The following is a 57,028-nucleotide window of genomic DNA, read 5'->3' as shown; positions in this document are numbered from 1 at the left end:
CCGGGCGCTACGGTGCTTGTGCCCGGTACGCAGAACGGCACCAGCACTGATGCAGATGGTAAGTTTCAGCTGAATGTGCCGGCCGCTACGCCCCAATTGGCTGTTAGCTCTATCGGTTACTCCACCCAGACCCGCGCCTTACGCCCTTCTGATTCTACACTGGCCCTGGCCCTGGCTCCCGATAACCGGCAGCTCAGCGAGGTAGTAGTAGTGCGCCGCGAGGCTCCGCCCATGCTGCCCAGTATTTCGGCCACGCCGGCCGGCGGCTACGGCAAGCTGCGCCAGTACCTGGCCGACAGCCTCGACTACCCCGAAAAAGCCCTCACAGACCGCCGTGAGGGCACCGTGCGGGTGCAATTTGTGGTGGGCATCGACGGCAAGCTCAGCGACTTCAAAGTGGTCAAGTCCGTGTCGCCGGAGTGCGACGAGGAGGCCCTGCGGCTGCTGAAGGAAGGCCCCACTTGGTTCCCGGCCGTAGAAAACAACCGCCGCACCGCCCGCAAAGTCGTAGTAGGCGTCCCCTTCAAAATAGAACGGTAAAGCGGTGAAATGGTGAGTTTGATGTTCTACTTGCGCAAACTGCGCGGTTCGAACATCAAACTCACCATTTCACTAAATCACCATTTCACCTCTACCCGCTGTAACCGCCGCCGCTTTCGGGCTCGGTGGCACTGCCGCCGGCTTTGTCGGGGGTGGGTAGCTCAGGCTCGGTTTTCAACTCTACCTGGCTGTAATCGGGGGCACCGTTGCCGGCGGTGGGTACGGCGGTTTCGTTAGCGACCTTTGCGCCGGATACGCGGGTGCTGGTGGACTCCTGGTTTTCGTGGTTGGGCGGTGTGATGGTCGCGCTTTGGTGGGCAGTTGGCGTGGCGGGCGAGGTGGACAAAGCGTCGGATTCGTCTTCGAAGGTCTTTTTCATGGTGTAAGGCAGATAAGTCGGATGGAAAGCTACTGGCCGGCTATACGCAGCCTGCGGGCCGGTGGCCGCGCCGGGCAGCCGCAGAATTTGGGGATTTTGGGTCGGGTACGGGGCCGGGTTGCGTACTTTTGCCCGGCGGCCCCGGCCGCAGCCTGTTTCCCTGTCACCTCATCCTCTTCTCACTCCACAAGAAGCATGACGCAGTTCCGCACCGAGAAAGACACCATGGGCACCGTGCAGGTGCCGGCCGACGCCTACTACGGCGCTCAGACCCAGCGTAGCATCGACAACTTTCAGATTGCCCAGGACATCAACCGGATGCCCAAGGAAATCATCCGCGCCTTTGCCTACCTCAAGAAAGCCGCCGCCCTCACCAACCGCGACGCCGGCATCCTCGACGCCGATAAAGCGGAGCTGATTGGCCGCGCGTGCGACGAAATTCTGGATGGCAAGCTCGATAAGGAGTTCCCTTTGGTGGTGTGGCAGACTGGCTCGGGCACCCAGAGCAACATGAACGTGAACGAGGTGGTAGCCTACCGCGGCCACGTGCTGCAGGGCGGTCAGCTTTCGGATGAGAAGAAGGTGCTGGCCCCCAACGACGACGTGAACAAGTCGCAGTCCAGCAACGACACGTTCCCGACGGCCATGCACATTGCGGCCTACAAAATCCTGGTCGAAACCACCATTCCCGGTATCGAGAAGCTGCGCGACACGCTGAAAAGCAAGAGCGAGCAGTTCATGCACATCGTGAAAATCGGCCGTACGCACCTGATGGATGCCACGCCGCTGACGGTAGGCCAGGAGTTCAGCGGCTACGTGTCGCAGCTCGACCACGGGTTGCGCGCTATTAAGAACACGCTGGCTCACCTCTCGGAGCTGGCCTTGGGCGGCACCGCCGTGGGCACCGGCATCAACACGCCCGCCGGCTACTCGGAGAACGTGGCCAAGCACATTGCCCACCTCACCGGCCTGCCCTTCATCACCGCCGAAAACAAGTTTGAGGCCCTGGCCGCCCACGATGCCATTGTGGAAGCCCACGGCGCGCTGAAAACGGTGGCTGCCTCGCTGATGAAAATCGGCAACGACATCCGGTTGCTGGCTTCCGGCCCGCGCGCCGGCATCGGCGAGCTGCACATCCCCGACAACGAGCCCGGCTCCAGCATCATGCCCGGCAAGGTGAACCCCACCCAGTGCGAAGCCATGACGATGGTAGCGGCCCAGGTGATGGGCAACGACGTGGCCATCAACATCGGCGGCATGAGCGGCCACTTCGAGCTGAACGTGTTTAAGCCTGTGATGATCTACAATTTCCTGCACTCGGCCCGCCTCATCGGCGACGTGTGCGTGAGCTTCAACGATAAGTGCGCCGTGGGCATCGAGCCTTTGGAAGCCAACATCAAGAAGCACGTGGATAGCAGCCTGATGCTGGTAACAGCCCTCAACCCGCACATCGGCTACTACAAAGCCGCCGAAATTGCCCAGACGGCCCACAAAAACGGCTCGACCCTGAAGGAAACCGCCCTCCAGCTCGGCTACCTCACCGAGGAGCAGTTTGATGAATGGCTCAAGCCCGAAGATATGGTGGGCGAAATCAAGAAGTAGGTGGTAACAACCGGTGACGTGAGGTAAGAGCGGTACTTCGCCTGCCAAACTGCTGCCGCGCAACGCGGTACCCTAACCACCGCCCCCGAAACAAGCCGGCCACCTTCCGCACAGGTGGCCGGCTTGTTTTTTGCCCCGGCCCCAACGCCCGAAGTAGCTTCCGGCGAGTCCGAAGCTCCGGGATTAGCTAGTGGAAAGACCTTCGGTTGCTGCTGAAAGACCTTCGGTTACTGTTGGAACATCTTGGGGAAATAGTGGAACACCTTTGGCTGCGGCAGTTGGCACTTCGGGTGCTGTGGGAGAACCCTCGGGTGCTACGGGTGGCGCTTCGGGTGCAACAGATACAGCTTCAGCTGCAACGGCGGGTGGCAGGTGGTGCGGGTGGAGGAAATCCGGCATCTTTACAGCGTACTCCGCCACTTGCTTTGCCCGCATGGATTTCGCCCAGGATATAGTGCTTGAAAACAGCCGCGTGCGGCTGCGCCCATTGGCCCTCACCGATTTTGAAGCACTGCGCCCGTTGGCCGCCGCGCCCGGGCTGTGGGCCTACACCCTCACCCGCGCCGACGACCCCATCAGTCTGGCCGCGTACCTGACGGAGGCCGCGCGGGGCCGGGAGCAGCAGCGCCGCTACCCCTTCCTCATCCTTGATAAGGAAACCGGGCAGGCGGCCGGCAGCACCAGCTATTATAATCTGGATCTGGATGATGCCCGGCTGTCCATCGGCTACACTTGGGTGGGGGAGGCCTTCCAGCGCACCGGCCTGAACCGGGCGGCCAAGCATCTGCTGCTGCACTACGCCTTCGAGGAGCTGGGCTGCGAGCGGGTGGAGCTGGAAACCGATTCGCGCAACCATAAGTCGCAGGAGGCCATGCGCCGCATGGGGGCCACCGAGGAAGGCACCCTGCGCAGCCACCGCCGCACCCAGGGCAACATTCGGCGCGATACAGTCATCTTTAGCATCCTGCGGAGCGAGTGGAGCCGCCTGCGCCAGACCGTTTTTCAGGAGTTCGATGGCCGGGGCTGAACCAGACAAAGTGCCGGAGAAAGTCGCGCTACGCCGGTTTCCGGCGGTGTTGCGAAAGCGGGCGGCCAGCTTCGGCTATGCTTTTCGGGGCGTGGGGGCGGCCCTGCGCACGGAGGTACACCTGTGGTTTCACGCGGCGGCTACGGTAGTGGTGGTGGCGCTGGGATTGTACTGCGGGCTGGAGCGCTGGGAGTGGGCGGCGGTGGCCCTGAGCGTGGGAGCCGTGTGGTGCGCCGAGCTGGTGAATACGGCCGTGGAGGCGGTGGTCAATCTGGTGTCGCCGGAGTACCACCCGTTGGCGGGCCGGGCCAAGGACGTGGCCGCCGGGGCCGTGCTGGTCATGGCCCTGGCGGCCCTGGCGGTGGGCGGGTTGGTGTTCGGGCCGCGGCTGTGGAGCTGGGCGGCGGGCACATAGCCGGGGACGGGCGGCCAACTCTGGTTCCCGCCCTGCGTAACCCCTCAGTACGCGGGCCTGCGGGCCGTTCCGATGTGTGGAACGACGAACGGTCCGCTTCTTATCTGCCACCCTGTTTCCTGTCTTTATGCGTTCTGCCCACCTGCTGACTGCGGCCACCGTGGCCGCGTTTTTCTCCCTCAGCGCCTGCCAGCGCAATGTAGCCGTTACCACCCCTACTGATGCTCCCCAGAATGGGCTGGCCGGCGGCGCCTCGACCCCCACGCCCACCAGCGCCAATACCGTGGAGCCCACGCCCCGCCCCGAAGCCCAGTTCGATACCAAAAAGCGCCCCGCCTGGCTGGAAGAACGTATCGTTCAGCATTCCAACGAGAAGAAGGCCAACCCGCCCATTCACATTTACAGTTACCAGTACAACGGGGCCACCGTGTATTTCGAAACCACTCCCTGCTGCGACCAGTACACCAACCTTTACAGTGCCGATGGAAAGCTGCTCTGCCACCCCGATGGCGGCCTGACTGGCCGGGGTGATGGCCAGTGCGCCGACTTCGCCAAGACCCGCACCGAGGAGCGCCTCGTGTGGCAGGACCCGCGCTGAGGTCGGCTTGGCTGAGCAGTCCCGGCGGTAACGCCGTTCTGCTGCCTACCTTTGCCCATTGTTTTGCCTGTCTGACGCGCCCGGTTGCCGGCCGTCGGACTTACTTCCACAGTTCAATGATTAACACCAACGAAAAGCTGGGGGCCTACGGTGTGTGGGCTAATGCTACCCTGCTGCGTCACCTCGATGGCCTGGTGGCCGGCGGGGCCACGCTACCCGCCGGCGCGCTGCGCATCTTCAGCCACGTCCTTAATGCCCAGGCTATCTGGCTGGGCCGCCTGACCGGCACGCCCAGCCCCGTGAAAGTGTGGCAGGAGCACGATCTGGCCGGTTTGCACCATTGGCATGAGCAGACTTCGGAGCGGTTTCACCAGTACGGTCTGGCGGCCGACGAGGCCGAGCTGAACCGCCTCATCACCTACACCAACTCCATCGGGGAGGCTTACACCAGCCAGGTGTCCGACATCCTGACCCATGTACCGGTACACGGCAACTACCACCGCGCCCAGGTGGCCAAGGAACTGCGCGCCGCCGGCCTGGAGCCCATCAATACCGACTTCATTACCTACTGCCGGGAGCTGTCGGCCAAAGCCGAAATGGCCGACGTGCCCAGCCTGTAAACCGGCGTCCGGACGTGTACCTGACAAACCCTTTCGGTGAAGCTTCGGCCAACCGGGAGGGTTTTTCGTTTGTTGAAGATACTGCTTGCTTACTCCACCATTTCCGCGTTACCGTCCCGTATGAATTCTGCTGCCCAACCACCCGTTATCAGCCCCGAGCGCCTGGCTACTGCCTACTCCTACGCCGCTTACCGCCAGCTTATTGATGAGTTAATGGCCGAGGGCAAAACCACCGGCGAAACCCAGTCGGAGGAGCTGACCGCCTACGCCCACCTCAATATTCAGCGCATGGAGCGGCTGGATAAAAAGGCGGAGGTACTGCCCGAAGTGCAAACGGCCCTGGACCACCTCACCGGAACCTACGAGTGGGTAATCATCACCGAAGGCTGGTGCGGCGACGCGGCCCAGATTGTGCCGGTCCTGGAGAAAATAGCCCGGGCCAGCAACGACCGGCTGCGCACCCATTACCTGCTGCGCGACGAAAACCTGGACCTGATGGACCAGTACCTCACCAACGGCAGCCGCTCCATTCCCAAGCTGCTCATTTTGCACGCCGATACGCTCACGGAGGTTACTAATTGGGGCCCACGCCCTGCTGCCGCGCAAAATATGCTACTGGAGCTAAAAGCCGCCGGGGCCACCCACGAGGAGTACGCCGAGAAGATTCACGGCTGGTACGCCAAAGACAAAACCCTGAGCACCCAGCAGGAGCTGCTGCGCCTCCTGAAGCAGATGGCCTGACGCAAAAAGAAGCCCGGTGTGACACTGTCACGCCGGGCTTCTTTTTTTAGATTAATCAGCAACGCACATACGCCGGGCTTAGCTGGGCGGAGTAGGCAGCGTGGGCGGAATACCGATAATAATCAGCTTAGGCTTCATGGTGCCCCGCAATACGGGCTTGAGGCCGTATGTTCCGTTGCCACGGCTGACAATATCCCGCTCCACGGAAAAATCAACGGTGAGTATATAAGTAGTGCCGGCTACCAGGGGCGTATCATCCAGTTGAATTTTCAACCCCGAGGTAGTACCGCTGGGAGTATCCAGGGCCAGCAGAGTACCATCGGCTAGTTGGATTTTGCTGCCGGTGCCCAGTACCAGGCGCATACTTTGCAAAGTGCCGCTGAAAGTCGGCGTCAGGCTGATCTGGCCGTTAGTGGCACTCAGCAGGTCGTAGCTGCGGGCGCTTACCCCGGGCAGTACCACTTTGTTGCCCTGGCTGAACTGGCCTTCGGCCTGCTCCAGATCAATGAGGACCGCCCCGATGGCACTGGGTTTCGTTTTGCTGTCGGCCTGCTGGCTGCTGCTCTTGGGCTGGATTTCGGAGAGCGTATCGCTACAGCCGGAGAGTAGCGCCGTGCCTAGTAGCAAAGTGGGAAAGAAAGGAGTAAGAAGTTTCATACGCAACGGGGGTAAGAAGGAGAGAGAATGGATTTGGGCACGGAACTTATAACAAAGTACACGCAAATCAAAAACGGCCCGTCATCTGTACGGAATATATAACGAGCTGATAGTTAGTGAAAAATGCGTGGTGTTGGCTGGCGATATAGCCGCCGAATGAGGCGGGAGAGGCTGTTAGAAGTGCTGTGGCCATATATGCTAAGGAGAAACATGAGTAGAATCGGCCGGCTCAAAATGGGATAACTCGCGGAAAAATTCCTGAAAAAAAAAGAACAAAAAAGCTCCGGTTAACCATAACCGGAGCTTTAGTTGAGAAAGTAAGGGCCGTTACCGCAAACGGTCCTGGCTGCGCACCAGCCGCTCGTCATTGCGGATGAAGCGGTTAGCCAGCAGGTTCAGCAGCAGGGCCAGGGTGGGCAGGTAGAACCCGGCCGCAAACTCGCCCGGAATCTTGATGTTGAGCAGCCGCTCGCCCACGCCCGAGTAGTAGAAGCCGGCCCCAATGGTGCCCACAATCAGCAGAAAGTTGAGTGCCCCCAGCTTGAGCTGATTGAACCGGTTGCGAAATTGGAAGATTTCCAGCACGGCCACGGCGGCCGAAGCCACGGCCAGTACGGCAATGGGCCAGGTAGCCGTCGGTACCGACATACCGGCGTCGGCCTTCGCATAAGCCAGTTGGGTGGCCGTCAGCACGATGGTCTGCTTACTGATTGGGTCGAACTTGCTCCAGATGGGCAAAAACAGCACACTCAGCATAGCCAGGGCCAGCAACAGCAGGAAAACGCTTTGGATTCTTTGTATCATCTTTGTGTTTTGATAGTTCGGCTTAGGTGAAAGCTGCCCCGCAGGGCCGGCAAAAGTAGCCAACTACGACCGGAATAACGCATTTGACCTGATGCCTACTGCATACATTGTGGACGCCGTCCGCACCCCGATAGGAAAATTTGGTGGCGCCCTCAGCAGCGTCCGTCCCGATGATATGGCCGCTCACGTGCTGCGTGAGCTGCTGCGCCGTAACCCCTCGCTCGATAAAACGGCCATTGAAGACGTCATTATCGGGGCCGCCAACCAGGCCGGTGAGGACAACCGCAACGTGGCCCGCATGGCGGCGCTGCTGGCCGGCCTGCCCATCACGGTGCCCGGTATTACGGTGAACCGCCTCTGCGCTTCGGGCCTGCAAAGCATCATGGATGCTTCCCGGGCCATCCGGGCCGGGGAGGGTGAGGTGTACTTGGCCGGTGGAGCCGAAAGCATGACCCGCGCGCCCTTCGTGATGGCCAAATCGGCCACTGCCTTTGCCCGCGACTTCATGGCCCACGATACCACCCTGGGCTGGCGCTTCGTGAACCCCAAGCTCTCGAAGATGCACCACCCCTACGCCATGGGCGAAACGGCTGAAAACGTGGCCCGCCGCTACAATATCACCCGGGAGGAGCAGGACCAGTTTGCCTTCGACTCGCAGCGCAAGTACCAGCGGGCCTTCGAGAAAGGCCGCTTCCGCAAGGAGATTTCCCCCGTGTTCATCCCGCAGCCCAAAGGCGACACGGCCCTCTTTGACCAGGACGAGCCCCCGCGCCTCTCCAGCCTCGAAAAGCTGGCTAGTCTGCGGCCGGCTTTTCAGGTGGATGGCACCGTGACGGCCGGTAACTCGGCCGGTATCAACGACGGTGCTGCCGCCGTGCTGCTAGTGAGTGAGGAGGCCCTGAAGCAGTATAACCTGAAACCGCTGGCCCGGGTAGTAGCCTCGGCCGTGGCCGGCGTCGACCCGGCCTACATGGGCCTCGGCCCAGTGCCGGCCACCCAAAAGGTGCTCCAACGGGCCGGCCTCACGCTGCAGGATATGGACCTGATTGAGCTGAACGAAGCCTTTGCTGCCCAGAGCATTGCCTGTGTGCGCGACCTGGACCTCGACCTGACCAAGGTGAACGTGAACGGGGGCTCCATTGCCATCGGCCACCCGCTGGGAGCCAGCGGCTCGCGCATCACGGCTACCCTGATTCACGAAATGCAGCGCCGCGAGGGTGTCCGCTACGGCCTGGCCACCATGTGCGTGGGCGTAGGCCAGGGTGCCGCCGTGATTTACGAGAAAATGTAAGTGTCATTCCGAGCGAAGCGAGGACTCTGAGTTAATCGTTGAAGGCTAACTCAGATTCCTCGCTTCGCTCGGAATGACAAAGAACCATTTACCTGATGGCCGATTCGCTCCTCACTCCGACGCTTGCCTTGCCAGTGGCCGGGGCGCGGCTGCGGCCCTGGCGCTTCTCCGATGCCGCCGCCCTGGCCCGCTACGCCAACGATGAGCGTATTGCCCGGAATTTGCGCGACACGTTCCCGTATCCTTACACGGCCCAGGACGCGGAATTCTTCCTCTGCCTGGTAGCCGACAGCACCCGCGACCTGCACCTGGCCCTGGAGGTAGATGGCGAAGCAGTCGGCAGCCTCGGCGTCCATTTCAAAACCGACGTGCGCCGCCACTCCGCCGAAATCGGGTACTGGCTCACGCCGGCTTGCTGGGGGCGCGGGCTGGCCACGGCCGCCGTGCAAACCGCCTCGGCCTACGTGCTGGCCCATTTCGACGTCTGCCGCCTTTACGCGGTGGTTTTTGAAAGCAACCCCGCCTCTGCCCGCGTGCTGGAAAAAGCCGGCTACACGCAGGAAGCCCGTCTGCGCCATAGCGTGGTAAAAGAGGGCATCGTGCAGGATTCGTTGCTGTTCGCGCTGGTGGTATGAGTGGCGGGTTATCGGTTATTAATTGTCGGCTCTCAATTACTGAAAAACAGCCACTAACAACTGATAACGAAAAACGAACAACTGATATGCGCTACTTCCTTCACCTGGCCTACGACGGCTCCGCGTTTCACGGCTGGCAGATTCAGCCGGGCGTGACGACTGTGCAGCAGGAACTGGACCGCTGCCTCTCACAGGTGCTGCGGCAGCCGGTGTACTGCCTGGGCAGCGGCCGCACCGATTCGGGCGTGCATGCCAGCCACCAGGTAGCGCACTTCGATGCCGATTTGCCCGCTGGCTTGGATGTGCCCACGCTGCTCTACCGTCTCAACCGCGCGCTGCCGCCCAGCATCCGCTGCCAGGTGCTGCACCCGGTTCCGCCCGACGCTCACGCCCGCTTCAGCGCCAAAATCCGGACCTACGAGTACCACGTGCGCCTCACGCCCGACCCGTTCGCCGCCAACTTCAGCCTCTACCTCGACCGCGCCCCCGATGTGGCGGCCATGAACGAGGCGGCGGCTATGCTGCTCGGTACCCACGATTTTACCACGTTTTCCAAGGTGAAAGGCGCCGAAAAGCACTACAACTGCACTTGCCTGGAGGCCGGCTGGCACGAGGAGCCGGGTGGGCTGGTATTCCGCATTCGGGCCAACCGTTTCGTGCGGGGCATGGTGCGGCTGGTGGTGGGCACGCTGCTGAGCGTGGGCCGGGGCAAGATGACGCCGCAGGAATTCGGGGAAATATTCCGCAGCCTCAACCGGGTGCACGCCGGCGGCGCGGCTTTGGCCAACGGTCTGTTCCTGTGCCGCGTGGAATATCCGGCTGAAATTCTGGGGGATGCAGCGTTGCCCACCGGTTTGCCGTACTTCTCCGAAGTGTAGTGCCCCGGTAAAGCTGCGCGGCTGGAATGGCGTTCTAACGTTTCTCTGTCCTTCTTACCCAACCCATACCCGCGCCTGCCAGTTACCCTCTGACCACCCCCACCCAACAACCCGAAATGGAGCAAGCAACTACCGCCCCCAAAAGCGGCAATATTTTCGACTGGCAGGTGCTGCGGCGGCTGATGGTGTACGTGCGGCCCTACCAGCGCGTGTTTTACTTCCTGATCTTCCTCACCATTGCCACCGCCGTGCTGGGCACGCTGCGGCCCTTCCTCATTCAGCAGATGGTGGACGTGACCATTGAGGAAGGCGACTGGCAGGGGCTCAACCGCATGTTCGGGCTGCTACTGGTGCTGCTGGTGGCCCACGCCATTGTCAGCTACCTGCAAACATACTTCGGGGGTTGGCTGGGCCAGTACATCGTGCGCGACATCCGGGTGGACCTCTACAAGCACATCCTCGACCTGCGCCTCAAGTTCTTCGACAAGACGCCCATCGGACAGCTGGTTACCCGTAACATTTCCGACGTGGAAACCCTCTCCGACGTGTTCAGCGAGGGACTGGCCGCCATGATTGGCGACATTCTGCAGCTGGTGTTCATCGTGTCGTTCATGTTCTACATTGATTGGCGGCTGACGCTCATCAGCCTCTCGGTGATTCCGCCCCTGCTGTTCAGCACGTACGTGTTCAAGGAGAAGGTGAAGAAGTCGTTCCAGGAGGTGCGTACGGCCGTGGCCAGCCTCAACTCCTTCGTGCAGGAACACCTGACGGGTATGAACGTGGTGCAGATTTTCAATAACGAGGAGCGGGAGCTGCGCAAGTTTAAGGCCATCAACCAGGAGCATACCCGCGCCAACATCCGCTCGGTGCTCTATTACAGCATCTACTTCCCGGTGGCCGAGGTACTGGCCGCCGCCGGCGTGGGCCTGCTGGTGTGGTACGCTGCCCAGGGCCAGATTGAGGGCACCATCTCCAAGGGCGCGCTCATTGCCTTCATCATGTACAACGCCCTGTTCTTCCGCCCCATCCGCCAGATTGCCGACCGGTTCAACACCCTGCAACTGGGCCTGGTAAGCACCGAGCGGCTGCTCAAGCTGCTGGATAGCAAGGAGCTCATTGCCGACAACGGCACCTACGCCCCCGCCGACCTGCGCGGCGACGTGGATTTCGAGCACGTGTGGTTTGCCTACAACGACGAGGAATGGGTGCTGCGCGACGTGGATTTCTCGGTGAAGGCCGGCCAGACGTTTGCCTTCGTGGGCGCCACCGGGGCCGGCAAAACCAGCATCATCAACCTGCTCAGCCGCTTCTACGAAATCAACAAAGGCACCATCCGCATCGACGGCCACGACCTGCGCGAGTACGACCTCAAGGACCTGCGCCGCCACATCGGGGTGGTGCTCCAGGACGTGTTCCTGTTTGCTGGGGCCATCCGCGACAATATCACCTTGGGCAAAACCGACATCACCGACGCCCAGATCTGGGAAGCTGCCGACTTGGTGGGGGCCCGCCGCTTTATCGAGCGCCTACCAGGTGGCCTCGATTACCAGGTGATGGAGCGCGGCGCGACGCTTTCCGTGGGCCAGCGCCAGCTCATCAGCTTCGTGCGGGCCATGGTGTACCAGCCGCGCATCATCATTCTGGACGAGGCCACCTCATCGGTAGATAGTGAAACCGAGGAGCTGATTCAGCAGGCTATTGAAAAGCTGATGCAGGGCCGCACCAGCCTTGTCATTGCCCACCGCCTGAGCACCATCCAGAAAGCCGACCAGATCATCGTGCTCGACCGGGGCGAAATCAAGGAGGCCGGCACCCACGAGGAACTGCTGCGCCACCAGGGTTTCTACGCCAACCTCTACCAGATGCAGTACAAGGACGTGCTGCAATAGGCCGGGGAACATACCAGAACGTCATTCCGAGCTTGCCGAGGAATCTCGCGTGCTGAGGTTGCAGTGGTAACTCAGACCCCCAGAACGTCATGCTGAGCTTGCCGAAGCATCTCGCGTGCTGAGGTTGCAATACCACCCTAACGTCAGCACGCGAGATGCTTCGGCAAGCTCAGCATGACGTTCTGTTGTTTCTTTGCGTCTCCGAACCGGAAACTGCTTTCAGCTTTCTCACTTCTCTTACAGAATGAACAGAATTTTTCTCGCCCTAGCCCTGCTGCTGACGTTGGGTTTCTCGGTGGCCTACTGGAAAATGGGCGGCTTCAAGGCGGCCGTCGTCACCCGGGAAACTACCGCGCAGCCCTACTTCCTGGCCGGCCGTTACTACGAAGGCCCGGCCCAGGATGAAGCCTTCGGCGACCTGACCCGCGAGGCCTACAACCTGCGCAAAGCCGGCAAGCTACGCGGCGACTTCGGCAACATTTTCTACAACAGCCCCGAAAGCTCCCGCGACCAGGCCAAGGTATTCGTGGGCGTGTTCGTGGCCGATACCACCGCCCAGCAGTTGCCCGCCGGCTACCGCTACCGCACCTTCGCGGCCGGTCAGCGCGTACTTCGCGCCCGCATCAACGCCAGTTACCTGCTGGCCCCCGACAAGCTGTACACCGGCGTGAAAGACGCCGCCGCCGCCCAGAAGCTCACCCTCCAGCACATCTACCTGGAACGCTTCCCCGACGAAGGCGAGCCGGAAGTGCTGGCCGTGTTGAAGTAGCGGCTTCCCGTAACGCCGAACGCCCACCCAGATAGTGTATCCGGGTGGGCGTTTTGGAATCTGGTACCAGGAGGTGACAGATTAGCGGCTGAGATAATAGGATGCGCCTAGGGTAAGCTGATTGAATCCAAAGTTTGCCCCAAAGCTAGAGCCGACATTTTTATCCTCGAACCCGTTTGGGATGGACGAACCTGATGTGGAAGAGCCTCGGTTGTATCCAATACTTCCGAAAGCCAGTTCCAAGCCCACTTTCTCAACTGGAAAGAAGACCATAGTAGGTATGATGCTCAGGCCAATATTATGGCCTTGGTTTTCACCCACTGACGTTCCTGGCGCGTTATCCGTGTATTTGTCGCTCCACTTATCGTAAGAGGCAATCAAGTGCCCGAAAACGCCAAATGTGGCCGTAGGCATATAGTAATAGCGCAGATAAGGCGCTACCCGAAAGGAGTTGCCGGTAACGCTACGCTGGTACAGGTCGGGGGCCGGGCCAGTGTAATAAGGGCTGGTTTGCTTGCGGGAGGTATATCCTACGGAGAGGCCGGCCGCTACGTTATCGGCGATAAATAGGCCAACCTGCGGGCTAATGCTCAGATTACGATTGGTATACTCTTGTTCGCGCAGAACAGCCGGCAAAGACGGGTTGCCATAAGTTGCAGTGGTGGTTGACCGAGTGTATCCCACACTGCCGCCCAGTAATTTGGTACCCTCGGTAATCTGTGCCTCTGCCGATAAGGCCAACATGCTGAGCCCCATGGTCAGCAAAAAAGAACGATACATACAATGGATTAAAGAAGGTGATAAAAAGTTTCGATGAGTGGAACCTTTTTAGCATAAACCGAACCAACAATAGCATTAAATGCGAAAAAGCCCGCCGAACCGGAGTTCAGCGGGCTTTTTCAGGGAGAGAATACCAAGGTCGGGGTGGCAGGATTCGAACCTGCGGCCTCCTGCTCCCAAAGCAGGCGCGATACCGGGCTACGCTACACCCCGAATGCTAATTCAGGTACTCAACTGTCGAAAAAAAGCCTCCGGGTGGGGTTCCCAGAGGCTTTTCGATCAGATAACTCTTCGGTCGGAGTGGCAGGATTCGAACCTACGACCTCCAGCACCCCATGCTGGCGCGATACCAGGCTACGCTACACCCCGAGGAATTGTGATGCAAATGTAACGCAGGAAACGACATGTGCACAACTTCCGCCGGGTTTTTTTCTGCTGTCACCGCCGGGTATAGCCGGCATAGTGCGCGCGGTTGATATGTAGCTGTTTCAGAATGTGGGAGTTGAAGAAACGGGAAAATATGGGCCTCCCGAAATAAAAAAATGCTCTGGCTCGTTTATTGCCTCAGAGAAGCTCATGTGCTTTGAGCTCGACCAATCCGATATGGGGGTAGAGTTTCGTACCTTTACTCGGCCGTATCGTTCACATAATCTGACAGGAACGCGTATGAAAACTTTTACTTTTCTGGGTTGCTTGCTGGCATTGCTCCTGACGGGGCAATTTGCGCAGGCGCAAACCAAAGTCGTGGCCAAACCGGCCCCGAAACCGGCTGCGGCTGCCGCCAAACCGGTGGCCCCGGCCCCCAAGCCGGCGGCAGTTGCTGCTCCGCTGGTAGCCGTGGCGGCCCCGGCCCTCATCACCGACAAGATGATGGACCCCACGCCCAACACCAACGCCCTGAAGGTGCGGGCTGAAACTAATCCGCTGACCAAGCGCCTCACGGTGCGTACCGATGCCACCGGCCCCACCCGCATAGAACTCAACGGTACCGATGGCCGCCCCGTGCTGACCCGGGACCTGATTTCGGGGGATGCCGCCGCCGTACTGGATGTAAGTAACCTGCCCGCCGGCTCCTACATCGTGCAATGCACTTCCGGGGAACGGCGCGGCCTTAAACGTGTGATGGTCGGCCAATAAACCACGGCTCTGTTTTTTGTAAAAGCCCCGTAAATATTATTTTACGGGGCTTTTGCTTTGTCCGAACTTCCGGCGGATTTCGGCTGCTACTTTACCAACTGCTCATGAAAAACCTGTCGTACTGGGAGCAACAGACGTTTCTGCAAGGCGCGGATGTGGTGATAATCGGGGCGGGGCTGGTGGGGCTGACGGCGGCCATCTACCTCCGGCAACTGCGGCCTACGGCCCGGGTGCTGGTGCTGGAGCGCGATACGTTGCCCAACGGAGCCAGCACTAAAAACGCGGGTTTCGCCTGTTTCGGCAGCATCTCGGAGCTACGGGAGCAGGAGCTGCGTGGCGGTACTGATGGCCTGCTGCGCGTGGTACAGGCCCGCTGGGAAGGTCTGCGCCGCCTGCGTGAGCTGCTCGGCGACGAGGCCATCAACTACCGGCCGGAAGGCGGCTACGAGCTTTTTCGACCCGAGGAAGCTACGCTGGCTACTACCTGCCGGGAACACCTGGGCTACTATAATGCGCTGCTGGCCCCCATCATCGGCCACGCCAACATCTTCCGTGATGCCTCGACCCAGCTACCGGCCCTGGGTCTGGGTGGCGTACAGGTGATGCTGGAAAATACCGCCGAAGGCAGCCTTGATACCGGCCGGATGATGCTGACGCTGCTGCAACGGGTCTGGGCCGCGGGCGTCACGGTGCTACACGGCTGCCCGGTGCTGGGTGTGGAGGCCGGAACTGCTGGCGTGCGTGTGCAGCTGGATGGCCTGGAACTAACGGTCGAACAGGTGCTAGTGGCTACTAATGCCTTCAGCCACCAGTTAGTGCCCGAGTTGGACGTAGTGCCCGGCCGGGGCCAAGTGCTCGTAACGGAGCCCATACCCGGCCTGCACCTGCCCGGCACGTTTCACTACGATAAGGGCTACACGTATTTCCGGCAGGTGGGGGAGCGGGTGCTGCTGGGCGGCGGCCGCAACCTCGATTTTCAGGCCGAGGAAACCACCGAGCCTGGCCTCACCCCGGTGGTGCAGCAGCGGCTGGAACAGCTGTTGCACGAAGTCATTGTGCCCGGCCGCCGCCCCCGCATCGACTACCGCTGGAGCGGCGTCATGGCTTTCGGGCGGGAGCTGGAACCCATCATCCGGGAGGTGCAGCCGGGCCTGTTCGTGGCCGTGCGCTGCAACGGGATGGGCGTGGCGCTAGGGGCCGGCAGCGGCTGGCAGGCCGCACAGTTGATGTGTTGATTCTCTGTCATTGCGAGGAGGCACGACGAAGCAATGACAATTATGCTTCCTCGCTCTGCAGTTGCCGCTCGTAGAGCGCCCGGTAGAGGCCGTTCTGGTCCTGCATGAGGGCCTCATGGGTGCCGTGCTGCACAATCTGGCCGTCGTCGAGCACCAGGATTTCGTCGGCCAGCTTAACCGAGCTTACCCGGTGGCTGATGATGAGGCTGGTGCGGTTGTGCATAATGCGCTGGAGCGCGTTCAAAATAGCGTTTTCGGTGTTGGTATCCACGGCCGAAAGGGCATCGTCGAGGATCAGAATTTTGGGCTCTTTCACCAGCGCCCGGGCAATGCTCACGCGCTGCTTCTGGCCGCCCGACAGCGTGATGCCCCGCTCGCCCAGCTTCGTATCGAAGCCCTCGGGAAAGCGCAGGATGTTCTCGTACACGTTGGCATCTTTGGCGGCCTGTTGCATGCGGGCCTCATCGGGCTGGTCGAGGCCGAAGTTGATGTTGTTGCGGATGCTGTCGGAGAACAGGAACACGTCCTGGGGCACGTAGCCAATCTGGCCCCGCAGGGTTTTGAGCGACAGGTCGCGCACGTCCTCATCGTCCACCCGGATGCTGCCTTCCGTCACGTCGTAGAGGCGGGCCAGCAAAGCAGCTACGGTGCTTTTGCCCGAGCCGGTGTTGCCGATAACGGCCAGCGTCTGGCCGTGGCGGATGCGGAACGATACGTCGCGCAGGGCCTGGATGCCGGTGTCGGGGTAGGTGAACGAAACGTGGTCGAACACGATGTCGCCCTTCAGGTCCAGCTCCAGGTTGCGGCGCGACACGATGTCGGTTTGCTGGTGCATGAACTCGTTGATGCGGGCCTGGGAGGCCTCGGCGCGCTGCACCAGGGAGCTGGTCCAGCCCAAAGCCGTAACGGGCCAGGTGAGCAGGTTTACGTAAATCAGGAACTCGGCAATGCTGCCCGTGGTGATGGTACCCCGGATAACTTCCTGCCCGCCAATCCAGACGGTGATGATGGTGCTCAGCCCAATCAGAAACAGAATCAGCGGGAAAAACAGCGAGTTCACAAAGTTCAGGCTCAGTGACTTCTGCTTGTATTCCTCCGAAGCCGCCGCAAACTGCTGCCGCGAATCCTCCTCCCGCACAAACGACTTAATCACGCGAATGCCCGAAAACGCCTCCTGCACGAAAGTGGTCATGCCGGCCAAAGAGCGTTGAATCTCGTCGGATTTCTTCTCAATCAGGTTGTTCACGTAGAAGATGCTCACGCTCAGGATGGGCAGCGGCAGCAGCGTGTACAGCGTGAGCTTCACGTTCACCATGAACATGAGCGGCACGATGAGCACGAACAGAATCACGAGTTGCATGAAGTACATGAGCGCCGGCCCGATGTACATACGCACCCGCCCCACATCCTCCGAAATCCGCGACATAAGGTCACCGGTGCTGTGGCGGCGGTAGAAGCTCAGCGGCAGCGACTGGTAGTGCTGGTAGATTTCGTTTTTCTGGTCGTTTTCCACGTGCCGGCTCATCACGATGAGCGTCTGGCGCATGAAGAACAGGAAGATGCCGCGCAGCAGCGCCATCAGCAGAATCAGGATGCCGTAGAGCAGCACGTTGCGCCCAAACAGCTCGTACACCTGGCTCTGGGCCCGGGTGCCGGCGTAGAGGTGGTAGAGGTCGATGCCTTCCCCCACCAAATCGAAGGCGTAGCGCACAATCTGGGCCGGGAAGATGGCCAGCAGCGTACTCAGGGCCACAAACAGCACCCCACCCAGGAAGTGCCACTTGTAGCGAAACAGATACTTATTGGTAGCAGAAAGGGCGCGCACGGATGGAACGGGGAAAGTAGAAAGACACAGCCGGTGGGGCCGGGGTTGTTGGGCGGAGAGCAAGGAACGTCATTCCGAGCTTGCGGGGAATGACGAACAACGGGGTTGGTCTAACAGATTCTCAACAGCAACACCCGATAAGTAGCAGTTTGGCTACTAGAAAGTTAAAAGTTTGCAGAACGGTTTACCGGCGGGCAGCCAGCACCGGACGGCACCCGCTAACTTTCTAGCTTCCAAACCTCTAAACTTCCGATAAAGTCGGGAGGCAGCGGGCTGAAATCGGAAAAACGGCGTACTTTTGCACCCGCATTGCGGGCGGCCACCCGAATCGGAAGTGGGCTGCGGGTTTCATTGAACGACGGGAAAACAGCCAGGAGGCGTTGTCATTCGTTCAAGCGAGACACGGAGCACAATTCCCGCCCGAAGGCCCCGCAAAGGTACGATAACCACCCCACCCACCTCTTTTTTCCACCCCTTCTTATGGTAGAAACGAAAGTGCTGACCGAATCGTCGGTCTTCGGGCAAATTGCCGAGTATCAGCATGAGCAAGTTGTGTTCTGCCACGACCATGAAACCGGGCTGAAGGCCATTATCGGCATTCACAACACGGTGCTGGGGCCGGCCCTGGGCGGTACCCGCATGTGGCACTACACCTCCGAGGCTGAGGCCCTGAACGACGTGCTGCGCCTGAGCCGGGGCATGACGTATAAGGCCGCTATTTCGGGCCTGAACCTGGGTGGGGGCAAGGCCGTTATCATCGGCGACGCCAAAACCATGAAGACGGAGGCTTTGCTGCGCAAGTTCGGCCGCTTCGTGCAGAACCTGAACGGCAAGTACATTACGGCCGAGGATGTGAACATGACCACCAAGGACATGGAGTACATCCGGATGGAAACCAAGCACGTTTCGGGCCTGCCCGAGAGCATGGGCGGCAGCGGCGACCCGTCGCCGGTAACGGCCTACGGCACCTACATGGGTATGAAAGCCGCCGCGCAGAAAGCCTTTGGCTCCGACTCGCTGGCCGGCAAGCGCGTGGCCGTGCAGGGTGTAGGCCACGTGGGCACCTACCTGATGGATTACCTCCAGAAGGAAGACGCCCAGATCGTGCTCTGCGACTATTACGAAGACCGGGCCCTGGAGGCCGCCGCCCGCTTCAACGCCCGCATGGTAGGCCTGGACGAAATCTACGACCAGGACGTGGACATCTACTCGCCCTGCGCGCTGGGTGCTACCCTCAACGACGACACCATTCAGCGGCTGAAAGCCCGCGTGGTGGCCGGCTGCGCCAACAACCAGCTGGCCGATGAGAACGTGCACGGCCCGGCCCTGGTGCAACGCGGCATCATCTACGCCCCCGACTTCCTCATCAACGCTGGTGGCCTCATCAACGTGTGCTCCGAGGTGCAGGGTGGCAACCGCCAGTCGGTGATGACCCAGACGGAGCGCATCTACGACATCACCACCCAGGTGCTCAACAAAGCCGAGCAGGAAGGCAGCCACCCCCAGGCCGCCGCCACCCGCCAGGCCGAGGAGCGCATTGCCGCCATCGGCAAGGTTAAATCAACTTACTAAACGGTGATTTAGTGATTTAGTGACTTAATGAGTTGGCTGCTCCATCAGAATAGCCAACTCACTAAGTCACTAAATCACTAAATCACAACTTCACCTCCCCAGAATGCTCAACCGTCGCACGCTCCGCATCAAGGTCATGCAGGCTCTGTACGCCTATCATCAGGCTGTCGGGTCCGATTTTTCACTTGCCATCGACCAGATTGCGGATGCCTTCGCGCCCGATTTGAACTCGCCCGAGCCCCAGGACCGCAAGCTGTTGCAGGGCCAGCGCAAAATGGCCGAGCTCATCTTCAAGGAGTGGCACAAATCTGGCGAGGAGCCGGAAGCCACCGAGGATGCCGACGTGAACGACGCGGTGAAGGAGGCCATCAAGTACTACCGCAAGGCCGTGGCCAAGGACGCCACGTACTACGCTGGTCAGATGGTGTACGCCGCCGAAAGCATTCATAACCAGTACATTCACCTGCTCAATATTCCGGAAGCCCTGCTGCAGGTGATTGAGGAGGAGCGGGTGCGCGACTCCCGTCGCCTCACAGCCGCCAAGGAGCCCCTACTGGATGCCACCCGCCTGCTGGAAAACAAGGCCATTGAGAAGCTCATCAACAACCTGCAGCTGCAGGACCTCACCATCCGGCGCTCCATGCGCTGGCACGGCGAGGACGAGCTGGACGCTTTGCGTACCGCCTGGCGCAATGAGATGAAGCAGGACCCCGAGCTGCTGAGCTACCTGGCCGCTCCGGCCGGCAGCTACGAGGAAGACCAGGAAATACTCAAGCACCTCTACAAAACCTACGTGTTCAAAGGCACCAGCCTGCCCGCCTACATTGAGGAGGACGACCTGAACTGGGAGGAAAACCGCGCTGTGGTGAAAAACCTGGTAATCAAAACGGTGAAGATGCTCGATGAGGCCGCCGATGAAACCCTGGTGCTCATGTCTCTGTCGGCCAACTGGCAGGAGGACAAAGAGTTCGCGGAAAGCCTCTACCAGCAAACCCTGGCCGACGACGAGAAGTACGAGCAGCTCATTGCGGAATCGGTACAGAACTGGGACGTGGAGCGCGTGGCGCTTACCGACAAGATTCTGCTGAAGATGGCCCTCTGCGAGATGCACCTGTTCCGGGCCATTCCCGTGAAGGTGACCATCAACGAGTACATCGAAATCAGCAAGATGTATAGCACGCCCAAGAGTAAGCAGTTCGTGAACGGTATTCTGGACAAGCTGGCCCAGGACCTGACGGCCAGCGGCGCCATCCGCAAGTCGGGCCGGGGCTTGCTGGACAACCAGTAAGCAGCCCGTCATTCCCCGGCAGGCTCGGAATGACGTTCCGGTAATGCCACATATCTTCCGGCGCTTTTTTACGTAGTATTGGGCACTCCCAATGCTCACGCCATTTTCCACCTGTACTCACTTCTAAATAAGAACCATGGGTAGCAAAACCACCACCGGCATCCTGTGCTTCGCCGGCGGCGCCCTCACCGGGGCCGTAATCGGACTTCTGTACGCGCCCGAAAAGGGCCGCGAAACCCGCAGCTGGCTAAGCTATCAGCTGGAGAAATACCGCGAAACCCTGGCCGACCTCACCGAGAACCTGGTGACCAGCCGCACCGACCAGGGCCCTAGCTCGGCCAAGAGCGAAGGCCAGCGCGTGATTCAGGACGCCAAGAGCAAAGCCGAACAGCTGCTCGGCGACGTGGACCAGCTTATCAACCAGATTAACTCCCGCAAAACGGTATAGCGTAATGTGGGAAGTGTAGAAAATGTGCGAATGTGCTCCTGAACTATTGGGGCACGTTCGCACATTTTCATTTTCAGCACCCGCCGGTAGGCGGTACCTTTGTGCAAAATTGTGGGATTGGCCGGCAGCTTGCCGGCTGGTTCGGCGGTTTTTTCGCGAGCTGCTCTTATCCTCTCCCCTCGTCGGCCCGGCTCGCCCTCCTCTTGCCCATTAACCCAACTCAATAGCATGCATCTCATCACGCTCATCCCCGGCGACGGCATTGGCCCCGAAATCACGAAAGCAGTAACCGATATTTTCGCGGCGGCCCAGGTGCCCGTGCAGTGGGAGGAACAGAACGCGGGCCAGACCACCTTCGACCAGTCGGGTGAGCTGATTCCGCAGGCTTTGCTGACCTCGCTGGAAAAGAACCGGGTGGCCCTGAAAGGTCCTATCACTACACCGGTGGGCAAAGGCTTCCGCAGCATCAACGTAACGCTGCGCCAGAAGTACGACCTCTACCAGAACGTGCGCCCCAGCAAAACCACCGATGGCATCAAAACCCGCTACGAAGGCATTGACCTGGTGCTGTTCCGCGAGAACACCGAGGGCCTGTACGCCGGCCTGGAAATCTGGGATGAGCACAACGGCATCGGCGACTCCATTGCCCGCGTGACGGTGAAAGGCGCCCGCAACATTTGCCGTGCGGCGTTTGCCTACGCCGCCAAGCACGGCCGCAAAAAGGTAACGCTGGCCCACAAAGCCAACATCCTGAAAGTGCCCGGTAAAATTATGCTGGATGCCGCCCAGGAAGCTGCCCGCGAGTTTCCCCAGGTGCAGTACGAGGAGAAAATCATCGACAACATGTGCATGCAGCTGGTGGGTAAGCCCGAGCAGTTTGACGTGATTGTGACCACCAACCTGTTCGGCGACATCCTCTCCGACCTGTGCGCCGGCCTGGTAGGCGGCCTGGGCGTGGTGGCCGGTGCCAACATCGGCGACGATATGGCCATTTTTGAAGCTGTCCACGGCTCGGCCCCCGACATTGCCGGCCAGGGCAAAGCCAACCCCACCGCTTTGCTCCGTTCGGCCCTGATGATGCTGCACCACATTGGCGAGCATGAGCAGGCCGTGAAAATCGAGAAGGCGCTGGAGCTGACGCTGAAGGACAAAGCCAAGTGTACCGGCGACCTGGGCGGCTCGGCTTCCACCTCCGAGTTTGCCCAAGCCATCATCGACAACCTGGGCAAATAGCAGGTTGCGTAAAAAGCCCGTCATTCCGAGCTGGCTGAGATTCCTCGGCCAGCTCGGAATGGCGGGCTAATACCAACTCAGTGTTACCTTTACCTTTCCGAAGACCACTGACGGCCTTCTTTTTCTGCTACATATGAAACGTACGCTGTTTTCTGCCGTTCTGCTTTCCGGCGCGCTGCTGATGGGTGCCTGCAACAACAACAAGACCGCCGAGGTGGGCACCGAGGGCATGAATGCCGCCGCTGCCAACGCCAACGAGGCGGCTGCCAACCCTACCGTTGACAACCCCAACGTAACCAACGAAACGGAGGCCCCCAACCCCAACGCTCCCGTCATGACCTTCGCCGTATCGGAGCATGATTTCGGCAACATCAAGCAGGGCGAAGTGGTGAAGCACACTTTCGAATTCACCAACACCGGCAAGTCGCCGCTGCTCATTGAGAATGCCACGGCCAGCTGCGGCTGCACCACGCCCAACTGGACTAAGGAGCCTATTGCCCCCGGCGCCAAAGGCACCATCGACGTGCAATTTGACTCGCACGGCAAGTTTGGCATCCAGAACAAGGAGGTAGCCATTCAGGCCAACACCCAGCCCAGCATCACCAAAGTGGTGATTAAGGCCAACATCCCCGGCGACGGCCAAAACGGCCCCACCCGCTAAGCCCGATGCATAAGGAAAAGAGTTGGTGAGTTGAGGTATGGTCGGCTGAGCCGGGCAGCCAACAGCTCGCCAACTCTTTGTTTTTTACCCTCTGACCCTATTTTTCATGTTTGCTTCCTTACTCCTGCAAGCCGCCCCGACTACGGCCAGCAGCCTGATCAGCTACCTGCCCATTGTGGGCATGGTGGTGGTGATGTACTTTTTCATGATCCGGCCCCAGCAGAAGCGCTCCGCCGAAGCCAAGAAATTCCGCGCTTCGCTGGGCAAAGGCTCCAACGTGGTAACCATTGGCGGCCTGCACGGCAAAGTGGTGGACATGAGCGAGGAAACCGTGACGGTGGAAGTGGATAAAGGCGTCCGCCTACGCTTCGACCGCTCGGCCATTGCCCGCGAGGTAGCCGGCAAAGCCACCACCCCGGCGGCGTAGCAGCCACGGGTTTCGTATCCCGAAGAACAGCTTTATTCGCGTTGGAACGCCGGGGGTAGTACCTTGGCCGGACGCCGAAGCCGTACTTCGGGATACGCATTTCCCATCCAACCCGCGCCGCCGTGTCATCCGCCCGTTCTGCCCGCCTGCTTCGTTGGTTTCTGGACCCCTTTTTTGGGGAGGAGCGCAGCTATTGGCGGGCCGTAACGGCGTGTTTTCTGGCGGCCAGCACCTTCTGGCTGCTCAACGCCCTCAACAAGACCTACACCACGCGCATCACGTACCCACTGGCCTGGCGTTACGACGAAAGTCGGTTTATTCCGGTGCAGCCGCTGCCCACCGAGGTACCCGTAAATGTCACCGGCCGGGGCTGGAAGCTGTTGCGCCGCCAGCTGCTGCTGGATGTGAAACCGGCGGAGCTGACCCTGAGCACGCCCGCCAACACCCGTTACCTAACGGCTCGCGCCTTGCGGCCGGCGTTGCAGCAGGCTATGGAAGGTCTGCAATACAACTACCTGCTCTCTGATACGCTGTGGGTGGAGCTGGACCGCCGGGTGAGTCGTCGCCTGCCGCTGGCCCTGAGCCCCGCCACCGATGGGGCCGCTTTGCCCTACGCGGCCCGGTTTGAGCCCGCCGAGGTGGTATTTCAGGGGCCGGCCAGCAAGGTGAATACGTTGCCTAACCCCTATCCGGTGCATTTGCCTACGGCCCCGGCCGGCTCTTCCACCGGCGACATTCGGGTGCCCATCGGCGGGCCTGAGCTGGTCCATACCAACGTGCAGGATGTGCGCGTGCGGCTGTTGCGCCGCCCCGTGATTACCATTCCGGTAGATGTGGTACCCGAGTTGCTGGACGCCCCGGCGGGCCGCACGTACGCCTTCACGCCGGCCACGGTGCGGGTGCGGCTCCAGTTTTTTCCGGAGGATACGGTGGGTTTCCGACCCACGCAGGTGCGCGTGCAGCTGCACTATGGCCAGTTCACCAACCAGGATTCCAGCCTGCGCCCTTTCCTGTCGGAGAAGCCGGCCCAGGCCCGGGGCTATCTGGTGCTCACGCGCGGCGTACAGGTGCGTAGTGAGTAAGCAAGTCCAAGCTGCTGGATAATCCGTTGAGATCTTTCTGACTTTCCACGTCTGACGACTGCCTTCTATCTTCTTGCTTCTCGTTTATGCTGCGAATCGGAATTACGGGCGGAATCGGCTCGGGGAAAAGTGTGGTGTGCCGGTTGTTTCAGACGCTGGGCGCGCCGGTGTACGACTCGGATGCCCGCGCCAAGTGGGTGATGGCCCACGATGCACAGCTGCGCGACGAGCTGACGGCCGTCTTCGGGCCCGAAACCTTCGACGCCCAGGGCCAGCTCAACCGTGCCTACCTGGCCCGCGTGGCCTTCCCCGACCCGGCCCAGCTGGCCCGCCTCAACGCTTTGGTGCACCCCCACGTCGGCCGCGACTTTGCCCAGTGGGCGGCGGCCCGCCAGGCCGAGGGTCACGCCTACCTCCTCAAGGAAGCCGCGCTGCTCTACGAATCGGGCGCGTACCGGCAGCTCGACCGGGTGATTACCGTGTTTGCGCCGCAGAGCATCCGTCAGGCCCGGGTGCTGCGCCGCGACCCGCACCGTACCCCCGAGGACATTCTCACCATCATCGGCAAGCAGCTCAGCGAGGAGGAAAAGCTCCAGCGCGCCGACCACGTGGTCTACAACGACGACGAGCAGCTCCTGCTGCCCCAGGTGCTGCGGCTGGACGCGGAGTTCCGGGCCTGAGTGTTATTGCTTAGCGCTGCTCGCAATGACACTTGGATACCGTTACCGGATAATCGGGCACCGCTCGAAGGGGCGGGTGCGGTCGAACTGGTAGCGGTAGGTGGTGTGGGTTTTGTAGATGCGGGCCCCGATGGAGCGCGTGACGGCCAGCATGCGGGGGTTGAAGTCGCCAATCCAGTTCATTTCGATGTCGTGGTAGCCGGCGCGCATGAACTCGTGGCGGGCGTGGACCATCAGGGCGCTTTCCACGCCCTTGCCCTGCCAGGCCGGCACCACCCCGAAGATAACGCCGAACAGCTTTTTGTCGCGCCGCTGCTCGTATTTGCGCTTTTCCCAGAGGAAGCGCAGCTTGGCCCACAGGTTGAAGTTGCGGCCCACATGCTTGAAAATCTGGTTCAGCTCGGGCAGGCTCACGAAGAAGGCCACCGGCTCCTCGCCATCGTAAGCAAACCACAGAATCCGCTCGTCCAGCACCGGCTTCATCTGCTTCACCAAGTCGCGGGCCTTGTCCAGGCTCATGGGGTTGATGCCGCTGTGGTTGGCCCAGGCCAGGTTGTAGACGTGGTGAAAGTCGCGGGCCAGCTTCTCGGCGTCGCGCTTGTTGGCGTGGCGGAAGCTGAACTCCGGGTGCTCCTGGGCGTACCGCTCGGCGGCCTTATCGAAGGTGGGATGCAGGGCCGTGGCCACTTCGCGGTAGCAGGTGTACTGCTTGAAATACAGCTGAAACCCGTAGTTCTCGAACAGCTGCTGGTAGTAGGGCTGGTGGAAGAACATACCGTAGTTGGGCTCCGTGAAGCCGTCGGTCAGCAGCCCCCAGAACCGGTCCCGCTCCCCGAAGTTGATGGGGCCATCCATAGCCGCCAGTCCGCGCTGGGCCAGCCACTGCCGGCAGGCCTCGAACAGCTCGTCGGCGGCGGCCTGGTCGTCGATGCACTCGAAAAAGCCCATGCCCCCCACCGGCTGGGTGGGGTCGGGCTGGGGCGTTTCGTGGTTGATGAAGGCGGCCACCCGGCCAACAACGGTGCCGGCCGCGTCGGTCAGCACCCACCTGATGGCCTCGCCGTGGGCGAAGTTGGGGTTCTTGCTGGGGTCGAAAACGGCCTCAAGCTCATGATCCAGCGGCGAAATCCACTGAGGTTGATTCTGATAGATTCGGGTGGGCAAATCCAGAAACTGCCGGACGCGGGCCGGGGAATTTACTTCGAGTAGAGGCATACAGGAGCAAGGAACAGGGGAGAGGCAGGTAGTAAGAGACTAGCCGGTGGCACTACTTATTATCGTACCCGCAATACGGACAGCAATTTAAGGCCATTTACGCGGCGCGTGTACACTTCCCGGCCCAGGGAGTCGGGGTAGGGGCCGGGGTGCCAGCGGTAGGTGGTGAGGAAATAGCTGGCCTGGGCCGGCGGCACCATGCGCAGGCGGGCGCGCTCGGCGGGCGGCAGCAGCAGCTGGGCGTTGTGCAGCATGAGGACCGTGCGGGGCTCGGTGGCCACGGGTACGGTGGCGCCGGAATCATGGGCCATAATCCACTCCAGGCCCTCCCGGCCCGAGAGGCCCCAGTAGTCGCGCTCAAACAGCCGCTCGGCGGTGGGGCCGGGCAGAAAGCTGAAATACACGTTCTGGTAGGGGTGGTCGAGCACCATGCGCAGGGCCGTGTGGCCGATACCGAATGTCAGCAAACCGGCCGCCGCGTAACCCGCCAGTCGGGCCGCAGGGGTAGTATCCCGCTGCCAGCCGCGCCAAGCCGCCTGCGCCCCGCGCCCCGCCAGCAGCAGCAGCGCCGGATATACGAAATACAGGTGCCGCCACCCATCATACACCACCGACTTGAGCACGATAATGGCCAGCAGCGGCCCGAAAAACCAGGCCAGCACCAGCAAATCGAAGCGGCCGGCGGCGGTGCGGAGCCAGGCCAGCGGCCGGCGCGCGGCAGCGGCCACCACCACGGCCACGCCGGCCAGAAACAGGGCCACGTAGGGCAGCGGCGTGGTTACCAGCATCCAGACCAGGACGTAGTGCCAGGGGAGTGCCTGCACCGGAATTTCCTGGCCCAGGTACAGCGTGAGCATATCGGCGCGGTAGCGGCTGAAGCTGCTGAAAGCGGCCGTGAAGTGCTGCCAGGGCTGCTCCCACAAATAGGGCCAGCCGGCTATTACCACGGCCACCAGCAGCGGTATCATCAGCAGCAGGCCACCCGCCAGCCGCCGCCACAGGGCCGGCCGCGCCCAGGCTTCCAGCCCCGCGAAGCCAATGGTGAGGGCCACCAGCAGCACGCCCATCGTGCGCACATCAATGGCCGCCCCCACTGCCACGGCGTGCAAAGCCGCCAGGGGCCAAGTAGGCCGCCGCAGCCACCGCTGCAGCGTGCCGATGCCCACGGTGAAAAACCCGAGAAACACCAGGTCTTTGTAGTTGTAGAACGATTCGGCAAACATCCTCGGCGAAAGCACCAGGGCCGCCGCCACGGCCAGCCCCCAGGGGCCGCTGCCCAGGTAGCGCGCCGCTAACCGGTACAGGGCATAGGTGCCCGCCACGCAGGTCAGCCAGATAACCAAGTGGCGGAAAAAGTACACGTCGCGGGAGTCTTCCACCCGGGCCACCTTCTCCAGCACCACCAAAGGCAACTGATAAAACACGCCGTGGTCCACGTCCTGGTTGTCGCGCATGTCCGGAACCTGGGCGAAGGTGGCCTGGCGGCGGGCCAGTTCGGGAGCCAGTTTCAGGGCCACGTACTTGGCGTTGATGATGCCGTTGAGCCGGTCCAGCTGCTCGTCCCAGCCCACGCCGTAGTCGCGGTGCAAAGCCACGCCCAGCAGCGTCAGTAGCCCGAAAAACGCGCCCACCAGCCAACGAAACCAAACGGGGCGGATGGGAGCAGGGGAATACGGCATGAGTGGCGAAAAACAGGAAAAGATAAGAGCAGGCAGTGGGTAAGCGGCTTGTTACATCTTTCGTTGGTACATCTTTTTTTGTAACGACGAAAGATGTAATAAGCGGCAGTGCTATAAGCCGCACGGTTATCTTGCCCTCTGCCTAGCGACACGGAAAGCTGCGGAAACGCCGCTAAATTCGGCAATTCATTCCCAACCTGCGTTTCCTGTTTCCTCGTGCTGCGTTCCATTCCCCGCTATATCTGGCCCGTGGCCGCGCTGCTGCTCGTCGTTCGGCTGGCCCTCAACCTGGGTCTGAACCCGGGTCTGGAGTGGAACTACGATGAGCGCCGCAACGGCCGCATTGCCGACAACTACCTGGCCGGCCGGGGCTACGTGAGCGTGGACCCCGAACGCAAGCAGCTCCGCCCCGATTCGTTTCACGCCAGCTTTCCGGTGTTCGTGTACGTGGGCTGGAGCCGCACCGGCCTGCCCCGGCACTACCTTACCCTGCTGGTGTACGCCGCCGCCGCCGGCCTCTACCTGATGGGTGGCCTGTACGTGCAGCGCACATTGCGCTACTTCGGGCTGGCCCCGGGCCCGGCCTGGCTGGGGGCGGGGCTCTGGGCCGTGTCGCCGGGCGTGGTGTACTACATCGGGGCGTTCTGGTGGTTCGAGAACCTGACGCTGCCGCTGCTGGTGCTGGTGGTCTACAAGCTGCTGCGGCTGCACGGCGGCCGGCCACTGCGCTGGCCCGATGCGGTGCTGATTACGGCCAGTGTGGTGCTGTCGTGTCTGTTGCGAGGGTATCTGCTGGCGGTGTACGGGCTGCTGTTCGCGGTGTTTCTGGGGCTCATGAGCTGGCAGCCGGCCGCGTTGCGGCGCGGGGCGTGGGGCCTGAGCCTGGGGCTGCTGCTGGCGTTGGGGTTGGCGCACGTTCCTGTTCTGCAGAAAAACCACCGCCTGTTCGGAGCCTACACGCTCAGTAACCAAGCAGGGTTTGAGCTGTTGCAGGGCCACAACTCCGTCACCCAGGGCCGCTTCATGTTCGACTGGGACGAGCGCCAGGGGCCTTTCGACCAGTTCGTGCGGCGGCACATTCCGCAGCTCGATTCGCTTAACCAGTATCAGGAAAGCCAGGCCCGCGCCCGACTGGCCCGGCAGTGGGTAGCGGCGCACCCGGCGGCGGAACTTCGGCTCTGGGTCCGCAAGACGGCCCTGTTTTTCTCCCCCGAAAACTTTATTGCCGATGCGCCCCGCACGCCTTGGAACCCGTTTACGGCCCTAGTACATCTGGCTTTTCTAGCGGCCCTGGGCCTCACGCTGGTACGCTACCGGGGGCTGCGCTTTCAGGTCCCCGATTGGCTGCTGCTCACGCCGCTGCTGGCCGTGTGGGTGTTGAGTCTGGTGTTTTTCGTGGGGTTCCGGTGGCGGTTCTTTGCCGAGCCGGCCCTGCTGCTGTTCCCGCTGATAGTAGCCGGGCGGCTGGGCTGGCTGCCAAAATCCGATATGCCGACTACGTAATCGGGCGCGACAGAATTACGGCCGTTTGCACACTGAAAGAATCGTGACGCCCCCGGCCTTCACGGAGTATACTTCCTGGCCCATTTCCGGCGTCACGCGGCCCGGCGTATCCCGGTAGCCGGTAATGTAGTAGCGGCCCGGGGCGTTGGGGTCGGTAATGAGGCGCTGTTGGTCGGCGGGGGCCAGCATTTCGCGGTTATTCTCGAAAGGCGCGCGGTGCGTGGGGTCCACAAAAATCTGGCCCTCCGGATGACGTTTCACCAGATACTCCAGCCCCTGCCGGTACGAGAGGCCCCAGTAGTCGCGCTCAAACTGCTGCTCCACCTGTTCGGCGGGCAAAAAGCTGAAATACACCTGCTGATTGGGGTGCATCAGCACCATGCGCACGGCGGTTATGGCGGCTTCTAGGGCCACTACGGCTCCCAGGCCCAGCAACACCGGCCGGAGCCGGGAGGAAGTCCGGCCGCTCTGCCAAAGCTGCCAACCGGCACTTACTGCCAGCAGCAACAAAGCGGGGTATACAAAATACAGATGCCGCCACCCATCATAAATAACGGAATCCAGGGCAATGACCATGAACACCGGCAGTACGAGCCAGCCGCTAAACAGCAAATCGAGGCGGCCGTTATAGGTTTTCAGCAGCTCTAACGGGCGGCGTATTCCCCGCATTGTCACGCCCAGCAGGCCCATAATAGCGGCCAGGGAATACGTGACGGGCGTGGTAATCAGCATCCACACGGGGGCGTAGTGCCAGGGCAAGGCCAGCGCCGACTCCTGCCGGCCCATGTACAGCACGAAGCCCGGCCAGCGGAATCGGCGCATGTTCTCGAAGGCCGCCAGAAAGTGGTTGAAGGGAGATGCCCACAAATACGGCCACCCAACGATAATGGCGGCCACCGCGCACACCAGATACGCCCCGATGACGCCCGCTACCCGCCGCCGGTTGCCCGGAACGGTCGGAAACCAGAGCTCCAGTGCCAGGAGCGTGAGGGTAAACGGGACCAGCATGATGCCCAGAATGCGGATATCAACGGCCACGCCCGTGGCAATACCGTGCAGTAAAGCGCGGCGCAGGGTGGGGCGCTCCAGTAGCCGTGCCAGCGTGTACATGCCCAGCGTGAAGGTGGCCAGAAACACCATATCCTTGCCGCTATAGAACGACTCCGCGAACATGCGGGGCGAAAGCACGAACAGCGCGGCAGCCAACAGGGCCACGTAGCCGTTGCGTAGCCGCAGTAGGGCCAGCCGATATAACGCCCAGATGCCCCCCACGCACGTCAGGAAAATGCAGGCGTGCCGGAACAGGTGATACGTGCGGGTGTCGGTGCCGGGCCGCAGCACATCGAACAGCACCATCGGAATTTCGAACAGGGCGCCGTGGTCATTCTCCACGTAGCCTTCCAGCACCGGCGAATTTTGCAGCAGGGCCTGGTTCGCCGACCACGCCGGGGCCACTTTATCGGCCAGGTAGCGCAGGCTTACCAGCCCATTGGCATGGTCCACTGGCTCATCCCACGATACGCCGTAATCGGCTACCAGCAGGGCGCCCAGCAGCAGTAAAACACCAAAAAACGTGCGTACCACCCAGCGCGGGGCGTAGCGAACAGGAGTTGCGGGAGTAGAAACCGCCATTAGCAACAGGTAAAGCAGATCAGCAGAAGGATAGATGCCTGATAGACCGGACTTTTACCAGAACCAGACAGCAGGCCCGGCAAGTTACCGACCTGCCGGCAAAACCAGCGTACCAGGCTCCGGCCGAAAAACAAAAAAGGACAGCCGTTTCCGACTGTCCTTTTGGTGGGAGATACTGGGTTCGAACCAGTGACCCTCTGCTTGTAAGGCAGATGCTCTGAACCAGCTGAGCTAATCTCCCGTGGGGTACGCGTACTCTGAAAAAAAAGTGGGAGATACTGGGTTCGAACCAGTGACCCTCTGCTTGTAAGGCAGATGCTCTGAACCAGCTGAGCTAATCTCCCATGGGCGTGTCCCGTTTGGGATGGCAAATATGGGAGGTCATTTTCTAAATCACAACTCTTCCTGCCATCTTTAGCCGAAGAAATTTCGCGGTTGCGGCCCTGAAAACCGGCAACTGCTTACCAATCAGAAATTTCAGGAGGATACAACGGGTGCGAAAATTTCTGAAAATTTCTTTCCTGACGCTGTTGCTATTGCTGAGCGCCGCTTGGCTGGGCATTTGGCTGGGGCAGGACCGAATTATCAGCCTGTTCGTGGTCGGGCTCAACCGGCACCTGCAGGTACCGGTGCGGGCCAGTCGGCTGGAGGTGTCGGTGCTGGACCAGTTTCCGCGCCTCTCCGTAACGCTGCACGATGTGGTAATGCATGGTTCTCTGCCCCAAGATACCGTTCGGCTGGCCCGGGCGCGGCGGCTCTACTGCGCCTTCGATGCCTGGGACCTGCTGGCGGGCCGCTACCGGGTGCGCGCTATAACCCTGGCCGATGCCCGCGTGAATATTCGCCGCGACGCGCGCGGCGTGGGCAACTACCACATTCTGCGCCCCGATACCACCGCCCCAGCCGCTGAGGAACCGTTTGGGCTGGAGCTGGAAGGTATCCGGCTGGAACGGGTGCAGGCCGTGTATGAGGATGCCGGCCGGCAGCAGTATTTTGCGCTGCACACGCCCGACTTGGTAGCCTCCGTAGGCATTACCGATGCCCGGGTGTCCGTATCGGCCACCGGCGCGGCGTTGGTGCAAACCCTGCGTCTGGGCTCCGATGACTACTTCCGCGCCAAGCAGCTGCAGCTGCGTACCACGCTCACTGTCGACCGCCTCCGCCACGAGCTCACGCTGGAGCCTTCCGAAATAAGGGTGGGGCCGGCGGCCTACGCGGTGCAGGGCACCATCAACTACCAGGGGGCTACTCAACTAAACCTGCGGGCCACCGCTACCGGGGCCGATGTGCAGTCGGTGCTGGCGCTGCTGCCGCCCCGCCTGACGCGGCCGGTGGCGGGCTACCAGAGCCGGGGGCAGGTGTACTTCTCGGGCACTGTGCAAGGGGAATTATCGGCCCGGCAAAATCCGGCCGTGGCCGTGCAGTTTGGCTGCCGGGAGGCCTCGGTGTTTCACCCGCAGTACCGGCAAACCATTGACCATCTGCAGCTGACCGGCAGCTTCCGCAACGGCCCGGCCCACGCGGCTCGCACGGCCGTGCTGACTTTACAAAACGTGCGGGGGCAACTGGCCGGCCGATCCTTCGGGGGCGACCTGCGGCTGGAAAACCTGGCCGATCCGCAACTGGACTTGAACCTGCACGCCGACCTGGACGTGGCCCGGGTCGTGCGCTTTTTCCCGCTAACGGCCGTGCAAACTGCGCGGGGTGAGGCGCAGCTGCGCCTGCAGCTGCACGGGAAGCTGCGCGCTATCCGGCAGCAGCCCACGGCGCGGCAGGTGGCCGGCGAGCTGACGCTGCGCCACGTCACGCTCCGGCTGCGTGACTTCCGCCAGCCTTTCACCGACCTCAACGGCCGCCTGCTGCTCCAGGGCTCCGATGTGGCCGTGCCCGTCCTGAGCGGCCGGCTGGGCAACTCCGACTTCCGGGGGCGGGGCACACTGGGCAACGTGACGGCCTGGGCGTTGCGGCCGGAGCAGACGCTGCGCCTGCAAGCCACCCTGGCCGCCCATCTGCTCGATTTCAACCAGCTGCTGTACGTGTATCAGCCAACGGCCGGAACCAGCGGGTCGGGTGGGGGCGGGGCGGGAGCGGCCGGGCTGCGGGTGCCGGCCACGCTGGAGCTGAGCGTGCGGGCCGAGGCGCAGCAGGTGCGGTTCCGGCGGCTACGGGGGCGGCGGCTGCAGGGCACGGTCCGGCTCCAGAATCAGGTGTTCAGCTCCTCCGGGCTGAGTTTGCGGGCGGCGGGCGGCGCGGTGAGCGTGCGCGGCACCGTGGACGCCCGCCAGCCCCGGTTGCTGAAAGCCAGCACCGTGGCCAGCTGCCAGCAGCTACCGCTGGATAGCCTGTTTTACGTGTTCGAGGATTTCGGCCAGCAGTTTATCACGGCCCGGCACCTGCGCGGCCAGCTCACGGCCACCGCCGAATCGGATACCTACTTCGATGCCCACCTGAGTCCGCTCACCGACCGGCTGGAAGCCGAAGTAACGGCCACCATCCGCAACGGGGAGCTGCTCAATTTCGAGCCGATGCAGAAGCTCAGCATGGTGGCCAGCCGGGCCACGCTGCGGCATCTGCGGTTTGCCGAGCTGCACAACCGCCTCTACGTGCAAAGCCGCACCGTGTACCTGCCCGAAATGGATATCCGCTCCAACGTGCGCGCCGCCTCGCTCATCCGCGTAACCGGTACCCATACCTTCGATCAGCAGTTGGATTACCACGTGCAGATTCCGCTGCTGCCGGGGCTGCTGCCCCGCGTGCTTGCCCGCGCCGATGGCCCGGTGCTGCGCTTGGGCATCCGGGGCTCGGAAAGCGACTTTGCGGTGCGCTACGAAACCGGTTCCGCCCTGGCCCGGCCCGGCTCCGTGCCGCCGGCCCCTAACCGGCCGGTAACGGCTCCGGCGGCCGGCCCGGCCACCACCCCGCCCTGGTCCGCCGAACGGCCTTCCTTCGAGCTGAAAAAACCGGTGAAGAAACCAGCCCAGCCGCAGGTGGGAGAGTATTTCGAGTTCTGAGCCGAAACCGACGGGGCCGAAGTCCAACCCCAGGTCGAGAGCGTGCGTTAAGGACGCACAAGTATCACCCACCCTTTTCCTCCTCTCGTCATGGCCAATTCGCAATTACTCCAGAATTATTCCGATCAGGAAAAAGCCGCGTATCTCAGCGTTATTGCCAGCCTGGCCTCCGCCGACCGCGAAGCCTCGGCGGCTGAAATAGAGTTTTTGCAGCAGCTGGCCCACGAGGCCGGCCTCAGCGGCGGGGCTACCCAGCAGGTGCTGGGCTCGGCCAAAGACGCCACCAACGAAAGCATCAAAAGCAGCCTGGACGTGCTACGCGGCAGCGAGTTGCGCTTCTCCCTGGTAACCGACCTCATCAGCTTCGCCCGCGCCGATGGCGCATATGCTAACGACGAAGAGGCCATGATCAATAAAATAGCGGCTTACCTGGGCATCACGCCCCAGCAGACGCAAACCCTGAACCAAGTGGTAGACCAGGCCGCCAACGTACCCCACGATGCCTCCGACCCGGCCAAGCAAAGCTTCTTCGGTGGCATCACCGATAAGCTGGAAAGCGCCGGCATCCCCAAAGGTGCTCTGATGGCCGGTCTGCTGGGCGTGGTGGCCCCGATGGTTATTTCGAAGGTAATGGGCGGCCGTAACCAAAGCTCCGGCATGGGCGGTGGCATGATGAGCAGCGGCATGGGCGGCTTACTCGGCGGTGCTTCACAGAGCGGCATGGGTGGCCTGTTGGGCGGTTTGCTCGGCGGCGGACTGCTGAGCGGCGTGCTCGGGGGCGGCGGTCAGCAAACGGCTGGCTATCCGCAACAGGGCAGCCACGTAGGCGGCGGCGGCCTCGGCTCGTTGATGTCGATTCTGGGCGGCCTGGGCGGTCAGCCCAACTCCCAGCCCCGCAGCAGTGGCGGCGGTGGCCTCGGTGGCCTGATGAACGGCGGCATGGGCGGCTTGCTAGGCGGCCTGTTGGGCGGCCGGTAGAACGCTCTTTCACTGCGCTGCTTACGCGCAGGAGGCTGGCTATCCGGAAGGGTAGCCAGCCTTTTTTTGTGGCCATACCGCTGGAGTTGCGCATCTTGGGGCTTCTTTCAACAAGTCAGCTCCGACGCTTTTTACGTTACATGAGGCTACTGTTATTGTGTGTGTTCCTGACTTGCGGCGGAAGCGTGCGGGCTCAGCAAATCATTAAAACCCGCCTGCCACTGCGCTCCGTTACCCTGGCGTTAAACCAGGCGGAGTTGCAGCACCAAGGCACGGTAGCCCTGCCGGCCGGCCGCACGGTGGTAGTAGTGGAGGAGGTGGCGCGTATGTCGGCGGAAAGCATTCAGGTGGAAGCCTCCGATAACGCCGAGCTGATAGCGGTGGAACGGAAGGTTGAGCGGGGGCCGCAGAGTGCCGGGGGGCGCGACAGTATCACGCTGCTGGATAGCCGGGTGCGGCGGCTGGAGGCCGAGCTGAAGGGGCTGGAGGAAGAGAAAGCCTTTCTGCTGGCCAACCGCACCTTGCCCGCCGGCATGCAGGCCGGCTGGAGCAGTGAAGTGCAGAAGGGAGCCGCGCTGCTACGGACGCGTCTGCCGGATATCCAGACCCAAACGGAAACGCTGACCGCCCAGCGCGACCAGCTCAACCGCCAGCGGGAGCGGCTGCGCAACGGTCCGGGTGCAAATCCGCAGGTACACATTATTCTGAACTTGGCGCGCCCGGCTACGGTGCAGCTCACCCTGCGCTACACCGAGAGCAGCAGCAGCTGGGAGGCCATGCCGGAAATCAGAGTGCCGGAGTCGGGGCGGGAGTTACGGCTGCGCACCCGGGCCGAAGTGTACAACGGCTCCGGCCTGCCCTGGGCCAACGTGCGGCTGGCCATCAGGAATGAGGAGGTGGAAAACGACGTGACCCGCCCGGAGCTCACTACCTGGTCGATGAACTTCAAGCGTAGCCTGGGGGGCGAAGGCCGGGTGGATAAGTTTGTGGTGAAGGGTAAGGCGACCGGCAATACCACCGCCCCCGCAGAGCCCAGTAGTGCGTATGTGGTGCCGCAGTCCGTAAGCGTTGCCGCCGGCGAAACGTACCAGATTCAGCTGCCGGAGCAGGTGCTGCCGGCCCGCCCCGAATACCTGGCTATTCCCAAACTCTCCGATAAGGTGTATCTGCAAGCCAAAGTGAGCGGCTGGGACAAGCTGAATCTGCCCGTAGGGGAGCTGGAGACCAACGTATTTTACCAAGGCTCCTACGTGGGAACCACCGCAATAGACTCCCGCGCCTTCAACGACTCCCTGGAAATCAGCCTCGGTCACGACGACCAGATTGTGGTGAGCCGCACCAAAACCCTGGATTTCAACGGTAAGGCAGGCCTGGGCAGCCAGCAGATCAGCCGGGTAACGTATGAGCTTAACCTGCGCAACCGACATGCCCAACCCGTGCGGGTACGGGTGCTCGACCAGATTCCGGTGTCGCAGGAGCAGGATTTGCGCGTGAAGCTTGATGACGCCGGGGGAGCCCAGTTGGAGGAAGCCAACGGCCGGCTTACCTGGCTGGTCAACCTGGCCCCGGGAGCCAGCCAGCGGCTGCGGTTCACCTTCACGGTAGAATATCCCAAGGATAAAACCGTTGATTTTCAGCGCCCTCGCCGGGTGGCCAGCCCCAAGTTTCGGTAAGGATACCCGATGGGAGGGTGCAGTAAAAAGCTCCTGAAACGCGTGTTTCAGGAGCTTTTTATTTTTCGGCAGCAGGTGTGCCGCAGCCTATCAGGCCGGCAGCCCGTTTACCTGCACGATGGTGGTGCCGGTGCTGGCGAAGGTGCCGCCGGCCTGCTCCACGGTTTCTACCAGGCGGTAGTTCAGCTCCTCCTTCACCCGCAGGTATTCGTCGTAGTTGGTGGTTTCCACGAAGTACTGCACCGTTACCTCCTTGGCGGCGGGCGTGAGGGCGGCAAACTGCACCTGCACCTCTTTGTTCACCAGTGGGTTTTCCTCGATAGTACGCTTGGCGTCCTCCACAATGCGCAGCAGCTGCTGACTGCTGGTGGCGTGGCTCAAGGCCAGGGTGAAGCTCACGCGCCGGGCCGTGCGCAGCGAGAGGTTGTCCAAAGGCTTATCGATCATGCTTTTGTTGGGCACCGTTACGTAGCTTTTCTCGGCGGTGCGCAGGCGGGTGCTGCGGAAACCCACCTTTTCCACGGTGCCCGTTACGGGGCCAACCTCCACCAAGTCGCCCACGGCGAAGGGCCGGTCGAGGAAGATAGTAAACGAGGCAATCAGGTTTTCCAGGCTTTCCTTGGCCGCAAACGCCACGGCCAGCCCCCCAATGCCCAGGCCGCCAATGAGCGCCGTTACGTTCACCCCGAACACCCGGCTCAGCATCACCAGAAACGTGAGCGTGAGCACCAACACCTTCAGCAGGTCTTTGGCGAAGGGAATCAGCTGGTTGTTGAGCCGGGAGGTGGAATGCTCGGCCCGCCGCTGAAACACCAGCACCACAAAGTCGATAATGCGCAGCCCGATCCAGCCCATGCCCCCGAACACGGCCAGCTGAAACACCCGAAATAACAGCCGTTTCGCCCAAGGCTCGTTGCGGGTCAGCTCTGAGGTGCGGACTGGAAAATCGAGCACCTGAAACGCGAAGTAGGCCGTTATCAGGAAAATAACGATGGACAACGGCTGAATCAGCAGGGCCTGAAACTGCGCCTCGCTCACGCCCTCGGTCCGCTTGCGGATGAAGCGGAACACCAGCTTCGAGAGCAGCCGGGAAAGCAGCGTTTTGAACGCGTAGCCGAACAGCAGAATGCCCGCGCACCACAGGTACGCCGCCACGTTGTTGCCCAGAAAGCGGTAATGTAGAATCTCCTGGAGAGTCATAAAAGAAGGTGAGAAATGGGGTTGAATGCGCTGAATGTGAAAAATAAAAAGGTTTCGCCTGCATGGGCACATTCAACCCCATTCCTCACATCTGCCTCACATTCTCCTTACACCAGCTGCCGCAGGGCCATTTCGAACGACTTCTGGGCAATGCCGGTCGTAGCATCGCCCTGGTGGCGGGTGCGGGCCAGGGCCGCCCGGATGATGCGGGAGGTGTCCTGGAAGATGGCCTGGTCGGTGATTTCGGCGTTGGATTCCATCAGGTAGGCAAATACCCGGGCCATGCCGCAGTTGGCAATAAAGTCGGGGATGACGCTGGTGTGGGCGTCGGCAAACTCGCCGGTGGGGCCGAAGAAGATTTCCGGGTCCTGGAACGGCACGTTGGCCCCGCAGCTAATCACCTCCAGCCCGCCGGCCACCAGCTGCTCTACCTGCTGGCGCGTAACGAGGCGCGACGCTGCCGCCGGAATAAAGATTTCGGCCCCGCTGCTCCAGATGTGCTGGTTCACGTCCTCAAACGACAGCAGATTATCGGCCGCCAGGGCGTTGCCGTTGCGGTTCAGAAACAGCGCCCGGATTTCCTCCAGCGAGAAGCCTTCCTCCTTGATCAGGCCGCCGGCCCGGTCGATGATGCCGGTGATGCGCGCGCCCTGGCTGGCTAGGTAGTAGGCCGCCGCCGCACCCACGTTGCCCCAGCCCTGGATGATGGCGCGCTTGCCCTGCACGCTGCGGCCGCCCCACAGCTCGTAGTAATGGCGCACGGCCTCGGCCACGCCGTAACCCGTAATGAGGTCGGCCACGGTGTATTTGCGGCTCAGCTCGGGGGTGAAGGAGGCGTCTTCCAGCACCTTCACCACGCCCTGGCGCAGCTGGCCCAGCTTCTGAATCTTCTGGGGCTCGGTGGCGCGGTAGTGCCCGTTCACGATGCCCTCCTGCGGGTGCCACAGGCCGTAGTCCTCCGTAATCGGAATAACGTCGTGAATCTCATCCACGTTCAGGTCGCCGCCGGTGCCGTAGTAGGCTTTCAGCAGCGGAATAACGGCCTTGTACCAGCGCTCCAGCACGCCCCGCTTGCGCGGGTCCTGGGGGTCGAAGTTGATGCCCGATTTGGCCCCACCAATGGCCGGGCCCGACACGGTGAACTTCACCTCCATGGTTTTGGCCAGGCTTTCCACCTCGCGCTTGTCGAGGCCCTTGCGCATGCGGGTACCGCCGCCGGCCGCCCCGCCGCGCAGGGAGTTAATCACCACCCAGCCTTCAGCTTCGGTTTCTGAGTCTTTCCATTCAAAAACGATTTCAGGACGCTTGTTCTCAAACTTGGCCAGCAGGTCTTTCATGTAATGCAGCGGATGGGTGGGGTGGAAAATTTCGCGGGCAAAGGTACGCAGGGCCCGGCGGCAGCCGATACCTTATGCGCACAAACTCAATCCGGAAGCATCGGTGGGTTCGTATATCGCATAAATGCTATGCAAAGAAAAGCCCGGCCCAGGCGGGTGACAGAAGCAGCCCTTCTCCCCGCTGGTTTGTCCTTCGCCTCCATTGTTGCGTAGAAGCCCGTACGGATACAATTTCTGCCCTTTTTATAATTTTTTTTTGGCCCTGGTACGTTGGGAGGAACTTTGCGGACGTAGAATATCGTATTAAGGCTATTCCTGGATACCCACCCTCCGATACCACCGTTGTAACGACATATGAAACCATTGCTTTCAAGAGTAGAGTCCAAAAAGGTAGACAAGGCCGCCGCCATGCTCAAAGTGCTGGCCCACCCCAAACGCCTCGCCATTGTCGATCTGCTGGGCAAAGAGGAAAAGATGACCGTCACGGAAATCTACCGTTCTCTGGATCTGCCGCAGGCCATTGCCTCCCAGCACCTCATCACGCTCAAAGACCGGGGCATTCTGTCCTCGTTTAAAGTAGGTACCAAAATCTACTACTCCCTGTCCATTCCCAAGTTGCTCGATGTCATCGACTCGCTGGAGGACTGCTGCGACACGATGTAACAGCCACCGCGTTGCCGGGTGTCGTTGCCCAACCGCACAAAAAAGCCCTGCCGACGGATACGTCAGCAGGGCTTTTTTTATGTGGTTATCGGCTACTGAAGTTTACGCCACGTTGGGCTGGCGCTCCAAGTCGAACAAGTCGGTCAGTACATCGATGAGCTGATCGGCCTCGCCACGCTTGCAGGCGGCCTTGAGCTGGAGTACGGGCTGCTTGAGAATTTTCTGCATCAGCGAGCGGGTGATGTCGTCCACGCGCTTGGCTTCCTCGGGGCTCATCTTCTTCTGGTAGCGGTCCATTTCCTCCAGCCGAATCTGCTCCAGGGCGTTCTTGAGCTTCTGAATGGTGGGCGACACCATCATTTCCTTGCTCCAGTCCTGCAGGCCGGCCATGCTCTCCTCGATGATGGCGCGCACGTGCGGCACGGCGGCCAGGCGGCGTTCCAGCGCGGCCGAGGCCTTGCTCTGAATGGCATCGATGTTATACACCAGCACGCCGGGCACCTGCTCCACGTCGGCGGCAATGCTGCGCGGCACGGAGAGGTCGATGAAGAATTTGTAGCTCAGTACGTCGAGGTGGGCTACCAGCTCGCGGGTGAAGAACGGCTCGTCGCGGGCAATGCTGCTGATAATCACGTCGGCCTCGCGCAGGCCCTGCACCAGGTTTTCGAAGTCGATTACCTGCAGGCCGCACTCCTGGGCCAACTCATCGGCCTTGGAGCGAGTGCGGTTGCAGATGGTTACCTCGGAGAATACCTTGCTGTCGCCGAAGTGGCGGCATACATCGGCCCCGATTTCGCCCAGCCCGACTACCAGCACGCGCGGGTTGGCAATGTCGCCGGTCAGTTCCTCCACCAGCTCCAGGGCGGCGTAGGACGTGGAAGCGGCACCGTCGCGGAAGGAGGTTTCCTGCTGAACGCGCTTATTGGTGAAGAATACGGTGTGCAGCAAACGGTGCAGGAAGGGGCCGGCGGCATCCTCATCGGCCGACCACTGGTAGGCCTGCTTTACCTGGTTGCTGATCTGCAGGTCGCCCACCACCTGAGCATCGAGGCCCATGGCTACCTCGAAGAGGTGGCGCACGGCGTCGGTCTGCTGGTCCAGCACGTCGAAATAGGGAAAATACTCCGCCACGTCCGCCAGACCTTTCAGCTGGCCCAGGGCCTCAATAATGGCCGGGCTCTGGTCGCGCTCGGCGGAGTAATACACTTCCGTCCGGTTGCAGGTACTCAGCACCAGCAGGTCCTGGAGGCCCAGCTGCTGATGCAGGGTGTGTAAGAAACGCCGACAGGCAGCCTCATCCAACGCAATCAGCTCCCGAATAGGGAGCGGTGCTTTTTTGAAGGAAAGACTAAGGGCCTTGAATGAATGGAGCATAGCTGGTGCTAGTGCGAAAATCAGGGGGCAAAAATACGCTACAAATTGCTAGGGTAAAAACAGTTGATACCGGCCCAGGGTTCGGGCGGAGCGTAAATTAGGGCGGAAACCCGGTTTGCGCCGGTTAACAGGTGATTATGCGGGCCAAAACGGACGAAAATCATTCGCCGTGCGTTACCGGCGCGGGTCCTGGCGGGGGCGGAACCGTATCTTCGCCGGGGCCTTGGCCGTATCCGGCCTGCCCCTCATCCGTTCCGCTGCGCCCGTGCTACCCATTCCCATCTACGACCAGAAGTCCCGCATCAAGCTTGTTATTGTGGCCGTGGCCCTGCTGATTGGGGCAGCCACCGTTATCTACACCAACGTGCTGGTGCAGCGCCTCTCGGAGCGGGAACAGGAGCAGATTGACCTCTACGCCAAAACCCAGCGCTACATCATCAACACCGAGGAAACCTCGAATCTGTCGTTTCTGATGGATGAGATTATCGGGGCCAACACCACCATTCCGGTGATTGTGACGGACGGGGACGGCAACATCATCGATGCCCGCAACGTGAACGTGCCCAAGGGCGGCTCGGAGGAGGCCTCCATCCGGCTGCTGCGCCGGGAAATCGAGCTGATGAAGGAGCAGCACCCGCCCATCGTCATCGAAATCGGGGCCGGAATGCGCAACTTCCTGTATTATAAGGAGTCGGATTTGCTGACGCAGCTGCGGTACTACCCGCTGGTGCAGCTGGCCATCATTGGGTGCCTGGCGGTTATTGCCTACTTCGCGTTCAGCTACTCCCGCCGCGCCGAGCAAAACCGGGTGTGGGTGGGCCTTGCCAAGGAAACGGCCCACCAACTGGGTACGCCTTTGAGCAGCCTGGTAGGCTGGCAGGCCTACCTGCGTGAGTCGGAGCGGTTTAAGGACGAGCCGATTGTGGAGGAGCTGGGCAAGGACATCCGGCGGCTGGAAATCATTACCGAGCGGTTCAGCAACATCGGCTCGGTGCCGGTGCTCAACGACGAAAACATCCTGCGCGTGACCCAGAACGCCATCAGCTACCTGCAAAGCCGGGTGTCGCGGAAGGTGACCTTCGAAGTGAAAACCGATCTGCCCACCGACACGCCCGCCCAGGTCAACATTCCGCTGTTCGATTGGGTCATCGAAAACATCTGCAAAAACGCGGTGGATGCCATGGATGGCCGGGGCAGCATCACCATTCACCTGCGCCGTCCCATCCGCAACAAGTCCCAGATTGCCATCGACATCACCGATACCGGCAAGGGCATTCCGAAAAGCAAGATGGAACGGGTGTTTATGCCCGGCTACACCACCAAGAAGCGGGGCTGGGGGCTGGGCTTGGCCCTGGCCAAGCGCATCATCGAGAACTACCACAAGGGCCGCCTCTTCGTGAAGTGGAGTGAGCCCGGCCGCGGCACCACCTTCCGGGTGATTTTGAATGGGTAGAGGTGGCAAGAAGTGAAAAAAGGAACGTCATTCTGAGCGAAGGCGCAGCCGCAGTCGAAGATTCTCTACCGCTTCGTTGGGTTACTACTACTACTACCTCAGCACGCGAGATTCTTCGACTACGGCTTCGCCTTCGCTCAGAATGACGTTCTTTTTCTCACTGTCTTACTTCTCTTTCCCCCGGTTCGTGAGCTCCACGTAGCTGTTGCCCTGTACAGGGCGGCCGTGGTGGGTGCCTTCGACCCGGCACATGCCTTCCCAGTAGTGCATTTTGATACCGGCGAACAGCTTGAGCGTAAGTTCCTGGTCGGCTACCAGCGGGGTAATGGTGAGGTCGTACTCCTGGCTGGGGATGCGCAGGCGCCACTTGCTGGGGTAGCGCAGCTTGGAGTGGGGGCTGGTCCAGTAATCAACCACTTCGAGCTGGAAGTCATCCGCTTTCAGATCTACGTTCTGGCTGGGGCCGCTGTAGGTGCCGCCGCTCACGGTGCGGCTGGAGTTGCGGTCAAACAGCAGGTAGGTCATAATGTCGTGGCGGGTGGGCATGGGGGCCGGGCCGGATGAGGGGCCGGCCTGGGCGGTGGCCGCCGGGTCGATTTCATCGAGTTGCAGGGAAAACCAGTCCCAGCCGATGCCTTTGTCGGTCACGCTGTTGCAGTTCCATTGCCGGTCATACCACAGCTCGCCCTCCACCTCGTGCACCTGGCCGTTTACTTCCAGCGTGCCGGTGGCCGTGAGGCGGGGGTAGCTGTAGTAGCCGGCCTGGGCCACGTCGCCGTAGTTTTCGTAGCCGGTGCCGCTGTGCAGCAATACGGGTTTGGCGGGCACGGTGCGCAAATCGAGGGCGTGGCCCTGGTGGGCGGCCATGCGGCCCTGCAAGTGGTAGCGGCCCTCCTGCCCGTCGAGGGTCCAGGTCTGGTCCTTTTTCTCGGCGTGCAGGCTGAGCGGCAACTTCGGTTCCAGCAGCTGCGGCAGGCGCTGCACCTTGTAGTCGTAGCGGAACTGCTTGGCTTGCGGGTCGGTGAGGGCGAAGTTGACCATCTGCCAGTCGCGCTTCCCGTTCAGGTTGAAGTGGAAAAACACGTACTCTACCCCGAACTGCTCGCCGGTTTTCCGGTCGCGCAGGTGGCCGGTGAAGTACCACCATTCCAGTGAGTTTTGCTTGTGTACAGCCTCCTCCTGGGGCAGCTGAGCCCGCTCCGTGAACACGTCGAATTTGTTGGTCGGCTTCAGGGCGCAGCCCGCGGCCGTGAATAGCAGGAAAGCAGCCAGCAGTAAATTCTTCATACTGCCGGAATAAGGGTTTCGGGGGGTGAAAGGTTTGGTGGTGGGCCGGTTTAATGCTGCCGAGTCAGCCGCGTCAGCCGCTGCCACAGGCCACGGGGAGTGTAGCAGGCGCTGAAGCTTAGACCGCCCTTTACATCTGTATCAAGCTGAATTGCAATGCTACCAGGTTTAGTGAGTAATGACCCGAGTTTATGCTCCTCACTAATAAAGCCGACAGTTGTAAAAAGTACCAACTGTTCGTAGTCAACAGAATCGGGGAGGGGCAGCTCAAACGTTCCATCCGAATTGGTGGAAACCCCAATAGTAGTACCCTTCAGCAGCACCGTAACGCCCGGCAGCCCTTCGCCGCTACCCGCATACGTCACCCGGCCCCGGATGATACGGTCAGCGGCAGTTGCCGTCGATACTGCCGCTTCGCTCGGCAGCTGCCGCTGCTCCTGCGGCGCGGTAGACTTGGTTTGCGCTCCGGCCGGCCCGGCCACGCCCAGCCCCAGCACCGCCAGCGCGGCGGCCAGCCAGCGGCGCGAAACTGGCGCGTCTGCCGTGACCCGCAGCGGGCGGCTTAGCTGCTCCGCCCGAAATCGGCCGCAGCTTCGGCCGTTGGTTTGGCTGAGGTAGGCTACCACTTCGGCATCGGTCAGGCGAGTAAAATCGACCACCACCTTGTCACAGGCGGCGCAGTGGCGGCCCTGGGCCGCGGGTGTCATGGCGGCCCAGCTCTCGTGGCAGGGCTGGGGGATGGTGACGGTGAAACGTGCGGGCATGGCAGTAGCGTGAGGTTCGGGTAGTCTGATGCCAGGCTGGGCCGGATTCCACACGCTTTCGGCAGAATTTTAGATTATCGTGGAAGCTCGTACTGTGATAAATTGGGTGGCGGTGGCGGTGGGGCCAAATGCATAATGCGGGACATAACGGCCGGGGAGTAGTTTTCCTGAAGCTCCAGAATCGGCTGACCAATCATGGGGCCTGGGTTGCGTAGCTGGATTACAGCAGGTGCATCCTCTTCCGCAGCGAAATAGCGGGGAATATATAAACCGGGCTCCGGGTCGTTGGGAGTCAGATGATCCGGCATGGGCTGGGCGGCTACCAGTTGGGTGCCGCGTAACGACCTGGGAAGTAGAAGGGTAAAGGTGCCATCCGCATTGGTACGGGTGTGCAAGGAAGTGTCCTGTTCGCTGATAATAATGGCTCGCGCCAGCGGCTGACCACTTCCTTTATCCACTACCTTACCATGTACCAGAATAGAGTCCTGGTGGTGTACGAGCGTCTCTTTAGCCAGTAACTCCGGGCTCATTGTGGAGTTGGTTGACGGGCTCGTTTCGCAGGAGGATAGAGCAAGTACAGCCGCCGCCAGCCAAGGAGCCCAGTTGGAAAGTGGATTGATCTGCTCGGGCTTGAATCGGCCGCAAGCTTCGGGGTGGCGTTGCAGGTACGCCGTGGCTTCTGCCGTATTCATACTGCTGAAATCGACTACCACTTTGTTGCAGGCGGCGCAGTGACGGCCGCCGGGGGCAGCCGTCATATCGGCCCAGCAGGCCGGGCAGGGCGCGGGGATAGAAATGCGGGAAGTCATAGCGGGAAGGATAACGGTAGCAGCCGGAAGATAGGGCAGCAGCAGGGAGAACGTGCAGCCGCCCGCCATTATTCTGTATCTTTTGCCCCCTGAAGTAGCCGGCTGCCGCCCGCTGCCCGCTGGGGCCGTGCGGCTTCGGGCTACTTCAGGTTTCCCTTTCTACCCTCTCACGCCCGATTTTGTCAACCCCCCTGCCTCCCTCGCGCCTCAGCGGCCTGTTTCGCCGCAAAAGCCTCGACGACATTCTGCACAACCCGCCCGCCGACGCGGAAGGCCACGGCGGCCCCGCCGGCGGCCTGGAGCGCCACCTCACCGTCCGCGACCTGACGTCGCTGGGTATTGCGGCCGTTATCGGGGCCGGCATATTCAGCACCATCGGCAACGCCTCCCACGATGGCGGCCCGGCCGTGTCACTGCTGTTCGTGTTTACGGCTATTGCCTGCGCTTTCTCGGCATTGTGCTACGCCCAGTTCGCGGCTACTATTCCCGTCAGTGGCTCGGCCTACACGTACGCCTACGCCTCCTTTGGGGAGCTCACGGCCTGGATTATCGGCTGGGCGTTGATTATGGAGTACGCGGTGGGCAACATCGTGGTGGCCATTTCGTGGTCGGATTACTTTACCGGACTACTGAGCGGAGTGGGCGTCAACGTGCCCATCTGGCTGACGATGGGCATGCAGAGTGCCCACAAGTACTACAACGAGGTGCTGGCTTTGATGCAGGCCGGCAAACCGCTGAGCGAAGCCTCGGCGGCCCAGCTGGAAGGCTACAAAGCCTGGAGCGCGGCTCCCGAACTGGGGGGCGGGCTGCGGCTGGTGCTGGATCTGCCGGCCGGACTTATTACGCTGGCTATTACGGCGTTGGTGTACGTGGGTATCAAGGAAAGCAAGAACGCCAGCAACCTGCTGGTGGCCCTGAAGCTGGTGGTAGTGGCCGTGGTGATTCTGGTGGGCGCGTTCTACGTGCAGCCCGAAAACTGGAGCCCCTTCGCCCCCAACGGCATTGGCGGCGTGCTGAAAGGCGTGTCGGCGGTGTTCTTCGCTTACATCGGTTTCGATGCCATTTCGACGACGGCTGAGGAGTGCAAAAACCCCCAGCGCGACCTGCCCCGGGCCATGATTTACGCCCTCATCATCTGCACCATTCTGTACGTGATTATCACCCTGATCCTCACGGGCATGGTGAACTATAAGGAGCTGGCCGTGGGCGACCCCCTGGCCTACGTGTTCAACAAAGTGGGCGTGAAGTGGCTGGGCGGCGTGGTGGCCGTGTCGGCGGTGCTGGCTATGGCCTCGGTGCTGCTGGTGTTCCAGATTGGGCAGCCCCGCATCTGGATGACCATGAGCCGCGACGGACTGTTGCCGCCGGTATTCTCCCGGGTACATCCCAAGTTTCACACGCCTTCGTTCAGCACCATCGTCACGGGCTTCTTCGTGGGCGTGCCGGCCATGCTGCTGAACATGGACCTGGTAATTGACCTGACGAGTATCGGGACGCTGTTTGCATTTGCGCTGGTGTGCGGCGGCATCCTCATCATCGACCCCCACGGCCAGAGCAATGCCCGCTTCAAGGTGCCCTACATCAACGGGCAGTTTCTGGTGCCGCTGCTGATGGTGGTGGGCGTGGTACTGCTGTTTATGTACAACCAGGCCGGTATTCAGGAATTCACCCAGGCCCTGGGCAGCTACGAGGAAGGCCGCCACTACATCCCGATGCTGGTGTTCTTCGGCTTCTGCCTGGGCCTGGCCTGGCTCTCGTTCCGCAAAAAACTGAGTTTGCTGCCCACCCTGGGCCTGCTCACCAACCTCTACCTGATGACCCAGCTGGGCATCAATAACTGGCTGCTGTTCTTCGGCTGGCTGGTTATCGGCTTGGCTTTGTACTTTAATTACGGCTTCAAGCACAGCAAGCTGGGCCTGAAGAAGGCAACGCTGAGTCGGTAGAAGAACTGGTTTTGCCATGATAAGGCCCCGGTTGCTCCCGTAGCAGTCGGGGCCTTTTCTGTGAGGAAATGCCGGCTAGAAACCGGCTTGTGCAGAATAGCCGGCGCCGTAAATTGGCCCTTGTTGTGTGTTTTTTAGCCTATCAGATCAATCATATGGAGCCTGATTCTAGTCTATCCGACCAGCCGGACCCAACCGGGCCAGTGCCTGCCGCCGCCCTCGCCGCCCGGCTGGAGGCTTCCCGCCAGGAATTGCTGGACCTGGGTCTGCGCAACCCGCTGCTCAACTTCCGCCTTTCCAAAGCTCAGGGCGTGGCCGTAGTGCAGGAAGCAGCGGCGGCGGTGTACGACGTGCTGGTGCGCCAGGGCAAAACCATGTACTTCCAGGCCGCACCGGAACCTGGGCGAAACGCAGTTGACCCCTCCGTTGCGGATACGGCCGTAATCGTCTCTCCCGAACTCACCGAAGCCGAGCGGCAGGCCCTGCTTACCGACAACAAGCTGCAAACCGCCGAACCGCTGGCCCGCCTGGAAAGCCGCTTGCTGAACACCTACTACACCGCCCGCACCAGTCTGGAAGAGCAGGGCGTGAACATTCTGTATCTGGCCCTGGGCATGCTGGGCTGGTACGAGGCCGACAGCGCTGAGGAAGCCCGGCAGGCCCCGCTGGTGCTGGTGCCGGTACTGTTGGAGCGCGGCACCGCTGCCGAGCGGTTTAAGCTGCGCCACACCGGAGCCGAGACCGAAAGCAACCTGAGTCTGCAGGCCAAGCTGAAAGCTGGCTTCGGCCTGGCGCTGCCGCTGCTGGAGGAGGAAATGCCCCTAGCCGACTATTACGCGGCCGTAGCGGCCACCGTGGCCGGTTTCCCGCGCTGGGAGGTAGCGCCCGACAGCATGGCCTTGGGATTCTTCTCCTTCGGCAAATTCCTGCTCTACCGTGACCTGGACCCCGCCACCTGGCCCGCCGACAGTCCGCTGCTTACCCATCCCGCCATCGAGGCCCTGCTGGGGCCGGATACCGGCTTCCGCGACGCGGCCCCGACGGTAGGCGACACGGCTTTTCTGGATACCGAAAGCACTGCCCATGAGCTGCACCAAGTGTTGGATGCCGATTCTTCGCAGCTGCTGGCTTTGCTGGCGGTGCAGGAAGGCCGCAACCTGGTGGTGCAGGGCCCCCCCGGTACCGGTAAGTCGCAGACCATTGCCAACCTGCTGGCGGAGGCTATTGGGGCCGGGAAGAAGGTGCTGTTTGTGGCCGAAAAGATGGCCGCGCTGGAAGTGGTAAAGCGCCGCCTCGATGCCCTGGGTCTGGGCGCGGCCTGCCTGGAGCTGCACAGCCACAAAACCAATAAAAAAGCCCTGCACGACGAGCTGCGCCATACCCTGGGCCTCGGCCGCCCCGCCTTGGCCACCAGCGTGAAAGACCAGCTCACCCAGCTGCCCCGCTACCGCCAGACCCTCAACGACTACGCCCTGGCCGTGAATGCGCCCATCGGCCGCAGCCGCCGCACCGCCCAACAAGTGTCCGGCGAGCTGCTGCGCTTGGCCGAAGAGCGGGGAGCGGTAGATCTGCCGCGCATCCCCTTTTCCAATCTGGCCGTCTGGACCGATGCCGACGCGGCCCACGCCGAAGCATCAGCGACGCGCCTGCAGGCTACGCTGCAGAAAACCGGACCCCCCAGGCACCTGCTTTTCTGGGGCAGCGAGTTGACGGTCGTATTACCCGCTGACCAGGCCAGCCTCACCGCCCAGCTGGCCACGGCTCAGGCCGCCGTGCAGGCGCTGCAAGCCCAGGCTGCTGCCCTGGCCGCGCACCTGGGCCTGGCAGTTCCGGCTGACCGTGTCGCCGCCGAAAAGCTCCTGCCCGCCGCCCGCCACATCCAGCTGGCACCGTCCCTGAGCGGCGCGGCCGTGACAGATGCAGCATGGGCGCCGCCCGCCAACCGCCTGACCGAGATGCTGCAAGCCGGCACTGCCTACACGGCTCTGCATCAATTGCATGATGCTACGCTGCTACCCGAAGCCTGGGACCAGCAGCTGCTCCTGGAGCGGTCCGCCCTCCTCTCGTACGGCGGCAAATGGTGGAATTTCCTGAGTGCCGACTACCGCCGCGCCCGCCAGCGCCTGCAAAGCCTATGGCGCGGCCCACTGCCCAAAGAGGCCGCAAAACTGCTGCCCGTCATCGACGCCATCCACGAAGCCGCCCGCCACCACCAGACCCTGACCGAAGCTGACGCCTGGGCCAGTTCCCTGTTCGGCCCCGCCTGGCAGGGCCCGCGCTCCGGTTGGCCGGCGTTGACCAAAACCCAGGAATACCTGACCCTGACCCACCAGCGCATCAGCCGGGGCGAATTGCCCAGGGAGTTGCTGGGATATTTAGCCGCTAACCAATCGTCGGGCTCCTCCTCTTCCTTTGAGGAAAGAGGGGCGTACGGTGAAGTCCACCGCCCGCACGACCTCACCGGCCAGTTATCCACCCTCGAAACAGCCCTTGCCCAGCACCGCGCCGCCCTTCAGACTGTCATAGACAGTCTGCAGCTCAACGAAGCGCGTCGGTTCGGGTCGGAGGGCCGGTTGCAGTTTCATTCATTTGATAATCAGCAGCAAATCCTGGCTGCCTGGGCCGCCGACGTACCTGCCCTGCGTCTGATGACGGAGTGGAATAACGTGGCCGTCAGCGTGCAGCAGGAGCAGCTGCCGGAGTTGCTTCTGTTGGCCGAAACCTGGCCCGAGGCTCCCCGACTTCTGGCTGCCGCCGTGCGCCAGACGTGGCTGGAGTACCTGCAGCGCCAAGCCTACGAGCAGCACCCGGCCCTGCGGCAGTTTGAGCGGGCCAGCCACGAGGAGCTAGTCGCCCGTTTTCGTCAGGCCGACCAGGACTCGCTTTACCACAACCGCATCCGGGCCCTGCGCCGCCACCACGACGGGCTACCTCATCCGCAGGCTGGCGGGCAGCTGCTCATCCTCAAAAACGAATTTGCCAAAAAAGCCCGCCACAAGCCTCTGCGCCGCCTGATGGCGGAAGCCGGGCGGGCCATTCAGGCCATCAAGCCGGTGTTTATGATGTCGCCGCTGTCGGTGGCGGGCTACCTGCCGCCGGGTGCGGTGGAGTTTGATCTGGTGGTCTTCGATGAAGCCTCACAGGTGAAGCCAGTGGATGCGCTGGGGGCTATTGCGCGGGGCCGGCAGCTGGTGGTGGTCGGCGACTCCAAGCAGCTGCCGCCCACCTCATTCTTCGACTCCCTGACCGGTGCGGGGGAGGAGGCCGACGAGGAAAACGTAACGGCCGACATCCAGAGTATTCTGGAGTTGTGCAAGGCCCGCCAGATGCCCGAGCGGATGCTGCGCTGGCACTACCGCAGTCTGCACCAGTCGCTCATTGCGGCCTCCAACCACCTGTTTTACGACGATAAGCTGGTGATTTTCCCCAGTCCCGGCGGGCAGGAGCAGCTGGGGCTGGTGTATCATCAGTTGCCCGCAACCTACTACGAGCGAGGCACTACGCGCACCAATCCGCTGGAAGCGCAGGCCGTGGCCGAGGCCGTGATGCACCACGCCCGTACCACGCCGCGCCTCACCCTGGGCGTGGTGGCCTTCAGTACGGCCCAGCGCCAAGCCATTCAGGACGCGCTGGAAAAGCTGCGCCGCCCGCACCCGGAAACAGAGTCGTTTTTCAACCGCCACCCGCACGAGCCGTTCTTCATTAAGAACCTGGAAAACGTGCAGGGTGACGAACGGGACGTGATTCTTATCAGCATTGGCTACGGCCGCACCAAGGACGGCTACCTCACCATGAGCTTCGGGCCGCTGAACGGGGAGGGCGGGGAACGGCGCCTCAACGTGCTCATCACGAGGGCCAAGCAGCGCTGCGAAGTCTTTACCAACCTCACGGCCGACGACCTGGACCTCAGCCGGACCCGCGCCAAGGGCGTGGCGGCGCTCAAAACCTTCCTGGGCTTCGCCCAGCACGGCCGCCTGAACCAGAACGAGGAAACCGGCCGCGCCATGGAGTCGCCCTTTGAGGAGGTGGTGTATCGGGCCCTCACGGCGCGGGGCTACGTGGTGCGCCCTCAAATCGGCAGTCAGGGCTTTTACATTGATTTGGCCGTGGTGGACCCCGACCAGCCCGGCCGCTACGTGCTGGGCATTGAGTGCGACGGAGCCATGTACCATTCGGCCCGCTCGGCGCGGGACCGGGACCGGCTGCGCCAGCAGGTGCTGGAGGCCGTGGGCTGGCGCCTGCACCGCATCTGGAGCACCGACTGGTTCCGGGATCCGGCGCGCGAAACGCAGCGCGCTGTGCAGGCCATCGAAGAAGCCCGCCGCCGCGCCGCCCAGAATGACCCCAACGAGCCGGTAGAACCGGGAGATGCTGCGGAAACGGCTGACATTGAGCGAGAAGAGTTGCCGGCCGCCACCCAGGCACTAGCCGAGCCTTATCAGGTGGCGCAGCTGCCGGCCGCCGTGGGCCACCGGGAGCTGCACCAGCACGGTCTGGGCCAACTCGCCAACTGGCTCACCCAGATTGTCCGCATTGAAAGCCCGGTTCATCTGGATGAGGCCACCCGTCGGCTGGGTCAGGCCAGCGGGGCCACGCAGGTAGGGGCCCGCATGCGCAAAGCCGGCCGCGACGCGGCGCTGCTGGCTGCCAACTTGCGCCACCTGCGCCAGCAGGGCGAGTTTCTGTGGGACATTACTATGCACCAGCCGCCCCTGCGCGACCGAAGCCAGCTGCCGGCCATTTCCCGCAGGCTGACTTTTGTGGCTCCCGAGGAGCTGGCCCGCGCCCTGCGTACGGTAGTGGAGCAAAGCTTTGCCCTGCCCCGAGAAGCCGTGTTCCTGCCCGCCGTGCGCCTGCTTGGCTTCAGCCGGTTATCGGACGATATGCGCCAGCAACTGGATGCGGTGCTGGCCGGTTTACTGGCAAGCGGGGAGGTAATGGAAGTGAATGGCGTGCTGAAACCGGCCGGCTAGAACAGCTCCGCGGCCTCCGCGTTAACCTCTGCGCCCTCTGCGGGCTGAAACCGTATGCTGCCACCCGGCGAAACCATTCTGCTCACCCTGCGCCTGGCCGGCTCCATCCCGGCGCGGGCCGGCCGGGAACTGCACGCCCAACACGTAGCCGCCCAGCAAGCCGCCACATCCCCGGAAGCCCACCGTCGCGCCGAGAAGCGGTTTTTTGTTGCCTTTGATGAACTGCTGGATGCGCGCACCGTGGGGCCGGCGTACCTCGAAAAGGAGAAGCTGGCCGAGCTGGTAGCCGGCGAGCTGCTGATGCTGGAAGAACAAGGTTTGCGGGTGCCGGGCTTCGTGCTGCTGCCCAACCACCTGCACGCGGTGCTGCACCTGCCAGTTAGCTCGGGCCTTTCGCTCTACAAAACCACGGAGCTGCTGCACCAGCGCACTGCCGCCCAGGCCCGTCGCCTACTACGCGGCCAGCTCTCGCCCGAGGCCGACTTCTGGCACCCCGGCTCCCACGAGCTGCCCATGCTGGACGCCACCGAACTGGCCCGCGTGCAAGCCTACCTGCTGGCCCACCCGCAGCGGCTGGGGCTGCCGGAGCGGTTCCGGGCGTGGCCGTACGTGTATGAGGGGTGAGGGAATTAAGGGGCTAAAGCGGAACGTCATTCCGAGCAGGCTCGGAATGACGTTCTGGTGTTATTGCCTCGCTTCAAACCTACTTCGCCCGGTGAATGATGGCCACGCTCACCAGAATAATCACCATGCCCAGCAGGTGCCAGAGGTTGAAGTTTTCCCCGTCGAGCAGGCCCCAGGCCAAAGCCACCACCGGCACCAGATAGGTGTTGGAAGCCGCGAATAACGCCGTGGAGCTTTGGATAAGCTTATTGAACAGCACCATGGCCACGGCCGTGCTCATGGTGGCCAGCAGGGCAATGTAGCCAAAGGCGGCCCAGGCCCCCGGTACGTGCTGCAACTTGTATACGAACCCCGTACCCAGCAGCAGAAACGCCAGCGCCGGCCCCCCGATGAACAGCAGCAGCAGCCCCGTTACGGCCAGGGCCGGAATGCCCTGGAAGTGCTGCTTAATTACGTTCACGCTCACGCCATAGCCCAGCGTGGCCAGCACGATGTAGAGGCCGTACCAGGCGTTGCTTTCCCCGGATGGCGTGGCGTCGCCGCCGCTGCCGCCCAGCAGCATCAGCACCACCGTACCCGCCAGCCCCAGCCCGATACCCAGTACCCGCAAACCCGTGAGCCGCTGCCCGAAAAAGGCCGCACCCACCACCAGCGTAAATACCGCCGTGAGGGCATTGAGTACGCCCGCCAGCCCCGAAGCCAGCCGGGTTTCGGCGTAGGCAAACAGGAAAGCCGGAATCAGGGTGCCCACCACGCCGCTCAGCAGTAGCCACTTAAACCGGCTACGGTCCACCTTGCCCACGTGGCGCAGCGCAAACGGCAGCAGTAGCAGCGCCGCCACGCTCACCCGGGCCGCCCCCAGTTCCAGTGCCGAAAACACCACCAGCCCCTTCTTCATCAGAATAAACGACGTGCCCCAGATGCCGGCCAGCACCAGCAGCAGCACCCAGGCCGAGGCCGGCGTGCGGTGGGGCGGGGGCGAAGCCACGGGCGGCAGTTCGGGTGCGGCCATCACGGCCGGGGCAGGAGTAGTGGTGAGCATAGATGGGCGGGGGAGAGGTGGAGGAAAAAAGGAAAAAAAAGAACGTCATGCTGAGCTTGTCGAAGCATCTCTACCGGAGCTAATCAAAGAAGTTAGCACTGCGGTAGAGATGCTTCGGCAAGCTCAGCATGACGCTCAACAATAATTGGTAGTTTACCCCACCAGCACCGGCTCGGCGGCAATGATTTCGTCCATAATGGCGTGGATTTCCAGCGGGTCGTTGCTGTCCACGAGGCGGCTGCGCCACTGGCGGGCGCCTTCTAGGCCCCGGAAGTACTGGGCGTAATGGCGGCGCATCTCAAATACGCCGGCCCGGGGGCCTTTCCATTCCAGACTTTTCTCGAAGTGCATGCGGCAGGCCTGCACCCGCTCCTCCACGGTGGGCGGCGGCAGCAGCTGGCCGGTGGCGGCATAGTGCTTCACCTCCCGGAAAATCCAGGGGTAGCCGATGGCCGCGCGGCCAATCATCACGCCATCCACGCCGTAGCGGTTCTTATACTCCACGGCCTTCTGGGGCGAGTCGATGTCGCCGTTGCCGAAGATGGGGATTTTGATGCGCGGGTTGTTCTTGATGCGGCCAATCAGGTCCCAGTCGGCCTCGCCCTTGTACATCTGCACGCGGGTGCGGCCGTGTACTGTGAGGGCTTCGATACCAATGTCCTGCAGCCGCTCAGCCACGTCCTCTACGTTCTTGGTGGAGTCGTCCCAGCCCAGGCGGGTTTTGACGGTGACGGGCAGATGGGTGGCGCGCACCACGGCCGAGGTCATTTCCACCATTTTGGGAATGTCGCGCAGCAGGGCCGCGCCGGCTCCCCGGCAGGCCACCTGCTTCACCGGGCAGCCGTAGTTGATGTCGATGAGGTCGGGGCCGGCCTCGGTGCTGATGCGGGCGCACTCGCCCATCGTATCCACGTCGGAGCCGAAGAGCTGGATGCCGATGGGCCGTTCGTAGTCGAACACGTCGAGCTTCTGGCGGCTTTTGGCAGCGGCCCGGATGAGGCCTTCCGAGGAAATAAACTCGGTGTACATCAAATCGGCCCCGCCCTGCTTGCACACGGCCCGGAACGGCGGATCCGACACGTCCTCCATGGGCGCGAGCAAGAGCGGGAAATCGGGCAGGGCAATGTTACGGATGTGAACCACGGCAGGCTATTCTAGTATTTTGCGCAAATTTACGACAATAGGATTTAGTGCCTGGTGCGTAGTGCCTGGTGCGTAGGTCGTTCAACGACAAAGTGCAGTTGGTCTTCTGGGCCGCTGCGCACTAAAATCCAAGCACTAAGCACCAAAACACCATGAAAGGTTTCGTTTCCAGCAAGCTGCACCCTTTGGCCAACCTGGGGCTGCTGATGTTGCTCCTGATAGCCACCTTCAGCCTTTCCATGCTGCTGATTGCCATTAGCAGCAACCTGCTGTTCGGCGTGGGGCTGCTGGAACTGGGCAACGTCACGCAGCGTCCCGCCGACCATCCCAACGGCTGGGCCGTGTCGATGCTGAGCCAGGGCCTGCTGCTGCTGGGCGGTTTTGGGGGCGCGGCCGTGGTGCTGGCGGCCCTCACCGGCTACCGCCTGCCCGACTACTTTGCGCCCCGTCGGCCGGTGCCGGCGCAGTGGCTGCTGCTGGCAGCCGTATTGATTGTGGTGAGCCTGCCGGCCATGTCGGTGCTAATTTCCTGGAACGCCAAACTGCACCTGCCGGCCGCCTTGCAGGGCTGGGAGCAGGCTGCCAAGGAAATGGAGGAGCGCGCCCAGGAAATTACCCGCTACCTCACCCGCTTTTCGTCGCCGCTGCGGTTTGTGGTGGCGGTGCTGGTCATTGCCGTGGTGCCGGCCGTGAGCGAGGAGCTGTTTTTCCGGGGCGTGATTCAGCGCAACCTAGTGCAGTGGGCTGGCTCCCGGCACGTGGGCATCTGGCTGGCGGCTACCATTTTTAGCGCTATTCACTTTCAGTTCTTCGGGTTTTTTCCGCGGCTGGTGCTGGGGTTGGTGCTGGGCTACTTGTATGAGTGGAGCGGTAATATTCTGGTGCCGATGGCGGCGCACTTCGCCCAGAATGCCTTTCAGCTGGTGCTGCTCTACGCCCAGCAGCAGGAATGGTCCTCGTCGGATTTCGACCCTGATTCTACGGAGGCGCTGCCCTGGTACCTGGTGCTGCTTTCCCTGGGAGCCTGCGCCGTGGGGCTGTGGTATCTGCACCGCCAGATGCGCGCGCCCCGCGCCGATGCGCTGCCGACCCAAATGCACACGCTCGGCAGTCACGGCGTGGCCGTGCGCCGCCCCGAGCAGCCGGTGCCCGCCGCCCGCACCCTCAGCCACGACGGCGTGGATGCTACTAAAGCCGACCGTACCTAACCGCTAAAGTCCCGGCTGCCCGTTATTCCTGTCCGATTTCCCGTTTTCTATTTCCCCGCTTCCCCGTTTGACTTCCTCACCCGCCCCCGCGCCCTCCGCCGCCACTGAGCCCTCGGCCGACAAGCCCCCGATGTCCAACCTGGCCCAGCGCGTCATCTTCGGCCTGATCGGGGCCGCCCTGCTGCTAGGCAGCGTGTGGTACAGCGCCTGGACGTTTGCCCTGTTCTTCGGGGCCGTGCAGATGCGGATGCTCTGGGAGTTCTACCGCATGATGCGCCACGCCGGCTACAAGCCCGCCGCGCTG

Annotated in this window: 49 protein-coding genes and 4 tRNA genes (2 of these 53 running past the window's edge); 33 read left to right on the top strand and 20 right to left on the bottom strand. The window is 61.9% G+C overall.

Going from position 1 to position 57,028, the window contains the following annotated elements; genetic code table 11:
- Positions 1–540 carry the 3' portion of a TonB family protein gene (locus tag EI293_RS05390; RefSeq protein WP_125436092.1) on the top strand. It extends 861 nt beyond the left edge of the window, so only the last 540 of its 1,401 coding nucleotides appear in the window; the start codon falls outside the window, past its left edge; the stop codon is at positions 538–540.
- Between the two features lie 91 nt (positions 541–631).
- On the opposite strand, the gene EI293_RS05385 is transcribed toward EI293_RS05390, so the two are convergent.
- Positions 632–919 carry a hypothetical protein gene (locus EI293_RS05385; RefSeq protein ID WP_125436091.1) on the bottom strand — a complete coding sequence of 96 codons (288 nt, stop codon included), beginning with the start codon at positions 917–919 and terminating at the stop codon, positions 632–634.
- A gap of 195 nt (positions 920–1,114) precedes the next feature.
- Between EI293_RS05385 and fumC the strand changes: the two genes are divergently transcribed.
- The 6 genes from fumC (at position 1,115) to EI293_RS05355 (ending at position 5,922) form a co-directional block, all read left to right on the top strand.
- Positions 1,115–2,521: a class II fumarate hydratase gene (gene fumC, locus EI293_RS05380; protein WP_125436090.1), complete on the top strand. Its 1,407-nt coding sequence runs from the start codon at positions 1,115–1,117 to the stop codon at positions 2,519–2,521.
- A 433-nt stretch (positions 2,522–2,954) separates the two neighbouring features.
- Positions 2,955–3,548, top strand: a complete 594-nt coding sequence (locus tag EI293_RS05375; RefSeq protein ID WP_125436089.1) for a GNAT family N-acetyltransferase — start codon at positions 2,955–2,957, stop codon at positions 3,546–3,548.
- A complete protein-coding gene (locus EI293_RS05370) occupies positions 3,535–3,963 on the top strand; it encodes a diacylglycerol kinase family protein (RefSeq protein ID WP_125436088.1) in 429 nt (142 codons plus the stop codon). Before EI293_RS05375 ends, EI293_RS05370 begins: the two co-directional genes overlap by 14 nt.
- A gap of 127 nt (positions 3,964–4,090) precedes the next feature.
- Complete coding sequence (locus EI293_RS05365) at positions 4,091–4,561, top strand: DUF6970 domain-containing protein (RefSeq protein ID WP_125436087.1); 471 nt, start codon at positions 4,091–4,093, stop codon at positions 4,559–4,561.
- Positions 4,562–4,677: 116 nt separating this feature from the next.
- Positions 4,678–5,181: a DinB family protein gene (locus EI293_RS05360; RefSeq protein WP_125436086.1), complete on the top strand. Its 504-nt coding sequence runs from the start codon at positions 4,678–4,680 to the stop codon at positions 5,179–5,181.
- A gap of 120 nt (positions 5,182–5,301) precedes the next feature.
- Positions 5,302–5,922 carry a thioredoxin family protein gene (locus EI293_RS05355; protein ID WP_125436085.1) on the top strand — a complete coding sequence of 207 codons (621 nt, stop codon included), beginning with the start codon at positions 5,302–5,304 and terminating at the stop codon, positions 5,920–5,922.
- 78 nt (positions 5,923–6,000) lie between these two features.
- Here the strand turns inward: EI293_RS05355 and EI293_RS05350 are convergent, their stop codons facing one another.
- Complete coding sequence (locus EI293_RS05350; RefSeq protein ID WP_125436084.1) at positions 6,001–6,579, bottom strand: DUF4382 domain-containing protein; 579 nt, start codon at positions 6,577–6,579, stop codon at positions 6,001–6,003.
- Between the two features lie 327 nt (positions 6,580–6,906).
- Complete coding sequence (locus EI293_RS05345; protein WP_125436083.1) at positions 6,907–7,383, bottom strand: DUF4293 family protein; 477 nt, start codon at positions 7,381–7,383, stop codon at positions 6,907–6,909.
- Positions 7,384–7,474: 91 nt separating this feature from the next.
- Here EI293_RS05345 and EI293_RS05340 point away from each other — a divergent pair, with 91 nt between their 5' ends.
- The 5 genes from EI293_RS05340 (at position 7,475) to EI293_RS05320 (ending at position 12,845) form a co-directional block, all read left to right on the top strand.
- Entirely contained in the window at positions 7,475–8,674 is a 1,200-nt protein-coding gene (locus tag EI293_RS05340; protein WP_125436082.1) for a thiolase family protein, read from the top strand.
- 95 nt (positions 8,675–8,769) lie between these two features.
- A complete protein-coding gene (locus tag EI293_RS05335) occupies positions 8,770–9,309 on the top strand; it encodes a GNAT family N-acetyltransferase (protein ID WP_125436081.1) in 540 nt (179 codons plus the stop codon).
- A gap of 86 nt (positions 9,310–9,395) precedes the next feature.
- The gene (truA, locus tag EI293_RS05330) at positions 9,396–10,187 is read left to right on the top strand and encodes a tRNA pseudouridine(38-40) synthase TruA (RefSeq protein WP_125436080.1); all 792 of its coding nucleotides are present in this window, start codon (positions 9,396–9,398) and stop codon (positions 10,185–10,187) included.
- A gap of 116 nt (positions 10,188–10,303) precedes the next feature.
- Entirely contained in the window at positions 10,304–12,076 is a 1,773-nt protein-coding gene (locus tag EI293_RS05325) for an ABC transporter ATP-binding protein (protein ID WP_125436079.1), read from the top strand.
- A gap of 244 nt (positions 12,077–12,320) precedes the next feature.
- Positions 12,321–12,845, top strand: coding sequence for a hypothetical protein (locus EI293_RS05320; protein ID WP_044003783.1), 525 nt, complete (start codon positions 12,321–12,323; stop codon positions 12,843–12,845).
- 81 nt (positions 12,846–12,926) lie between these two features.
- Here the strand turns inward: EI293_RS05320 and EI293_RS05315 are convergent, their stop codons facing one another.
- The 3 genes from EI293_RS05315 to EI293_RS05305 form a co-directional block, all read right to left on the bottom strand.
- Positions 12,927–13,625, bottom strand: coding sequence for a hypothetical protein (locus tag EI293_RS05315; RefSeq protein ID WP_125436078.1), 699 nt, complete (start codon positions 13,623–13,625; stop codon positions 12,927–12,929).
- A gap of 139 nt (positions 13,626–13,764) precedes the next feature.
- Positions 13,765–13,838: transfer RNA gene (locus EI293_RS05310), tRNA-Pro, on the bottom strand.
- Positions 13,839–13,920: 82 nt separating this feature from the next.
- Positions 13,921–13,994: transfer RNA gene (locus EI293_RS05305), tRNA-Pro, on the bottom strand.
- Between the two features lie 297 nt (positions 13,995–14,291).
- Between EI293_RS05305 and EI293_RS22230 the strand changes: the two genes are divergently transcribed.
- Positions 14,292–14,762, top strand: a complete 471-nt coding sequence (locus EI293_RS22230) for a T9SS type A sorting domain-containing protein (protein WP_211339470.1) — start codon at positions 14,292–14,294, stop codon at positions 14,760–14,762.
- Between the two features lie 104 nt (positions 14,763–14,866).
- Positions 14,867–15,997 carry an NAD(P)/FAD-dependent oxidoreductase gene (locus tag EI293_RS05295; protein WP_125436077.1) on the top strand — a complete coding sequence of 377 codons (1,131 nt, stop codon included), beginning with the start codon at positions 14,867–14,869 and terminating at the stop codon, positions 15,995–15,997.
- Between the two features lie 40 nt (positions 15,998–16,037).
- On the opposite strand, the gene EI293_RS05290 is transcribed toward EI293_RS05295, so the two are convergent.
- Entirely contained in the window at positions 16,038–17,822 is a 1,785-nt protein-coding gene (locus EI293_RS05290) for an ABC transporter ATP-binding protein (protein ID WP_125436076.1), read from the bottom strand.
- Positions 17,823–18,302: 480 nt separating this feature from the next.
- Between EI293_RS05290 and EI293_RS05285 the strand changes: the two genes are divergently transcribed.
- The 8 genes from EI293_RS05285 (at position 18,303) to coaE (ending at position 25,213) form a co-directional block, all read left to right on the top strand.
- On the top strand, positions 18,303–19,394 hold the full coding sequence (locus EI293_RS05285) for a Glu/Leu/Phe/Val dehydrogenase dimerization domain-containing protein (protein WP_125436075.1): 1,092 nt from the start codon (positions 18,303–18,305) through the stop codon (positions 19,392–19,394).
- Positions 19,395–19,497: 103 nt separating this feature from the next.
- A complete protein-coding gene (nusB, locus tag EI293_RS05280; protein ID WP_125436074.1) occupies positions 19,498–20,682 on the top strand; it encodes a transcription antitermination factor NusB in 1,185 nt (394 codons plus the stop codon).
- A gap of 136 nt (positions 20,683–20,818) precedes the next feature.
- On the top strand, positions 20,819–21,130 hold the full coding sequence (locus EI293_RS05275; protein WP_125436073.1) for a YtxH domain-containing protein: 312 nt from the start codon (positions 20,819–20,821) through the stop codon (positions 21,128–21,130).
- A gap of 228 nt (positions 21,131–21,358) precedes the next feature.
- The gene (locus EI293_RS05270; protein WP_125436072.1) at positions 21,359–22,363 is read left to right on the top strand and encodes an isocitrate/isopropylmalate dehydrogenase family protein; all 1,005 of its coding nucleotides are present in this window, start codon (positions 21,359–21,361) and stop codon (positions 22,361–22,363) included.
- A 133-nt stretch (positions 22,364–22,496) separates the two neighbouring features.
- Positions 22,497–23,024 (top strand): DUF1573 domain-containing protein, encoded by a 528-nt coding sequence (locus EI293_RS05265; protein WP_125436071.1) that lies wholly within the window; start codon positions 22,497–22,499, stop codon positions 23,022–23,024.
- A 106-nt stretch (positions 23,025–23,130) separates the two neighbouring features.
- On the top strand, positions 23,131–23,451 hold the full coding sequence (yajC, locus tag EI293_RS05260; RefSeq protein WP_125436070.1) for a preprotein translocase subunit YajC: 321 nt from the start codon (positions 23,131–23,133) through the stop codon (positions 23,449–23,451).
- Positions 23,452–23,573: 122 nt separating this feature from the next.
- On the top strand, positions 23,574–24,533 hold the full coding sequence (locus tag EI293_RS05255) for a YbbR-like domain-containing protein (protein ID WP_125436069.1): 960 nt from the start codon (positions 23,574–23,576) through the stop codon (positions 24,531–24,533).
- Positions 24,534–24,619: 86 nt separating this feature from the next.
- A complete protein-coding gene (gene coaE, locus EI293_RS05250) occupies positions 24,620–25,213 on the top strand; it encodes a dephospho-CoA kinase (RefSeq protein ID WP_125436068.1) in 594 nt (197 codons plus the stop codon).
- A 42-nt stretch (positions 25,214–25,255) separates the two neighbouring features.
- Here the strand turns inward: coaE and EI293_RS05245 are convergent, their stop codons facing one another.
- A complete protein-coding gene (locus EI293_RS05245; RefSeq protein ID WP_125436067.1) occupies positions 25,256–26,428 on the bottom strand; it encodes a GNAT family N-acetyltransferase in 1,173 nt (390 codons plus the stop codon).
- 59 nt (positions 26,429–26,487) lie between these two features.
- Entirely contained in the window at positions 26,488–28,107 is a 1,620-nt protein-coding gene (locus EI293_RS05240) for a hypothetical protein (protein WP_125436066.1), read from the bottom strand.
- A gap of 216 nt (positions 28,108–28,323) precedes the next feature.
- Here EI293_RS05240 and EI293_RS05235 point away from each other — a divergent pair, with 216 nt between their 5' ends.
- Complete coding sequence (locus tag EI293_RS05235; protein WP_125436065.1) at positions 28,324–29,610, top strand: hypothetical protein; 1,287 nt, start codon at positions 28,324–28,326, stop codon at positions 29,608–29,610.
- A gap of 15 nt (positions 29,611–29,625) precedes the next feature.
- Here EI293_RS05235 and EI293_RS05230 read toward each other — a convergent pair whose 3' ends face one another.
- The 3 genes from EI293_RS05230 to EI293_RS05220 form a co-directional block, all read right to left on the bottom strand.
- Positions 29,626–31,242, bottom strand: coding sequence for a phospholipid carrier-dependent glycosyltransferase (locus EI293_RS05230; protein ID WP_125436064.1), 1,617 nt, complete (start codon positions 31,240–31,242; stop codon positions 29,626–29,628).
- 163 nt (positions 31,243–31,405) lie between these two features.
- Positions 31,406–31,483 (bottom strand) — tRNA-Val (locus EI293_RS05225).
- A gap of 28 nt (positions 31,484–31,511) precedes the next feature.
- Positions 31,512–31,586, bottom strand: a tRNA-Val gene (locus tag EI293_RS05220).
- 150 nt (positions 31,587–31,736) lie between these two features.
- Between EI293_RS05220 and EI293_RS05215 the strand changes: the two genes are divergently transcribed.
- The 3 genes from EI293_RS05215 to EI293_RS05205 all read left to right on the top strand — a co-directional run bounded on the left by EI293_RS05215 (position 31,737) and on the right by EI293_RS05205 (position 36,904).
- Positions 31,737–34,253 (top strand): AsmA-like C-terminal region-containing protein, encoded by a 2,517-nt coding sequence (locus EI293_RS05215; RefSeq protein WP_125436063.1) that lies wholly within the window; start codon positions 31,737–31,739, stop codon positions 34,251–34,253.
- 90 nt (positions 34,254–34,343) lie between these two features.
- A complete protein-coding gene (locus EI293_RS05210) occupies positions 34,344–35,231 on the top strand; it encodes a TerB family tellurite resistance protein (RefSeq protein ID WP_125436062.1) in 888 nt (295 codons plus the stop codon).
- A 161-nt stretch (positions 35,232–35,392) separates the two neighbouring features.
- On the top strand, positions 35,393–36,904 hold the full coding sequence (locus tag EI293_RS05205) for a DUF4139 domain-containing protein (protein ID WP_170170251.1): 1,512 nt from the start codon (positions 35,393–35,395) through the stop codon (positions 36,902–36,904).
- Between the two features lie 90 nt (positions 36,905–36,994).
- Here the strand turns inward: EI293_RS05205 and EI293_RS05200 are convergent, their stop codons facing one another.
- Both EI293_RS05200 and EI293_RS05195 read right to left on the bottom strand, forming a co-directional pair.
- On the bottom strand, positions 36,995–38,104 hold the full coding sequence (locus tag EI293_RS05200) for a mechanosensitive ion channel family protein (protein ID WP_170170250.1): 1,110 nt from the start codon (positions 38,102–38,104) through the stop codon (positions 36,995–36,997).
- 107 nt (positions 38,105–38,211) lie between these two features.
- A complete protein-coding gene (locus EI293_RS05195) occupies positions 38,212–39,441 on the bottom strand; it encodes a Glu/Leu/Phe/Val dehydrogenase dimerization domain-containing protein (RefSeq protein ID WP_125436059.1) in 1,230 nt (409 codons plus the stop codon).
- A 354-nt stretch (positions 39,442–39,795) separates the two neighbouring features.
- Here EI293_RS05195 and EI293_RS05190 point away from each other — a divergent pair, with 354 nt between their 5' ends.
- Positions 39,796–40,104, top strand: a complete 309-nt coding sequence (locus tag EI293_RS05190; protein ID WP_044003755.1) for an ArsR/SmtB family transcription factor — start codon at positions 39,796–39,798, stop codon at positions 40,102–40,104.
- A gap of 102 nt (positions 40,105–40,206) precedes the next feature.
- On the opposite strand, the gene hemA is transcribed toward EI293_RS05190, so the two are convergent.
- Positions 40,207–41,478, bottom strand: coding sequence for a glutamyl-tRNA reductase (gene hemA, locus EI293_RS05185; RefSeq protein WP_125436058.1), 1,272 nt, complete (start codon positions 41,476–41,478; stop codon positions 40,207–40,209).
- A gap of 223 nt (positions 41,479–41,701) precedes the next feature.
- Between hemA and EI293_RS05180 the strand changes: the two genes are divergently transcribed.
- Complete coding sequence (locus EI293_RS05180) at positions 41,702–42,931, top strand: ATP-binding protein (protein WP_246010534.1); 1,230 nt, start codon at positions 41,702–41,704, stop codon at positions 42,929–42,931.
- Between the two features lie 165 nt (positions 42,932–43,096).
- On the opposite strand, the gene EI293_RS05175 is transcribed toward EI293_RS05180, so the two are convergent.
- The 3 genes from EI293_RS05175 to EI293_RS05165 all read right to left on the bottom strand — a co-directional run bounded on the left by EI293_RS05175 (position 43,097) and on the right by EI293_RS05165 (position 45,791).
- Complete coding sequence (locus EI293_RS05175) at positions 43,097–44,218, bottom strand: lipocalin-like domain-containing protein (protein ID WP_125436057.1); 1,122 nt, start codon at positions 44,216–44,218, stop codon at positions 43,097–43,099.
- 50 nt (positions 44,219–44,268) lie between these two features.
- Positions 44,269–44,982 carry a carboxypeptidase-like regulatory domain-containing protein gene (locus EI293_RS05170; RefSeq protein WP_125436056.1) on the bottom strand — a complete coding sequence of 238 codons (714 nt, stop codon included), beginning with the start codon at positions 44,980–44,982 and terminating at the stop codon, positions 44,269–44,271.
- Between the two features lie 74 nt (positions 44,983–45,056).
- Complete coding sequence (locus EI293_RS05165; protein WP_125436055.1) at positions 45,057–45,791, bottom strand: peptidase associated/transthyretin-like domain-containing protein; 735 nt, start codon at positions 45,789–45,791, stop codon at positions 45,057–45,059.
- 179 nt (positions 45,792–45,970) lie between these two features.
- On the opposite strand from EI293_RS05165, the gene EI293_RS05160 reads away from it, so the two are divergent.
- From EI293_RS05160 to EI293_RS05150, 3 genes are all read left to right on the top strand, one after another.
- Positions 45,971–47,734 carry an amino acid permease gene (locus EI293_RS05160; protein ID WP_246010533.1) on the top strand — a complete coding sequence of 588 codons (1,764 nt, stop codon included), beginning with the start codon at positions 45,971–45,973 and terminating at the stop codon, positions 47,732–47,734.
- 155 nt (positions 47,735–47,889) lie between these two features.
- A complete protein-coding gene (locus tag EI293_RS05155) occupies positions 47,890–52,707 on the top strand; it encodes a DUF3320 domain-containing protein (RefSeq protein ID WP_125436054.1) in 4,818 nt (1,605 codons plus the stop codon).
- A gap of 54 nt (positions 52,708–52,761) precedes the next feature.
- Complete coding sequence (locus EI293_RS05150) at positions 52,762–53,331, top strand: hypothetical protein (protein WP_125436053.1); 570 nt, start codon at positions 52,762–52,764, stop codon at positions 53,329–53,331.
- A gap of 79 nt (positions 53,332–53,410) precedes the next feature.
- Here EI293_RS05150 and EI293_RS05145 read toward each other — a convergent pair whose 3' ends face one another.
- Positions 53,411–54,373 carry a DMT family transporter gene (locus EI293_RS05145; RefSeq protein ID WP_246010532.1) on the bottom strand — a complete coding sequence of 321 codons (963 nt, stop codon included), beginning with the start codon at positions 54,371–54,373 and terminating at the stop codon, positions 53,411–53,413.
- Between the two features lie 153 nt (positions 54,374–54,526).
- Complete coding sequence (gene dusB, locus EI293_RS05140) at positions 54,527–55,516, bottom strand: tRNA dihydrouridine synthase DusB (protein WP_125436052.1); 990 nt, start codon at positions 55,514–55,516, stop codon at positions 54,527–54,529.
- Between the two features lie 152 nt (positions 55,517–55,668).
- On the opposite strand from dusB, the gene EI293_RS05135 reads away from it, so the two are divergent.
- Together EI293_RS05135 and EI293_RS05130 are read left to right on the top strand one after the other, a co-directional pair.
- Complete coding sequence (locus tag EI293_RS05135; protein ID WP_125436051.1) at positions 55,669–56,724, top strand: CPBP family intramembrane glutamic endopeptidase; 1,056 nt, start codon at positions 55,669–55,671, stop codon at positions 56,722–56,724.
- Between the two features lie 67 nt (positions 56,725–56,791).
- Positions 56,792–57,028: the start of a phosphatidate cytidylyltransferase gene (locus EI293_RS05130; protein WP_125436050.1), read on the top strand. 693 nt of this gene lie beyond the right edge of the window; the window shows 237 of its 930 coding nt (coding positions 1–237); it begins with the start codon at positions 56,792–56,794; its stop codon lies beyond the right edge, outside the window.

Origin of the sequence: Hymenobacter perfusus, assembly GCF_003944765.1 — a bacterium.
In the GTDB taxonomy this organism is placed as follows: Bacteria; Bacteroidota; Bacteroidia; order Cytophagales; family Hymenobacteraceae; genus Hymenobacter; species Hymenobacter perfusus.
The sequence above is the reverse complement of the archived record's forward strand: the minus strand, read 5'-3'. Positions and strand labels throughout refer to the sequence as shown.

What these genes read in the sequence shown, in the direction of transcription:
- EI293_RS05385 (WP_125436091.1), bottom strand. Translation starts at nt 919, where the DNA reads ATGAAAAAGACCTTCGAAGACGAATCCGACGCTTTGTCCACCTCGCCC.
- fumC (WP_125436090.1), top strand. Translation starts at nt 1,115, where the DNA reads ATGACGCAGTTCCGCACCGAGAAAGACACCATGGGCACCGTGCAGGTG.
- EI293_RS05375 (WP_125436089.1), top strand. Translation starts at nt 2,955, where the DNA reads ATGGATTTCGCCCAGGATATAGTGCTTGAAAACAGCCGCGTGCGGCTG.
- EI293_RS05370 (WP_125436088.1), top strand. Translation starts at nt 3,535, where the DNA reads ATGGCCGGGGCTGAACCAGACAAAGTGCCGGAGAAAGTCGCGCTACGC.
- EI293_RS05365 (WP_125436087.1), top strand. Translation starts at nt 4,091, where the DNA reads ATGCGTTCTGCCCACCTGCTGACTGCGGCCACCGTGGCCGCGTTTTTC.
- EI293_RS05360 (WP_125436086.1), top strand. Translation starts at nt 4,678, where the DNA reads ATGATTAACACCAACGAAAAGCTGGGGGCCTACGGTGTGTGGGCTAAT.
- EI293_RS05355 (WP_125436085.1), top strand. Translation starts at nt 5,302, where the DNA reads ATGAATTCTGCTGCCCAACCACCCGTTATCAGCCCCGAGCGCCTGGCT.
- EI293_RS05350 (WP_125436084.1), bottom strand. Translation starts at nt 6,579, where the DNA reads ATGAAACTTCTTACTCCTTTCTTTCCCACTTTGCTACTAGGCACGGCG.
- EI293_RS05345 (WP_125436083.1), bottom strand. Translation starts at nt 7,383, where the DNA reads ATGATACAAAGAATCCAAAGCGTTTTCCTGCTGTTGCTGGCCCTGGCT.
- EI293_RS05340 (WP_125436082.1), top strand. Translation starts at nt 7,475, where the DNA reads ATGCCTACTGCATACATTGTGGACGCCGTCCGCACCCCGATAGGAAAA.
- EI293_RS05335 (WP_125436081.1), top strand. Translation starts at nt 8,770, where the DNA reads ATGGCCGATTCGCTCCTCACTCCGACGCTTGCCTTGCCAGTGGCCGGG.
- truA (WP_125436080.1), top strand. Translation starts at nt 9,396, where the DNA reads ATGCGCTACTTCCTTCACCTGGCCTACGACGGCTCCGCGTTTCACGGC.
- EI293_RS05325 (WP_125436079.1), top strand. Translation starts at nt 10,304, where the DNA reads ATGGAGCAAGCAACTACCGCCCCCAAAAGCGGCAATATTTTCGACTGG.
- EI293_RS05320 (WP_044003783.1), top strand. Translation starts at nt 12,321, where the DNA reads ATGAACAGAATTTTTCTCGCCCTAGCCCTGCTGCTGACGTTGGGTTTC.
- EI293_RS05315 (WP_125436078.1), bottom strand. Translation starts at nt 13,625, where the DNA reads ATGTATCGTTCTTTTTTGCTGACCATGGGGCTCAGCATGTTGGCCTTA.
- EI293_RS22230 (WP_211339470.1), top strand. Translation starts at nt 14,292, where the DNA reads ATGAAAACTTTTACTTTTCTGGGTTGCTTGCTGGCATTGCTCCTGACG.
- EI293_RS05295 (WP_125436077.1), top strand. Translation starts at nt 14,867, where the DNA reads ATGAAAAACCTGTCGTACTGGGAGCAACAGACGTTTCTGCAAGGCGCG.
- EI293_RS05285 (WP_125436075.1), top strand. Translation starts at nt 18,303, where the DNA reads ATGGTAGAAACGAAAGTGCTGACCGAATCGTCGGTCTTCGGGCAAATT.
- nusB (WP_125436074.1), top strand. Translation starts at nt 19,498, where the DNA reads ATGCTCAACCGTCGCACGCTCCGCATCAAGGTCATGCAGGCTCTGTAC.
- EI293_RS05275 (WP_125436073.1), top strand. Translation starts at nt 20,819, where the DNA reads ATGGGTAGCAAAACCACCACCGGCATCCTGTGCTTCGCCGGCGGCGCC.
- EI293_RS05270 (WP_125436072.1), top strand. Translation starts at nt 21,359, where the DNA reads ATGCATCTCATCACGCTCATCCCCGGCGACGGCATTGGCCCCGAAATC.
- EI293_RS05265 (WP_125436071.1), top strand. Translation starts at nt 22,497, where the DNA reads ATGAAACGTACGCTGTTTTCTGCCGTTCTGCTTTCCGGCGCGCTGCTG.
- yajC (WP_125436070.1), top strand. Translation starts at nt 23,131, where the DNA reads ATGTTTGCTTCCTTACTCCTGCAAGCCGCCCCGACTACGGCCAGCAGC.
- coaE (WP_125436068.1), top strand. Translation starts at nt 24,620, where the DNA reads ATGCTGCGAATCGGAATTACGGGCGGAATCGGCTCGGGGAAAAGTGTG.
- EI293_RS05245 (WP_125436067.1), bottom strand. Translation starts at nt 26,428, where the DNA reads ATGCCTCTACTCGAAGTAAATTCCCCGGCCCGCGTCCGGCAGTTTCTG.
- EI293_RS05240 (WP_125436066.1), bottom strand. Translation starts at nt 28,107, where the DNA reads ATGCCGTATTCCCCTGCTCCCATCCGCCCCGTTTGGTTTCGTTGGCTG.
- EI293_RS05230 (WP_125436064.1), bottom strand. Translation starts at nt 31,242, where the DNA reads ATGGCGGTTTCTACTCCCGCAACTCCTGTTCGCTACGCCCCGCGCTGG.
- EI293_RS05210 (WP_125436062.1), top strand. Translation starts at nt 34,344, where the DNA reads ATGGCCAATTCGCAATTACTCCAGAATTATTCCGATCAGGAAAAAGCC.
- EI293_RS05200 (WP_170170250.1), bottom strand. Translation starts at nt 38,104, where the DNA reads ATGACTCTCCAGGAGATTCTACATTACCGCTTTCTGGGCAACAACGTG.
- EI293_RS05195 (WP_125436059.1), bottom strand. Translation starts at nt 39,441, where the DNA reads ATGAAAGACCTGCTGGCCAAGTTTGAGAACAAGCGTCCTGAAATCGTT.
- EI293_RS05190 (WP_044003755.1), top strand. Translation starts at nt 39,796, where the DNA reads ATGAAACCATTGCTTTCAAGAGTAGAGTCCAAAAAGGTAGACAAGGCC.
- hemA (WP_125436058.1), bottom strand. Translation starts at nt 41,478, where the DNA reads ATGCTCCATTCATTCAAGGCCCTTAGTCTTTCCTTCAAAAAAGCACCG.
- EI293_RS05175 (WP_125436057.1), bottom strand. Translation starts at nt 44,218, where the DNA reads ATGAAGAATTTACTGCTGGCTGCTTTCCTGCTATTCACGGCCGCGGGC.
- EI293_RS05170 (WP_125436056.1), bottom strand. Translation starts at nt 44,982, where the DNA reads ATGCCCGCACGTTTCACCGTCACCATCCCCCAGCCCTGCCACGAGAGC.
- EI293_RS05165 (WP_125436055.1), bottom strand. Translation starts at nt 45,791, where the DNA reads ATGACTTCCCGCATTTCTATCCCCGCGCCCTGCCCGGCCTGCTGGGCC.
- EI293_RS05155 (WP_125436054.1), top strand. Translation starts at nt 47,890, where the DNA reads ATGGAGCCTGATTCTAGTCTATCCGACCAGCCGGACCCAACCGGGCCA.
- EI293_RS05150 (WP_125436053.1), top strand. Translation starts at nt 52,762, where the DNA reads ATGCTGCCACCCGGCGAAACCATTCTGCTCACCCTGCGCCTGGCCGGC.
- EI293_RS05145 (WP_246010532.1), bottom strand. Translation starts at nt 54,373, where the DNA reads ATGCTCACCACTACTCCTGCCCCGGCCGTGATGGCCGCACCCGAACTG.
- EI293_RS05135 (WP_125436051.1), top strand. Translation starts at nt 55,669, where the DNA reads ATGAAAGGTTTCGTTTCCAGCAAGCTGCACCCTTTGGCCAACCTGGGG.